Annotated in this window: 50 protein-coding genes (2 of these 50 only partly in view); 21 read left to right on the top strand and 29 right to left on the bottom strand. The window is 64.8% G+C overall.

The genetic code is table 11. The annotated features are described in order from the left end of the window. On the bottom strand, positions 1-1,102 hold the 5' portion of the coding sequence (gene hgcA / locus ML540_RS08435; RefSeq protein ID WP_264175406.1) for a mercury methylation corrinoid protein HgcA. Its footprint begins 104 nt before the window's first position; 1,102 of the gene's 1,206 nt are visible here — the first part of the coding sequence; its start codon is at positions 1,100-1,102; the stop codon falls past the left edge of the window. A 45-nt stretch (positions 1,103-1,147) separates the two neighbouring features. Between hgcA and ML540_RS08430 the strand changes: the two genes are divergently transcribed. Beyond that, positions 1,148-1,912 (top strand): hypothetical protein, encoded by a 765-nt coding sequence (locus ML540_RS08430; RefSeq protein WP_243359978.1) that lies wholly within the window; start codon positions 1,148-1,150, stop codon positions 1,910-1,912. 150 nt (positions 1,913-2,062) lie between these two features. After that, positions 2,063-3,955 carry a sensor domain-containing diguanylate cyclase gene (locus ML540_RS08425; RefSeq protein ID WP_243359977.1) on the top strand — a complete coding sequence of 631 codons (1,893 nt, stop codon included), beginning with the start codon at positions 2,063-2,065 and terminating at the stop codon, positions 3,953-3,955. 230 nt (positions 3,956-4,185) lie between these two features. Here ML540_RS08425 and serS read toward each other — a convergent pair whose 3' ends face one another. Then, entirely contained in the window at positions 4,186-5,457 is a 1,272-nt protein-coding gene (serS, locus tag ML540_RS08420; RefSeq protein ID WP_243359976.1) for a serine--tRNA ligase, read from the bottom strand. A gap of 81 nt (positions 5,458-5,538) precedes the next feature. Between serS and ML540_RS08415 the strand changes: the two genes are divergently transcribed. After that, the gene (locus ML540_RS08415; RefSeq protein WP_243359975.1) at positions 5,539-6,024 is read left to right on the top strand and encodes a CinA family protein; all 486 of its coding nucleotides are present in this window, start codon (positions 5,539-5,541) and stop codon (positions 6,022-6,024) included. A gap of 152 nt (positions 6,025-6,176) precedes the next feature. Further along, positions 6,177-6,443: an amphi-Trp domain-containing protein gene (locus tag ML540_RS17945; protein ID WP_243359974.1), complete on the top strand. Its 267-nt coding sequence runs from the start codon at positions 6,177-6,179 to the stop codon at positions 6,441-6,443. A 96-nt stretch (positions 6,444-6,539) separates the two neighbouring features. Here the strand turns inward: ML540_RS17945 and ML540_RS08405 are convergent, their stop codons facing one another. Further along, entirely contained in the window at positions 6,540-7,043 is a 504-nt protein-coding gene (locus ML540_RS08405; RefSeq protein WP_243359972.1) for a hypothetical protein, read from the bottom strand. Positions 7,044-7,290: 247 nt separating this feature from the next. Here ML540_RS08405 and ML540_RS08400 point away from each other — a divergent pair, with 247 nt between their 5' ends. From ML540_RS08400 to ML540_RS08370, 7 genes are all read left to right on the top strand, one after another. Further along, positions 7,291-7,833 (top strand): RsbRD N-terminal domain-containing protein, encoded by a 543-nt coding sequence (locus ML540_RS08400; protein ID WP_243359971.1) that lies wholly within the window; start codon positions 7,291-7,293, stop codon positions 7,831-7,833. Between the two features lie 39 nt (positions 7,834-7,872). Continuing rightward, on the top strand, positions 7,873-8,874 hold the full coding sequence (gene dsrM / locus ML540_RS08395; RefSeq protein WP_243359970.1) for a sulfate reduction electron transfer complex DsrMKJOP subunit DsrM: 1,002 nt from the start codon (positions 7,873-7,875) through the stop codon (positions 8,872-8,874). Between the two features lie 39 nt (positions 8,875-8,913). Beyond that, the gene (gene dsrK, locus ML540_RS08390) at positions 8,914-10,533 is read left to right on the top strand and encodes a sulfate reduction electron transfer complex DsrMKJOP subunit DsrK (RefSeq protein ID WP_243359969.1); all 1,620 of its coding nucleotides are present in this window, start codon (positions 8,914-8,916) and stop codon (positions 10,531-10,533) included. Next, positions 10,533-10,922 carry a sulfate reduction electron transfer complex DsrMKJOP subunit DsrJ gene (gene dsrJ, locus ML540_RS08385; RefSeq protein ID WP_243359968.1) on the top strand — a complete coding sequence of 130 codons (390 nt, stop codon included), beginning with the start codon at positions 10,533-10,535 and terminating at the stop codon, positions 10,920-10,922. The genes dsrK and dsrJ overlap by 1 nt, the downstream gene beginning before the upstream one ends. A gap of 1 nt (position 10,923) precedes the next feature. Then, positions 10,924-11,700, top strand: coding sequence for a sulfate reduction electron transfer complex DsrMKJOP subunit DsrO (gene dsrO, locus ML540_RS08380; RefSeq protein WP_243359967.1), 777 nt, complete (start codon positions 10,924-10,926; stop codon positions 11,698-11,700). 10 nt (positions 11,701-11,710) lie between these two features. After that, positions 11,711-12,874: a sulfate reduction electron transfer complex DsrMKJOP subunit DsrP gene (dsrP, locus tag ML540_RS08375; RefSeq protein WP_243359966.1), complete on the top strand. Its 1,164-nt coding sequence runs from the start codon at positions 11,711-11,713 to the stop codon at positions 12,872-12,874. Between the two features lie 75 nt (positions 12,875-12,949). After that, positions 12,950-13,867, top strand: coding sequence for a sensor domain-containing diguanylate cyclase (locus ML540_RS08370; protein WP_243359965.1), 918 nt, complete (start codon positions 12,950-12,952; stop codon positions 13,865-13,867). A gap of 152 nt (positions 13,868-14,019) precedes the next feature. Here ML540_RS08370 and ML540_RS08365 read toward each other — a convergent pair whose 3' ends face one another. Together ML540_RS08365 and dapF are read right to left on the bottom strand one after the other, a co-directional pair. Next, positions 14,020-14,595, bottom strand: a complete 576-nt coding sequence (locus ML540_RS08365; RefSeq protein ID WP_243359964.1) for a VOC family protein — start codon at positions 14,593-14,595, stop codon at positions 14,020-14,022. 21 nt (positions 14,596-14,616) lie between these two features. Beyond that, positions 14,617-15,471, bottom strand: a complete 855-nt coding sequence (gene dapF / locus ML540_RS08360; RefSeq protein WP_243359962.1) for a diaminopimelate epimerase — start codon at positions 15,469-15,471, stop codon at positions 14,617-14,619. Between the two features lie 157 nt (positions 15,472-15,628). Between dapF and ML540_RS08355 the strand changes: the two genes are divergently transcribed. Together ML540_RS08355 and ML540_RS08350 are read left to right on the top strand one after the other, a co-directional pair. Beyond that, a complete protein-coding gene (locus ML540_RS08355; RefSeq protein ID WP_243359961.1) occupies positions 15,629-16,387 on the top strand; it encodes a hypothetical protein in 759 nt (252 codons plus the stop codon). A gap of 203 nt (positions 16,388-16,590) precedes the next feature. Beyond that, a complete protein-coding gene (locus ML540_RS08350; RefSeq protein WP_243359959.1) occupies positions 16,591-17,208 on the top strand; it encodes a hypothetical protein in 618 nt (205 codons plus the stop codon). Positions 17,209-17,265: 57 nt separating this feature from the next. Here ML540_RS08350 and ML540_RS08345 read toward each other — a convergent pair whose 3' ends face one another. The 8 genes from ML540_RS08345 to ML540_RS08310 form a co-directional block, all read right to left on the bottom strand. Continuing rightward, on the bottom strand, positions 17,266-18,564 hold the full coding sequence (locus tag ML540_RS08345) for a phenylacetate--CoA ligase family protein (RefSeq protein ID WP_243359957.1): 1,299 nt from the start codon (positions 18,562-18,564) through the stop codon (positions 17,266-17,268). A 175-nt stretch (positions 18,565-18,739) separates the two neighbouring features. Then, the gene (locus tag ML540_RS08340; RefSeq protein WP_243359956.1) at positions 18,740-19,216 is read right to left on the bottom strand and encodes a hypothetical protein; all 477 of its coding nucleotides are present in this window, start codon (positions 19,214-19,216) and stop codon (positions 18,740-18,742) included. Further along, a complete protein-coding gene (locus ML540_RS08335; RefSeq protein WP_243359955.1) occupies positions 19,213-19,956 on the bottom strand; it encodes an ABC transporter ATP-binding protein in 744 nt (247 codons plus the stop codon). Before ML540_RS08335 ends, ML540_RS08340 begins: the two co-directional genes overlap by 4 nt. After that, positions 19,956-20,720 carry an ABC transporter ATP-binding protein gene (locus tag ML540_RS08330; RefSeq protein WP_243359954.1) on the bottom strand — a complete coding sequence of 255 codons (765 nt, stop codon included), beginning with the start codon at positions 20,718-20,720 and terminating at the stop codon, positions 19,956-19,958. Before ML540_RS08330 ends, ML540_RS08335 begins: the two co-directional genes overlap by 1 nt. Next, complete coding sequence (locus ML540_RS08325) at positions 20,713-21,666, bottom strand: branched-chain amino acid ABC transporter permease (RefSeq protein ID WP_243359953.1); 954 nt, start codon at positions 21,664-21,666, stop codon at positions 20,713-20,715. Before ML540_RS08325 ends, ML540_RS08330 begins: the two co-directional genes overlap by 8 nt. A gap of 1 nt (position 21,667) precedes the next feature. Then, a complete protein-coding gene (locus ML540_RS08320; RefSeq protein WP_243359952.1) occupies positions 21,668-22,543 on the bottom strand; it encodes a branched-chain amino acid ABC transporter permease in 876 nt (291 codons plus the stop codon). Positions 22,544-22,577: 34 nt separating this feature from the next. Continuing rightward, on the bottom strand, positions 22,578-23,714 hold the full coding sequence (locus ML540_RS08315; protein WP_243359951.1) for an ABC transporter substrate-binding protein: 1,137 nt from the start codon (positions 23,712-23,714) through the stop codon (positions 22,578-22,580). Positions 23,715-23,727: 13 nt separating this feature from the next. Then, complete coding sequence (locus ML540_RS08310; RefSeq protein WP_243359950.1) at positions 23,728-24,861, bottom strand: ABC transporter substrate-binding protein; 1,134 nt, start codon at positions 24,859-24,861, stop codon at positions 23,728-23,730. A gap of 349 nt (positions 24,862-25,210) precedes the next feature. Between ML540_RS08310 and ML540_RS08305 the strand changes: the two genes are divergently transcribed. After that, positions 25,211-26,272, top strand: a complete 1,062-nt coding sequence (locus tag ML540_RS08305) for an FUSC family protein (RefSeq protein WP_243359949.1) — start codon at positions 25,211-25,213, stop codon at positions 26,270-26,272. A gap of 205 nt (positions 26,273-26,477) precedes the next feature. Here ML540_RS08305 and ML540_RS08300 read toward each other — a convergent pair whose 3' ends face one another. The 4 genes from ML540_RS08300 to ML540_RS08285 all read right to left on the bottom strand — a co-directional run bounded on the left by ML540_RS08300 (position 26,478) and on the right by ML540_RS08285 (position 32,069). Then, the gene (locus ML540_RS08300; RefSeq protein WP_243359948.1) at positions 26,478-27,107 is read right to left on the bottom strand and encodes a cyclase family protein; all 630 of its coding nucleotides are present in this window, start codon (positions 27,105-27,107) and stop codon (positions 26,478-26,480) included. Between the two features lie 78 nt (positions 27,108-27,185). Next, positions 27,186-30,308: an efflux RND transporter permease subunit gene (locus ML540_RS08295; protein WP_243359947.1), complete on the bottom strand. Its 3,123-nt coding sequence runs from the start codon at positions 30,306-30,308 to the stop codon at positions 27,186-27,188. Beyond that, positions 30,305-31,435 (bottom strand): efflux RND transporter periplasmic adaptor subunit, encoded by a 1,131-nt coding sequence (locus tag ML540_RS08290; protein ID WP_243359946.1) that lies wholly within the window; start codon positions 31,433-31,435, stop codon positions 30,305-30,307. Before ML540_RS08290 ends, ML540_RS08295 begins: the two co-directional genes overlap by 4 nt. Next, entirely contained in the window at positions 31,422-32,069 is a 648-nt protein-coding gene (locus tag ML540_RS08285; RefSeq protein WP_243359945.1) for a CerR family C-terminal domain-containing protein, read from the bottom strand. The genes ML540_RS08290 and ML540_RS08285 overlap by 14 nt, the downstream gene beginning before the upstream one ends. A gap of 100 nt (positions 32,070-32,169) precedes the next feature. On the opposite strand from ML540_RS08285, the gene ML540_RS08280 reads away from it, so the two are divergent. Next, positions 32,170-33,588: a DHA2 family efflux MFS transporter permease subunit gene (locus ML540_RS08280; RefSeq protein ID WP_243359944.1), complete on the top strand. Its 1,419-nt coding sequence runs from the start codon at positions 32,170-32,172 to the stop codon at positions 33,586-33,588. Between the two features lie 65 nt (positions 33,589-33,653). Then, positions 33,654-35,195, top strand: a complete 1,542-nt coding sequence (locus tag ML540_RS08275) for a hypothetical protein (protein ID WP_243359943.1) — start codon at positions 33,654-33,656, stop codon at positions 35,193-35,195. Positions 35,196-35,287: 92 nt separating this feature from the next. Here the strand turns inward: ML540_RS08275 and ML540_RS08270 are convergent, their stop codons facing one another. Together ML540_RS08270 and ML540_RS08265 are read right to left on the bottom strand one after the other, a co-directional pair. After that, positions 35,288-35,935 (bottom strand): hypothetical protein, encoded by a 648-nt coding sequence (locus tag ML540_RS08270; RefSeq protein ID WP_243359942.1) that lies wholly within the window; start codon positions 35,933-35,935, stop codon positions 35,288-35,290. A 311-nt stretch (positions 35,936-36,246) separates the two neighbouring features. Next, complete coding sequence (locus ML540_RS08265) at positions 36,247-37,368, bottom strand: VgrG-related protein (protein WP_243359941.1); 1,122 nt, start codon at positions 37,366-37,368, stop codon at positions 36,247-36,249. A gap of 32 nt (positions 37,369-37,400) precedes the next feature. Here ML540_RS08265 and ML540_RS08260 point away from each other — a divergent pair, with 32 nt between their 5' ends. Next, the gene (locus ML540_RS08260; RefSeq protein ID WP_243359940.1) at positions 37,401-37,703 is read left to right on the top strand and encodes a cysteine-rich small domain-containing protein; all 303 of its coding nucleotides are present in this window, start codon (positions 37,401-37,403) and stop codon (positions 37,701-37,703) included. A 91-nt stretch (positions 37,704-37,794) separates the two neighbouring features. Here the strand turns inward: ML540_RS08260 and ML540_RS08255 are convergent, their stop codons facing one another. From ML540_RS08255 to aprB, 7 genes are all read right to left on the bottom strand, one after another. Beyond that, entirely contained in the window at positions 37,795-39,243 is a 1,449-nt protein-coding gene (locus ML540_RS08255) for a dihydrolipoyl dehydrogenase family protein (protein WP_243359939.1), read from the bottom strand. A 99-nt stretch (positions 39,244-39,342) separates the two neighbouring features. After that, positions 39,343-40,011, bottom strand: coding sequence for a hypothetical protein (locus ML540_RS08250; RefSeq protein WP_243359938.1), 669 nt, complete (start codon positions 40,009-40,011; stop codon positions 39,343-39,345). 15 nt (positions 40,012-40,026) lie between these two features. Continuing rightward, positions 40,027-41,232: a quinone-interacting membrane-bound oxidoreductase complex subunit QmoC gene (gene qmoC / locus ML540_RS08245; protein ID WP_243359936.1), complete on the bottom strand. Its 1,206-nt coding sequence runs from the start codon at positions 41,230-41,232 to the stop codon at positions 40,027-40,029. Between the two features lie 12 nt (positions 41,233-41,244). After that, complete coding sequence (locus ML540_RS08240; protein WP_243359935.1) at positions 41,245-43,536, bottom strand: hydrogenase iron-sulfur subunit; 2,292 nt, start codon at positions 43,534-43,536, stop codon at positions 41,245-41,247. Positions 43,537-43,542: 6 nt separating this feature from the next. Further along, positions 43,543-44,790, bottom strand: a complete 1,248-nt coding sequence (locus ML540_RS08235; RefSeq protein ID WP_243359934.1) for a CoB--CoM heterodisulfide reductase iron-sulfur subunit A family protein — start codon at positions 44,788-44,790, stop codon at positions 43,543-43,545. Between the two features lie 159 nt (positions 44,791-44,949). Then, positions 44,950-46,947, bottom strand: a complete 1,998-nt coding sequence (gene aprA, locus ML540_RS08230) for an adenylyl-sulfate reductase subunit alpha (RefSeq protein ID WP_243359933.1) — start codon at positions 46,945-46,947, stop codon at positions 44,950-44,952. A gap of 42 nt (positions 46,948-46,989) precedes the next feature. Then, positions 46,990-47,484: an adenylyl-sulfate reductase subunit beta gene (aprB, locus tag ML540_RS08225; RefSeq protein WP_243359932.1), complete on the bottom strand. Its 495-nt coding sequence runs from the start codon at positions 47,482-47,484 to the stop codon at positions 46,990-46,992. A 493-nt stretch (positions 47,485-47,977) separates the two neighbouring features. Between aprB and ML540_RS08220 the strand changes: the two genes are divergently transcribed. From ML540_RS08220 to ML540_RS08205, 4 genes are all read left to right on the top strand, one after another. Next, entirely contained in the window at positions 47,978-49,498 is a 1,521-nt protein-coding gene (locus ML540_RS08220) for a PAS domain S-box protein (RefSeq protein WP_243359931.1), read from the top strand. 226 nt (positions 49,499-49,724) lie between these two features. Beyond that, positions 49,725-51,998 carry a glycosyltransferase family 2 protein gene (locus ML540_RS08215; protein WP_243359930.1) on the top strand — a complete coding sequence of 758 codons (2,274 nt, stop codon included), beginning with the start codon at positions 49,725-49,727 and terminating at the stop codon, positions 51,996-51,998. Continuing rightward, positions 51,995-54,274: a cellulose biosynthesis cyclic di-GMP-binding regulatory protein BcsB gene (locus tag ML540_RS08210; protein WP_243359929.1), complete on the top strand. Its 2,280-nt coding sequence runs from the start codon at positions 51,995-51,997 to the stop codon at positions 54,272-54,274. The genes ML540_RS08215 and ML540_RS08210 overlap by 4 nt, the downstream gene beginning before the upstream one ends. Positions 54,275-54,281: 7 nt before the next feature. After that, complete coding sequence (locus tag ML540_RS08205; protein ID WP_243359927.1) at positions 54,282-54,944, top strand: tetratricopeptide repeat protein; 663 nt, start codon at positions 54,282-54,284, stop codon at positions 54,942-54,944. 35 nt (positions 54,945-54,979) lie between these two features. Here the strand turns inward: ML540_RS08205 and ML540_RS08200 are convergent, their stop codons facing one another. The 3 genes from ML540_RS08200 to ML540_RS08190 form a co-directional block, all read right to left on the bottom strand. Then, on the bottom strand, positions 54,980-55,666 hold the full coding sequence (locus ML540_RS08200; protein ID WP_243359925.1) for a class I SAM-dependent methyltransferase: 687 nt from the start codon (positions 55,664-55,666) through the stop codon (positions 54,980-54,982). Positions 55,667-55,747: 81 nt separating this feature from the next. Beyond that, on the bottom strand, positions 55,748-56,212 hold the full coding sequence (locus ML540_RS08195) for an Rrf2 family transcriptional regulator (protein ID WP_243359923.1): 465 nt from the start codon (positions 56,210-56,212) through the stop codon (positions 55,748-55,750). Positions 56,213-56,344: 132 nt separating this feature from the next. Next, positions 56,345-56,485: the 3' portion of a peptidylprolyl isomerase gene (locus ML540_RS08190; protein ID WP_243359922.1), read on the bottom strand. Its footprint extends 1,806 nt past the window's final position; 141 of the gene's 1,947 nt are visible here — the last part of the coding sequence; the start codon falls outside the window, past its right edge; it ends in the stop codon at positions 56,345-56,347.

The following is a 56,485-nucleotide window of genomic DNA, read 5'->3' as shown; positions in this document are numbered from 1 at the left end:
AGGTGTAGGTGGAGGAGCCGGTGAAGTTCATGCCGTACCAGGACCCGGCCACCACCGCCCCCAGCCACATCCCGGCCGAGGCCCAGGCAGACGGCCCGAAGAACGGGGCGCACAGACCGGCCAGGGCGCCGGCCACTGCCCCCTTGAAGGCGAAGGACCGCCCAGGCAGCCAGGGCAGCGCCAGCGGCGTGAGCACGTTTCCGGCCAGGAAGCCCACGGCGTAGGCGGCAAGCCCCGTCCACAGGCCGAGCCAGGCGCGCGAGAGCGAAAAGATTCCCGATCCCAGTCCGGCCAGAGCAAACAGCGCCCCGGCCACCTGGGCCATGGTGCGCCGCTCGTTGGCGAATTCCACCAGACCCACCACCACGCGCTCCCCCGCGGAGAAGCGCACCCGGCGCATGGCGGGGCCAGCCTTCATCCCGGCGGCCAGGAAGGCGCGCACGTCCGAAGCCCGCACCGGACCGTAGACCACCCTGAAGCCGGTCGCGGCCTTGACCTCATGCGCGGCCACGCCCGGAGCACCCAGCTGGGGCACGACGATCTTGCGGTGGGACACGACCTTTTCCAGCCCTGTGGCGCGGATGCGCGCCGCCAGCTCGGCCGTGCCGAAGGTCTTTTTCCCGGCAGCGCACCACACGTTCACGCCCAGGGTGTCCAGCACCAGGATCCAGGCGTCGATCCCGGAGAGCTCCTTGCGCAGGCTGTCGAAACTCAGTTTGTAATTGGCCGTGACCAGCACCGGGCTCTGCGGCCCGGGCGAACCCACGGCGTAGAGCCCCGGAGCGACGCGATAGCTGCCGCGCCCGATCCCCAGGCGCACCAGAACCGCGCCCAGGCGGTCGGGCCGCTCCAGGCGGGTCTTGACCGTTGGCACGCGCCCGGCCGGGGTGTCTTGAAATCCCTCCACGAAATGCCAGCGCCGGTATCCGGGGATCGCTGGCAGAGCCCGCGCCTGCGTCCCACAACAGGATGACGCGGCCTCGAGCGGAGGAGTGAGGCAGGAAGCCTGCTCCGGGGCGGAGCAGCACGAGTCGTCCGGCGGAACCGCCGGCCCCTTGGGCGGTCAGCAGGACTCTTTGGGCTTGGAGAACAACTCTTTCATGGGCGGCAGCTTGCCTCTCCCGCCCGGATTTTGCAAGGTGCAGGCATGGCGGAAACAACTTCCACGCAGACCCCACTGGACCTCGTGACCATCCCCCCCTCCGGCTACGCGGCGTACTGGCTCTCGGTTAAGCGCATGCTGGACCAGAAGCGCGGCTCCGAGGCCCTGGCCGAGGAACTCCAGCACGTGACCGAGCCCTACACCCGCTTGCTCCTGCAAGCCGCCACCTCCTCCACGGAGGACGATACGGTCAGGCGCATGGCCCGCAACAAATCCCTGACCCTCACCCGGGATTTCCGGCGCAAGCTGCGGCTCATCCGGCAGGCGGCCTGCGCCATGGCCACGGGCGAAAATCCGGCCAAGGCCCTCATCACCTTGTCCGGCGGCTTCGGCATGCCGGTGCTGGATGAATCCAAGGCCATGGAGCAGGCCCAGGGCCTCATCGAAACCATGCGCGCGGGCGACCTGGACGCGGCGGTGTTTCCCGACGTGTCCCACGCCACGCGCCCCGAGGAGCTGATCCTGAAGCTCCTATTCTTCATCCTGTGGGCGCGCCGCCAGGGCAGGACCGGCTTGCAGACCTTTCTGCCGGGCATGTCCTTTCCCTACCTGGCGGACGCCGCGCGCCTGTGTATCGACGGTCTCGACGAACCCTTCATCCGCCGCCGCCTGGACGCCCAGGCCCGGGAGCTCATGATCGAGGCGTCACACAAGATGAACCTGGGTCTGGAGATGGCCCTGGCTCTAAAGAACAAACGCCCCTTCGAGGAAGTGCTCAGCATGGCGCGATCGTTTTTGCTGGACATGTGAGCGCCCGGTAGCCTTTTCACCGAAAAAACGATACTCTTCCTCTGCAAAACGGCGGGGACAACGATTCTCCGGCCGTGACCACTGCATACCGGACGGCTCGCACCTACAGTCGGGCATAGAGAACCGTGCAGTCTTCGGAACACATCGACAATGGACACTCATCTCTCCCGGCAGGCGCGGCACGCACGCATCCACTGGCTGTTCCTCGGCCTGGGCCTGCTGACGCTGGGCGGGGTGATCGGGGGGAACCTGTTCCAGGAACGGAGCAGAATCGAGGCCCGCGAACAGGAACGTCTGCTGTTCACCACCCGGATCGTCCAGCAGATCACCGACCAGAACCTGAGCGCCCTCGCCCCCGTGCTGGCGGACCTGAGCAGGGATTGGACCCGGGGCGACTCCGGCCGGGACTTCAACAGCCGCCTCCTCACCCTCACCGACGCGTTGACCGGCGCGCGCACCCTGTCCGTCCTCGACGGCCAAGGAATCATCCAGGCTTCCAGCCGGCCGGAGCTGCTGGGCTTCGATGCCAGCCAACGGGCCTACTTCCAGTCCATCAGGCAGGCTCCCGATCCTGACAGGCTCTACGTCTCCCCCCCGCACCGCACCACGCTGGGCGTGTTCGCCATCAACGTGTCGCGGATGATCCCGGGCCCCTCTGGAGAGTTGGCCGGGGTCGTCACGGCCACCCTTGACCCCGAGTTCTTCTTCCCCCTGCTGACCTCCGTGCTCGACACGCCGGACATGCGGGCGGACCTGGTCCACGGCAGCGGCGACCTTTTCATGACCGCGCCGGCCGACGAAACAGCCATGGGGAAGAATCTCGCCCAGCCCGGCAGCTTCTTCACGCAGCACCGCGAAAGCGGCCGGGGAGCCAACGTCTTCTCCGGAAGGCTGCACTCCACCGGCGAGTACCGCATGCTGGCGGTGCGCACCATCCAGCCACCCGCCCTGAAGTTGGATACTCCGTTGGTAGTGGGCATCTCCCGCGGCATGAGCGGAGTCTTCGCCAGCTGGCGCAGGGAGGCGTTCTGGCAGGGCGGCCTGTTCTGTGCGGCCGTCCTTCTTTCCGTATTGGGCATGGCCGGCTACCAAAAGCGCCAGCGCACGCACGCGCGCGAGATGGCCGATGCCACCCGAAACCTGGCCGAGAACGAACGGTTCATCAGGACCATCACCGACAACATCCCGGGCATGGTGGCCTATTGGGGCCGGGACTTGCGTTGCGTGTACGCCAACCCAGCCTACTTCGAATGGTTCGGCAAGTCGCGGGAGGAGATGCAGGGCATCCACGCCCGGGACCTTCTCGGGGAGGAGCTCTACCGCAAGAACGAAGCCTACCTCATGAGCGTCCTGGAGGGAGAGCCCCAGACCTTCGAGCGCACCTTGGTCAAGCCCGACGGCAGCCGAAGGTACACCCTGAACCGCTACATCCCAGACTTCGAAGAAGGGCAGGTCCGCGGATTCTTCGTGCTCGCCTCGGACGTCACGGAACTCAAGAACACGCAAACGGAACTGGAGAGAAGAATCCGGGAACTCGACATCCTGGCCTACACGGACCACCTGACCGGCCTGGCAAACCGGCGCCATTTCCTCGCCCGGGCCCAGGAGGAGGTCGGCCGCAGCACCCGTTACGGGCAACCTCTGGTGTTCCTCATGCTCGACATCGACAGCTTCAAGGACGTCAACGACGCCCACGGCCACGACGCGGGGGACGCGGTGCTGACCTCCTTGGCCGAGACCATGCGCGCCGAACTGCGCGCCACGGACCTGACCGGCCGCCTGGGGGGCGAGGAATTCGGAGTCCTGCTGATCCAGACCGGCTTCAACGAGGGGCTGGCCATCGCCGAACGCCTGCGCCAGGCCTTCGAGCATATCTGCCTGGAGAGCAGGCTCGGCGCGCTGTGCTTCACCGTGAGCATCGGCCTAGCCGTCTTCCACGGAAGCGAGGACTCCCTGGAGAAGCTCATGAAACGCGCCGACCTCGCACTCTACAAGGCCAAGGCGGCCGGGCGCAACCAGGTATGCTGCACGACCGGCGGGTGAGAGGGAATATCCAGCTCGTTGCGGTGTGGCCGGTGTGAAACCCGCCCAGGTCAGGCTCCAGCTGGACCTGAACAGCGTCGCGCATGGCGGCGATCCTGCCTAATTGCGCGCTTTCTCCAGCACCCAGGCCATGGCCCCGGACAGGGCGGCCAGCAAAGCCGCCTGCCGAAGCTCCATGGAAAAAAGCGCGGCCATGGCGAAAACGCCTACCGCCACGGCCGCCGCGCGCATCACGGCCTGAGCACGCTCTGGCCGTTCATGTACGGAACCAGCGCCTCGGGCAGAACCACCGTCCCGTCGGCCTGCTGGCAGTTTTCCAGCAAGGCCACCATGGTGCGCCCAACGGCCAGGCCCGAGCCGTTCAGGGTGTGGACGAGCTGCGACTTGCCGCCCTTGGGCTTGAAACGGATGCCCGCCCGCCGGGCCTGGAAGTCCTCGAAGTTGGAGCAGGAGGATATTTCGCGGTAGGCGTTCTGGCCCGGCAGCCAGACCTCGATGTCGTAGGTCTTGGCCGAGGAGAATCCCAGGTCGCCGGTGCACAGGGCGATCACCCGGTAGGGAAGCCCCAGGCGCTTGAGGATTTCCTCGGCGTGGCCGGTCAGCAGTTCCAGCTGGTCGTAGGACTCCTCGGGGCGGCAGAAGCGCACCAGCTCCACCTTGTCGAATTGGTGCTGGCGGATGAGGCCCTTGGTGTCCTTGCCGTAGGACCCGGCCTCGGAACGGAAGCACGGGGTGTAGGCGCAATAGGCGCGCGGCAGGTCGGGCTCTTCCAGGGTCTCGTCGCGGTGCAGGTTGGTCAGCGGCACCTCGGCGGTGGGGATGAGGTAGTAGTCCTTGAAGTTGAGCTTGAAGAGGTCGTCCTCGAACTTGGGCAGCTGCCCGGTGCCGCGCAGGCTGTCGGAATTGACGATGTAGGGCGGGGCCACTTCGGTGTAGCCGTGCTCCTTGGTCTGGATGTCCAGCATGAAGCTGACCAGCGCCCGCTCAAGCTTGGCCAGTCCGCCCCAAAGCACGGAGAAGCGCGAGCCGGTGATCTTGGCGGCGCGGTCGAAGTCCAGGCAGTTAAGGCCCTGGCCGATCTCCCAGTGCTCCTTCGGGGTGAAGTCGAAGGACGGCACCTCGCCCACGGTGCGGATGACCGGGTTGTCCTTCTCGTCCTTGCCCACGGGGGTGGACTCGTGAGGGATGTTCGGTATGGAGTACAGAAAGGCCTCGGACTCCTCGTCGGCCTTGCGGACCTCCTCGTCCAGGGACTTGATGCGCTCGGAGACCTGCGACAGCCGCTCCATCAGGTGCGCGGCGTCCTGGCCCGCGCGCTTGAGCTTGGCCACCTCCGCCGACGAGGCGTTGCGCTCGCTCTTGAGGGCTTCCACCTCCGTAAGCAGGGCGCGGCGGGTTTCATCCAGGCGGGCGAACTGGTCCATGTCCAGGTTCATCTGGCGGTTGGCCAGGGCCTGGCGGACGACGTCCAGGTTCTTGCGCACCGAGCGCATATCGAGCATTGGCGGCCTCCGGAAAGCTTGTGTATGGTGGCCGCGTCTTACGTGGCCGTACATTCGGGGTCAAGCAGGGAGGCGCGCAATATGGAATGGGAGCTCATGGGAAACATGGTGGAGGCCCTGGCCGAAAACCTCAGGGCCAAGGGCTGGTGGTTGGCCACGGCGGAATCGTGCACGGGCGGGCTCATCGCCAGCGAGCTGACCAACGTGCCCGGCAGCTCGACCTGGTATACGGGCGGCCTGGTGGCCTATTCCAACAGGATCAAGCAGGAGATGCTGGACGTGCCCGGCGAGGTGCTCACGGCCAACGGCGCGGTCAGCCGCGAGACCGTGCTGGCCATGGCCCGGGGCGCGGCCCGGCGCTTCGGGTCCCAGTGCGCCCTGGCGGTGTCCGGCATCGCGGGCCCCGACGGCGGCACGCCCGAAAAGCCCGTGGGCACGGTGTGGATCGGCTGGTGCGTGAACGGACAGGCCACGGCGGAGCTCTTCCTGTTCGGCGGCGGCAGGCTGGACGTGAAACGCCAGAGCGCCCTTGAAGCGGTCATGGGCCTGGCCGCGCGCACGGGCTGAAACACGACCGTCACCTTGGGGCGTTAAAAGATCCGGCATGGCTTCCCAACTCTTTTCCGGAGCCGGGCTGCGCGCCCCCTCCCCGCTCGCCAGGACCGCGCGCACGGAAGCCTCCACGCGGGCACGGCCCTGCTTGTGAAAAGGAGAACAAAGTGGGCAAGGACACGGTGAAGGTCGAGGGCGTCATGGACATGAAGGAAGTGGTGGCCTACCTGGAGGACGTTCTGGCCGGGTTCAAGGCGGGCTCAGTGTGCATGACCATTGGCGAGGACTGCCTGACGCTCAGGCCCCGCGGGGTCATGGACGTGTCACTCAAGATGTCGCAAAAGAAGGACAAGGAGAAGTTCGTCCTGGAAGTGGCCTGGCGGCGCGCAGACGATGCGGCCATCCGCATCGGCACCCCGGACGAAGCGGCCTGACGGGCCCGTGATCGGCCGGTTCGCCTGCGCGGTTCTCCGGTGGCCGCGCCGCGCTCTCTCGAAAGCAGGAAGGGCTCCCTCGGGAGCCTTCTGCGTTCAGGCCATCCTGGCACCGGCGAGCTCCCGCTCGCCCTTGGCCGAGATGACGTAGCCCTTGAGGGTGTGCTCGCCCTGGATCTTGAGCTTGATTTTCAGGATGTAGCCCCGGTTGATAAGGTCCTCGAAATCGCAGGCCACGTAACGCTTGGCCTTCTTCTCGGGCATCATCCGCCGGTAGCGGGGCATGCGGCTGAAATGGAAGACGTCCTTAAGGATGAGCAGGTGCTCGTAGGCCAGTTCCGAGCCCTCGCCCGAGGGGGAATCCCCGCGCCCGGCGGCCGCGCGTTCGCCGGCCGGCGTGATGCGAAGGCCCTTGAGCTCCTTGCCGCAGCCGTAGGTGAAATGGGCCCATTCCAGAAGCCCCTGGTCAACCAGCCCGGCCACGTCCTCGTCCCGGTAGGCGACGGCATGCTTGCTGGGCATGACCCCGTGGTAGCGGGCCAGGACCGAAAACTGGGCCACGGCGTTCAGAATGGCCAGTTGGCTCTCCGACGGGGGCATGGGATTCCTGCGCGTGGTGCGCAAAGTTGCGGTTCTGCCGGGGACGGCAACCATTTTCGATAGTCAGAAAATACTTTCCTGTAAACCACATCCCAAACCGGACCGAACAAATCTTCCCGCGATTTTCGGGCCATGAGCGCATTCCGGGCCGTTTTCAACCTTTACAGAAAGGATTTCCTCGGGCTATGGGGAAAGGCGTTTGTGACGGGGCGAACAAGGTACACCTTTTGCCGCTTGCAGGGCATCCATGAACACTGTCGAAGAACTTCTGGCCGCCAATCGGGAGGCCATCGTACAGGATTGGTACCACCATATCCTGGACACGTATCCTCCTGAAACGGCCAAACTCTGGAAGAACAAGGGGCGTGACCCCTTCCACAATCCCGTGGCCGTGCGCACCCTCGAAGCCGTCGAGTCCGTGGTGGACTACCTTGTGAAAAGCAAGGATGACGCGGCCCTGGAGGCCGTGCTCGACTACCTTGACGAAATCGTCCGGGTCAGGGCCGTGCAGAACTTCGCCCCCTCCCAGGCGGCGGGTTTTCTCTTCCTGCTCAAGAAGGCCGTGCGCGAACGGCTCTGGAACGACCTGAAAAAACTGGGCGCCTGGGAGCAGTTCGTGGCCCTGGAATCCCGCATCGACGGGCTGGCCCTGGCCAGCCTCGACCTCTACGCGAAATGCCGTGAAAAGCTCTTCGAGATCAAGCTCCAGGAGCTCAAGCGGGAGCATATGCAACTCCTTAAACGCGCCCAGTTGATCGTGGGCATCGGCGAGGGCGAGCCGGCTGACTAGCCGGTGAGGCGAAATGGTTCAACGCGAGGTGGAGGGTACATGGCTGGACTCGTGACCGCATTACTGGCCGTAGTGGCTTTGGCCGCCGTGGCGGCCCTTGGGGCCGGTGCGGGGATGGCTCAGGTGTTCGGGATCTACATCCCGTACGTGGCCGTCGCGATTTTCGTGACGGGATTCATCAAAAAGGTCTTGGGGTGGGCGTCCACTCCGGTGCCCTTCGCCATTCCGACCACGGGCGGGCAGCAGTATTCCCTGCCCTGGGTCAAGCAGGCGAAGTTCGACAACCCGAGCACGCCGGGCCAGACCTTCATCCGCATGGCCCTGGAAGTGCTCTGCTTCAGAAGCCTCTTCCGCAACACCAAGGTGGACAACCGCCCCGGGGAAGGCACCGTGGGCTACGGTTCGGACAAGTCCCTGTGGCTGTTCGCCCTGATCTTCCACTACTGCTTCCTGATCGTGTTCATCAGGCACTTCCGCTTCTTCCTGGAGCCCGTGCCCTTCCTGGTCACCGGGGTCGAGTTCGTGGACTCCATCCTGCAGATCAGCGTGCCCACGCTCTACCTCACCGACGTGTTCTTCGTGGTGGGCGTGACCTTCCTGCTGGCCAGGCGCCTGTTCGACTCCAAGGTGGCCTACATTTCGCTGGCCTCGGACTTCTTCCCCCTGTTCCTCATCCTGGCGATCGCGCTGTCGGGCATCTACATGCGCTACTTCGCCAAGGTGGACGTCATCGCCATCAAGCAGCTGGCCATCGGCCTGGTGAGCTTCAAGCCGGTGATCCCGCCCAACGTCGACTGGTCCTTCTACATGCACTTTTTCCTGGTGTGCGTGCTGTGGGCCTATTTCCCCTTCTCCAAGCTCATGCACCTGGGCGGCGTCTTCCTGAGCCCCACTCGGAACCTGCCCAACAACACCCGCATGGTCCGCCACATCAACCCCTGGAACGACCCCTCCATCAAGCCGCACTCCTACGCGGACTACGAGGACGACTTCCGCGAGAAGATGATCGAAGCCGGCCTGCCGGTGGACAAGGAAGCTTAAACCGCCCTGGGCTGGGCGTATTTCCACAAGGGAGATCGTATGTCGAAGATGGCGCCGCCTGAAGAACTCATGAACGTCAACTATTCCACGCCCTCAGAGCCGTGGATGGACGTAAGACCGGAGTTTAAACCCGGAACTTTTTCCTATCCCGGCAAGCCCGATGTGCTCAAGTACCTGGGCCTGCCTAACCCGAGAGATTGGAGCCCCACCGAAGAGGATTGGAAGCTCCCCCCCGACTGGCGCGAGACGATCCGCGACGGCTTCCGCGAGCTTCTGGGCAAGTACCGCTCGCTCAAGGTCTTCATGGACTGCTGCGTGCGCTGCGGGGCCTGCGCCGACAAATGCCACTTCTATATCGGCTCCGGCGACCCCAAGAACATGCCGGTGCTGCGCGCCGAACTGCTGCGCTCCATCTACCGGGGCGAGTTCACCGTCGCCGCCAAGATTCTGGGCAAGCTGGCCGGGGCGCGCAAGCTGGAAGAAGACGTGGTCAAAGAATGGTTCATGTACTTCTACCAGTGCACCCAGTGCCGCCGCTGCTCGCTCTACTGCCCCTACGGCATCGACACGGCCGAGATCACCTTCCTGGCGCGCGACCTGATGAACCGCATCGGGCTCAACATCAATTGGATCCTGGAGCCGGCGGCCAACTGCAACCGCACCGGCAACCACCTGGGCATCCAGCCCCACGCCTTCAAGGACATGATGGACTTCCTGGTCGATGACATCGAGACGGTCACCGGCCGCCGCGTGGAGCCCAGCTTCCACCGCAAGGGCGCGGAGATCCTGTTCATCACGCCCTCCGGCGACATCTTCGCCGAGCCGGGCATCTACACCTTCATGGGCTACCTGCTGCTGTTCGACTACCTGGACCTGGACGTCACCTGGTCCACCTACGCCTCGGAGGGCGGCAACTTCGGCTCCTTCATGAACGACAAGTGGATGAAGAAGCTGAACGCCAAGATGTACGCCGAGGCCAAGCGCCTGGGCGTCAAGTACATCATCGGCGGCGAGTGCGGCCACATGTGGCGCGTGCTCAACCAGTTCATGGACACCATGAACGGCCCGGCGGACTTCCTGGAAGTGCCCAAGAGCCCCATCACCGGCACGGTGTTCGAAAACGCCAAGTCCACCAAGATGATCCACCTGGTGGAGTTCACCGCCGACCTCATCAAGAACGGCAAGCTCAAGCTGGACAAGAGCCGTAACGCCGGCATCACCGCCACCTGGCACGACTCCTGTAACACCTCGCGCGGCATGGGCTTCTTCGATGAGCCCCGCTACGTCCTCGAGAACGTGGTTGAGAAGTTCGTGGACATGCCCTCCCAGACCATCCGCGAGCAGACCTTCTGCTGCGGCGGCGGCGCGGGCCTGAACAACGGCGAGTTCACCGAAATGCGCCTGCGCGGCGGCCTGCCCCGGGGCAACGCCCTCAAGTACGTGCAGGAGAAGTTCGGTGTGAACACCATGAGCTGCATCTGCGCCATCGACCGCGCCACCCTTCCCGGCCTGGCCGACTACTGGGCGCCCGGCGTCAAGGTCACCGGCCTGCACGAGCTGGTGGGCAACGCCCTGGTCTTCGAAGGCGAGGAAGAGCGCACCATGAACTTGCGCCAGGAAGACCTTCCCGGCCTCGAAGGGTCTGAGGAGGAGGAATAATGTACAACGCGAAATTCATCATTCCGGGCCTCATCATCTTCATCGGCCTGGCCCTGTTCCCCTTCATCAAGGGAGCGGGACAGCCCGAGTTGAAAGTCGAGACCGAGAAGCCCAAGGAAGCCAAGGAATGCGTCCTGCCTAAAGAGAAGATCCGCGACGTGCACATGGTTCTTCTCAACGAGTGGCGCGACGACGTCATCAGGAACGGCAAGCGCGTATACACCAGCGAGAACGGCAAGCAGTACAACATGAGCCTGACCAACACCTGCATGGGCTGCCACGAGAACAAGGACAAGTTCTGCGACAAGTGCCACAACGAGGTGGGCGTGAATCCCTACTGCTGGAACTGCCACAATACCTCGCCCGTGAAGAAAGAGGGGGAGAAATAACATGCAAAGCTCCAGACGCGACTTTCTGAAGCTGGCCGGCGTCTCGGCCCTGGGGCTCTCGGCCGGGACCTTGGGCTTCCTCGGAGAAGGAGCCCGGGCCGCCGACGCCCTCCCCACGGCGACTGACTTCGCCAAGCCCTCCACCGCCAAGCGCTGGGCCATGGTCATCGATACCGCCAAGTTCGACGATGCCCTGTTCAAGAAGTGCATCGACGCCTGCCATTCGAACCACAACGTGCCCGAGATCGAAGGCAAGCAGCAGATCAAGTGGATCTGGACCGAGGACTTCGAGGGGGCCTTCCCCACCGAACGCCCGGCCTACCTGGCCGAGGAGCAGGAGCACCGCAAGTACCTGCTTCTGTGCAACCACTGCGAGAACCCCGCGTGCGTGCGCGTGTGTCCCACCAAGGCCACCTTCAAGAACAACGAAGGCCTGGTCATCATGGACTACCACCGCTGCATCGGCTGCCGCTACTGCATGGCCGGCTGCCCCTACGGCGCGCGCAGCTTCAACTTCCAGGATCCCGCGCCCCACATCAAGAACATCAATCTCCAGTACCCCCACCGCACCCGCGGCGTGGTGGAGAAGTGCACGTTCTGCGTGGAGAAGCTGGCCCAGGGCAAGTTGCCCCTGTGCGTGGAGGCTTCCGGCGGGGCCATGGTGTTCGGCGATCTGACCGATCCCAACTCCGAAGTGCGCAAGGTGCTCAAGCACAAGTACGCCATCAGGCGCAAACCGGACGTCGGCACCGAACCCGGCGTCTTCTACATCATCTAGGAGCGCGGCCATGATCGAAAAAGCCCTCAAGGGAAGCCCCCGCTACTTCGGTGCGCTGATGGCCTTTCTGGCCGTCATGGGCATCGGCGCAGGGTTCTACCTCGTGCAGCTCAACAAGGGTTTGACCATCACGGGCCTGTCCCGTGACGTGTCCTGGGGCTTCTATATCGCCCAGTTCACGTACATGGTCGGCGTCGCCGCCTCCGCCGTGATGCTGGTGCTCCCCTACTACTTCCACCACTACAAAGCCTACTCCAAGATGATCATCATGGGCGAGTTCCTGGCCATCGCCGCGGTCATCATGTGCCTGGGCTTCATCGTCATCGACATTGGACAGCCCCAGCGCATGCTGAACGTGCTGATCTTCTCCACGCCGAACTCGGTCCTGTTCTGGGACATGGTGGTCCTGAACGGCTACCTGATCCTGAACGTGGTCATCGGCTGGACCAGCCTCATGGCCTACTGGAAGCGCCAGACCCCGCCTGCGTGGGTCAAGCCCCTGGTGTACACCTCGATCATCTGGGCCTTCTCCATCCACACGGTGACGGCCTTCCTGTACGCAGGTCTGCCGGGCCGCCACTACTGGCTCACCGCCATCCTGGCCGCCCGCTTCCTGTCCTCGGCCTTCTGCTCCGGCCCCGCGATCCTGCTCCTGATGACGCTTCTCATCTCAAAGGTCACCAAGTTCGATCCGGGCAAGGAAGCGGTGAAGACCCTCTCCACCACCATCACCTACGCCATGTGCGTGAACGTGTTCTTCTTCTTCCTGGAAGTGTTCACCGCGTTCTACTCCGGCATGCCCGGCCACAAGGACCCGATCCTGTTCCTGTTCACCGGCTACGAAGGCCACACCTACATGACCCCGTTCATGTGGACCGCCGCGGCCTTCGCCCTCACCTCGCTGTTCCTGCTTGTCCCGCCCAAGTGGCGAGAGAACCGCGACGTGCTGGTGCCCGCCCTGATCCTCCTGGTCATCGGCACCTGGATCGACAAGGGCATGGGCCTCATCGCCGCCGGCTTCACCCCCAACCCCTTCGAGAAGGTCACCGAGTACCTGCCCACCGGGCCGGAACTCATGATCGCTCTCATGATCTACGCTGTGGGCGGCTTCGTGCTGACCGTGCTGTGGAAGATCGCCCTGGAAGTCAGGGCCGAGGTGGAAGGGGGACTTTAGAAGCCCCTTTTACCGGAAACGAGCAAAGGGCCGCCCTTCCGGGCGGCCCTTTTTTTATGCTATATGGGTTTCATGATGAACTCTCCCGGCCTTGTGGATTCCTTCGCCATACTGAGCAAGCTGCCCCTTCCAGTGATGGTGCTCAAGTCGTCTTCGGGCGATGTCCTGTTCATGAACGACAAGTTCCGGGACGTATTCGGCTACTCCGAGAAGGACATCAAAACCGAACAGGACTGGTGGCCCAGGGCCTTCCCGGATGAGCAGTACCGCCTGCGCCTGGAACACGAATGGGAGCGCAGGGTGCGCATGGCCACGGCCGCGGCCGGTGAAATGGAGCCCCTGGAGGCGGTGGCCAAGTGCAAGGACGGCAGGGACTGCGCCATCCGCAAGCACCTGTCCGTGCATGGCGGGCTGTTCATCATCACCATGGTGGACATCAGCGACCAGAAATACCTGCAGCGGGAATACGAACAGCTCGCCTCAACGGACGCGCTCACCGGGTTGTCCAACCGCCGGGCCTTCTTCACCATGCTGGACCAGGCCCTGGCCCTGGCCAACCGGCATTCCCGGCCCCTGTCCATCCTCATCGCGGATATCGACCACTTCAAGGCCGTGAACGACACCTACGGGCATCAGGCCGGGGACGCCGTCCTGGAACATTTTTCCAGGATCATTTTGCGCACCTTGCGGACAAGCGACACCGCCGCGCGCATCGGGGGGGAGGAATTCGCCATCCTGTTGCCCGAAACGGACAAGGATGGCGCCTATCGCCTGGCAGACCGCATGCGCATCATCATCAGCGAAAACGTCTGCTACCACGAGCGGCAACCGATCCAGATCACCGTCAGCGTGGGCCTGGCCTGCTACTCGGGCCCGAATATCGGCCAAAAGTTCAGTTGCGACGCGTTCCTGCGCCTGGCGGACGACGCCCTGTACCGGTCCAAACGAGAAGGGCGCAACCGGGTGAGCACGGCGGAACTACGCATCCCCTGAGAAGGCTCTTCCCGGCCCCACGGGTCACGACGAAAAGCGTCCCGGCGGACATGTCCGCCGGGACGCCTTGTCATTCGGACAGACCGGCCGGTTCACACGGGCGCGGAGCCGTTAGCGGGGGCCCCACGGTCTAGCAATCAAGCTGGGCACCGTCAGTCCTTGCCCAAAAGCTCCCTGCCCTCGCCGGGATAGGCTTTCATGTCCTCTCGCCTGACCGGCTCGGGAGCGGGCCACTTGCCGGGCTGGGGTTCGGAGCCCTCCAGGCGCGCGGTCCCGGGGAGCTTGTCCACCAGACGGGGCTTTTCGCGCAGGTCGATACCGGGCTGGGGCCAGCTGAACTCTATGGCGATGTTGTTGGGGTCGAAGCTGTAGAGCGACAGGATGAAGCCGTGGTCGATGATCTCCGAGGCCCAGAACCCGGCCGCCTCGAGCTTGGCCTTGAGCTCCCACAACTCGGCGCGCTCGGACACGCCGAAGGAGATATGGTCGAACACGCAAGGCCCCTTCACCGGAACGCCGTGGTCCTTGGGCGCAACGGGCTCGACCTCCGGCCACTCGAAGAAGGCGATCATATCCGTTTCGGATATCTCCAGGAAGTAATGCCGGTATCCCGGATGCCCCAGCCCGGCCACCAGGCGCATGCCCAGCAGATCACGCCAGAAGCGGATCGTGGCGTCCATGTCGCCGGTGGCCATGGCCAGGTGGTTGATGCCGGTATAGCGGGGCATGGGTCCCTCCTCGAATCCGGGCTAGAACCCGGGCAACCCCACGGCCTTGGGGTACAAAACGCCGCTGAAGGCTATCTCGGCCGCGCCGCGCAGGTACACCTGCCCTCCTTCAAGTCCCACGCCGAGCACCTCCCCGCCGGTGGTGGTCACGTCCACGTCCTGACCGGCCAGCCCCAGGGCGTGGGCGATCACCGCCGAGGCGCAGGCCCCGGTGCCGCAGGCGTAGGTCTCGTCCTCCACGCCGCGCTCGTAGGTGCGCAGCACGAGGTGTCCCGAGTCCTTCACGGTGACGAAGTTGGCGTTGGTGCCCTTGGGGGCGAAAGCCTCGTGGAACCGGATGGCCCGGCCCAGGCGCTTCACGTCCACCAGGGACACATCGTCGAAGAAAACCACCGCGTGCGGCACGCCGGTGTTCACGAAGTGTACGGTGAGTTTCTGGCCGTCCACGTCGAGTTCCATGCCGGTCTTGAGATCCACGGCAGGGGTGAGGCGCACGCGCACCTGCCCGTCGTCCAGGACCTGGGCCTCCACGCCGCCGGCGTCCGTGCCGAGCACGTGCTTTTTGGACGCGAACCCCAGCAGGCTGCCGAGCTTGGAGGCGCAGCGGGCCCCGTTGCCGCACATCTCGGCCCGGGAGCCGTCGGCATTGTAGAAATGCCACACGTAGTCCGCCGAAACGCCGGCCGGGGAGGCCTCCAGGAAGATGAGTCCGTCCGCGCCCACGCCGAAGCACTTGCGGCAGACCTTGCGGGCCCATTCGGCCATGTCCGCCACGGGCACCTTGTATTCACGGTTGTCTATGATCACGAAGTCGTTGCCGCAGCCCTGCATCTTGTGAAAGGCCACGCCCCCGCCGAGATTGAAATCACAAGCCATTGGAAATGCTCCTGTTCTCTTCGTCGATGGATCCAATCTACCAGAGAGCCCGCCCGCAGGGAAGATGCCGTCCTGGCACGAGCCTCGCAGTATACGCGACGTTACGTCCCGATGGGAAAAATTTTCCGGTGCTATCCGCCCGGCCAGGAGAAGGCTCATGGACGCAGTCTCGTCATCAACCGATTCCAGCGCATCCTCATATTTCCAGGAAATGGTCCAGCGAAGGCAGATGCAGCAAGCCCAGCGCATCGCCCAGGGCGTCCAGTCCGGGCAGCTTTCCGAGAGCGAGGCCAACCGCCTGGCCAAGCAGCAGTCGCGCATCGACCAGATGGACCAGAAGGCCATGGCCGACGGCTCCATGGACAGCCAGGAATTCGCCAAGATCATGCACGCCCAGAACAAATCCGGGCATCATATCTACGGGCTCAAGCACAACGCCGCCACCGCGAGCGACCCCACCGGCACCGGCGGAGTCGGCGCGGCGGCTTCCAACGCCCTGCTCTCGCCCTCGGCCTCGTCCAACGCCTCGACCCTCGGCAGCACCGTGGCGGCGGACATGAACAAGCTCTTCCAGGACATCATCCAGTTCCGCCAGGACCGCCAGGCCCTGCGCATCCAGGAAGGCGTGGACTCGGGCCAGCTCACCACCGACGAGCAACAGAAGCTCACCACTCTGGAGGCCACCTCCGCCGACCAGGTCAACAAGGCCAAGGCTGACGGAAACATCTCGCCCCTGGAGTTCGCCAACATCGTGCACGCCCAGAACGTGGCCAGCCGGTACATCCACCATTACCGCCACAACAACCAGTTCGTGGACCAGAGCCAGGCCGCGTCGGCCTTGTCAGGGACGACATCTCAGGCCGCCAGCACCGCCACAACGCCACAGAACTACAAGCCGCTCAGCGTCTCCGTCTGACCGGAACCGACCAGCCTACCCAAGGCCGAAGGCGCAAGCCTTCGGCTTTTTTATTTTTCCGGCACATTTCGAAAATAAATAGGCTAAATGATTTCTTGACAACCTTCCCATAGCCCCTCGCTGGCACGATACTGGCTTGAAGTAGCCCCATTACGGGCTCCGGAAAGGCTTTCCGCCCCGAATACGACCACAAAGGACGGGATATGGCCGCCGTAAACGCCTCCGACTCCGCCACATCGACCTATCTCAAGGCTGTCCTGGATCGTCGCGCCAAAGATATAGAAGAGCGGATTTCACAGGGAACGGACGCAGGCAAGCTCTCCAAAAAGGACCAGAACACCCTGGACGCGCTGGAGAAGCAAAACGAAAAGGCCCTGGCCAAGGCCACGTCCGACGGCATGCTGGACCGGGCCGAATACCAGCGCCTGGCCAAGGCCTTGGAATCCGAGAGCAAGTCGCTGGACCGCATGCTCAAGGTCAAGACGCCGGCCTCGAACACGGGGGCGACGGGCAGCAACCGGGCCATGCAGGACCAGGACGGGACGCTCAAGCTCATCCAGGACATGCAGAAGCGCATGCACCAGACCATCCAGAAAGCCCTTTCGTCCGGGACCATCAGCAAGGCCCAGGGCAAGTCCATGGACACGCTGGAGAACTCGGAACAGGACGTCATCGACAAGGCCCTGGCCGACGGAGTGGTCAGCAAGGGCGAGTACGCCCAGATCGCCAAGGTCCAGGGGAATCTGAGCACCAAGCTCAAGCAGTACCAGCGCGAGTACAGCAAGGCGAGCCGTTCAGGCAGGTACAGCGGGAAGGCGTAAAAAAGGCCGGGAATCGCCCCGGCCTTATGAAAATCGACACGCGACCACCCGCGCCCCCTATTCCTCCCGCTTGTCCAGCACGCGGCTGGCCTTGCCTTCCTCGGCGGCCAGCAGGCCCGGCTCGGTCATGCGCACCTCGAACCCCACGCCCAGATCCGAAGTCAGCCGTCTGCGCACGCCCTCCAGGAACTTCTGCTGGTCGGCCATGCGGTCGAATACGAACTTCTCCTCGATCTCAAGCTCGACCGTCGCCTTGTCCAGGCCGCGCTCGCGCTCAAGCACCACCCGCCACTGGGGCGTGGTGCCCTCGATGTCCAGGAGCACCGCCTCGATCTGGCTGGGGAACACGTTCACCCCGCGCACGATGAGCATGTCGTCCACCCGCCCGCGCACGCGCTCCATGCGCTTGAGCGTCCGACCGCAGGGGCAGGGACCGGGCAGGAAGCGCGTCAGGTCCCCGGTGCGGAAGCGGACCAGGGGGAAGGCCTCCTTGGTCAGGGTGGTGAGCACGAGCTCCCCAACCTCGCCGTCGGGCACGGGCTCGCCCGTGGCCGGGTCCACGATTTCGGCCAGGAAGTGGTCCTCGTTTATGTGCAGGCCGTTCTTCTGCTGGCACTCACCGGCCACGCCCGGCCCCATCACCTCGCTGATGCCGTAGTTGTCCGTGGCCGAGAGCTTGAGCCGGTCCTCGATGCGCGCCCGGGCGGCCTCGGACCAGCACTCGGCCCCGAAAAGGCCGTGGCGAAGGTTCAGGGCGTTCACGTTCACGCCCATGTCCTCCATGGTCTGGGCCAGGTACAGGGCGTAGCTGGGCGTGCAGACCAGCACCGAGGTCTTGAAGTCCTGCATGATGGCCACCTGGCGGCGGGTGTTGCCGCTGGAGGCCGGAACCAGGGCCGCGCCCAGGGCCTCGGCCCCCTGGAGGAATCCGAATCCGCCCGTGAACAGGCCGAAGTTGAAGGCGATCTGCACCACGTCCTCGCGGGTGACGCCGCCCGCCGTGAGCACGCGCGCGGTGAGCGCCCCCCACTTCTTGAGGTCCCCCGCCGTGTAGCCCACCACCGTGGACTTGCCCGTGGTGCCCGACGAGGAATGCAGGCGCACCACTTCGCGCAGCGGCACGGCGAAGAAGCCGTAGGGATAGGCGTCGCGCAGCACGGCCTTGGTGGTGAAGGGCAGGCGCGACAGGTCGGAGACCGAGCGGATGTCGTCGGGCTCGATGCCCTGGGCGGCGAAGGTCTTGTGGTAGTAGGGGACGTTCCTGGCCACGCGGGTCAGGGTGGACTGGAGGCGCTCAAGCTGCAGCTGGGCCAGCTGGGCGGGGTCCATGGACTCGTATTTCGGTTCCCACATCATGGGGTCGCCTCCTGCGCGAGAGCTGGTCCGACCGAGCGCCGGAAATTATGACGGGGAGGAGCCTCCGGCGGCCAAAGGGCCGAGGCCCTTTGGAATCCCTTTCCGGGGGAGGTCCCGGCCCGGCGGCGCGTCGTTTCGGGCGCTGCCGGGCCAGAATCCCGGAAAAACGCCGATGCTAGTTGTTCCCGCCGGCGGGCATGAACTGCCGCATAATGGGGTTGTATGCGTAGCTGACATCCACCACCTTGCGGGCGTCGTCGAAGCCCAACTGGATGGCTACGTCGCCGGCCATGTAGGTGAACTGCTTGATGTTCACCTTGGGCTGGCTGGCCGGGCCGTAGTGGGCGTCGAAATAGGCCTTGAGGGTGTTGTAGGCGCTGGGTCCCTGGGCGGTGAACATGGCCAGGCAGAACTTGCCTTTGTAGAAACCGTACATCTGGTCCTTCACGGGCACGCCCTGGAAGGTCGGCTCTTCCTGGTACTTTGCGTAGAAAACCATGTCGCCGCTCTTGCGCACTTCCTTGAGCAGCTTGAACTCGCTGAAATCCTTGCCGAAGGCCATGCCCTTGTAGTCGAGAATGATCTTGCCCTGGGCAAACGCCGTGGCGGCTACGGCCAGCAGCAGTGCGACTGCGATAAACGCGCGCTTCATGTGAATAACTCCTCTTGGGTTTTGTCACGGCCCAGATAGGCCCTCTGCACGTCCCGGTTGGCCAGAAGCTCCGAGGACTGGCCCTGCAGGATGACCCGTCCCGTCTCCAGCACGTAGCCTCTGTCGGCCACGGCCAGGGCGCTTTTGGCGTTCTGCTCCACCAGCAGCACGGTCAGGCCACGCTGGTCGCGCAGCTCGGTGACGCGACTGAATATGTCGCGGCACACCGTGGGAGCCAGGCCCATGCCCGGCTCGTCCAGCAGGAGCATCTTCGGCCCGGCCATGAGCGCCCGTCCGATGGCCAGCATCTGCTGCTCGCCGCCGGACAGCGTGCCCGCCGCCTGGTCCGCCCGCTGCCTGAGCACCGGAAACATTGCGTAGACCGACTCAAGGTCCCTGTCCAGTTCGGCGCGAGGCGTCCTGCCCCTGCGCGTGTAGGACCCCAGAAGCAGGTTGTCGGTTACGCTCAGGGGCTTGAAAACCAGGCGGCGCTCCGGAACGTGGGAGAGCCCCAGGCGCACGATCTTCTCGGGAGCCATCTTCGTGATGTCCTGCCCGTCGAAGAGGACAGAGCCGTTTCCGGGGCGGATGAGCCCGGATATGGCCGAGAGGAGCGTGGTCTTGCCCGCGCCGTTGGCCCCGATCAGGGCCACGATCTCGCCCGCGTCCACATGCAGGGAGGCGCGGCGCACGGCGTTTATCTTGCCGTAGGAAATGTCGACGTTGGTGAGGGTGAGCATTAGTCCTCGCCCAGATAGGCCGCCACGACCTCGGGGTTTTCCTGAATCTCAAGGGGCGTGCCCTCGGCCAGCACCCGCCCGAAATGGAGCACCGTGATGCGGTCGGAGATGTCCATGACCAGCTCCATGTCGTGCTCCACCAGGGCCACACCCACGCCAAGATCGCTGCGGATGCGCCGGATGATGGCCCCGAGCTTGGCGGTCTCCTTGTTGTTCATGCCCGCAGCGGGCTCGTCCAGCAGAAGAAGCACCGGGGCCGAGGCCAGGGCCCGGGCCATCTCAAGCAGGCGCTGCTCGCCGTAGGGCAGGTCCGCCGCGTTGGCCTGGGCCTTGTCCGCCAGGCCCACGAAATCGAGCTTTTCCATGCACGCATCGCGCAGGCGCTTCTCCTCGCGGGAGAATTTCGGCGTGCGTAGCAGGCTGTCCAGGAGCGAATACCCGGCCTTGAGGTGCGCGCCGGTGAGCACGTTCTCGAGCACGGTCATGTTGGAGAATATCTCCAGGTTCTGGAAGGTCCGCACCACTCCAGCCCCGGCGCGCTCGTGCACGGGCCTTCCCGCGAGCTCCTCGCCGCGCAGGCGCACCGAGCCGGACTGCGGGGCCACCGCGCCGCTCACCACGCCCAGAAGCGTGGTCTTGCCCGCGCCGTTGGGACCGATGAGGGAGGCCACCTCCCCCTCGCGCACCGTGAGCGCCGCTCCATCCAGGGCCTGCACGCCGCCGAAGCGAACTGACACCCCGCGTACGTCCAGCAGATCAGCCACGGCGCACCGCCTTCATGCGGCGCACGAGAGCCCGCGCGCCGCCCGCCAGCCCGTCCGGCATGAACATCATGCAGGCCACCAGCAGGCCGCCGTAGATGAGGATGTCCACTTCCTCGAACATGCGCAAAAACTCCGGCAGCGAGGTGAGGAAGAAGGCCCCGGCAACCGCGCCCCAGATGCTGGCCATGCCGCCCAGCACCACCATGGTGATGAGCTGCACCGAGAAGTTGAACCCGAAGGAGGACGGGGCCACGAAGGTCAGGTGGTGGGCGTAGAGCACGCCGGCCACGCCGGCGTACACCGCCGAGAGCACGAACACGAAGCGCTTGTGCCCGGCCAGGTCGATGCCCATGGCCTGGGCCGCGGATTCGCTCACGTGGATGGCCCTCAGCGCCCGGCCCGTGCGCGATCCGATCACTCGCCGGGACACCAGGGTGGCCAGCCAGAGCACCCCCGCCACCAGGAAGTAATAGGACTTGTCCGAGGCGAAGGTGAAGCCCGCGAGCGCAAGCCTCGGGATGCCCACGAATCCGGAGGGGCCGCCGGTCACGTCCACGGCCTCGTTGAACACGATGGACACGATGATGCCGAAGCCCAGGGTGGCCATGGCCAGGTAATGGCCGTGGAGCTTGAGCGTCGGCACGGCGATGAGCCAGCCCACCAGGGCGGACATGCCGATGCCCGCCGCCATCCCCACGGGGATGGGCAGGCCGAGCGTGGTCGTGGCCACGGCCGTGGTGTAGGCGGCCAGCCCGAAGAAGGCCGCGTGCCCGAGCGACACTTGCCCGGCATAGCCCATGAGGAGATTGAGCCCCATGACGATGAGGGCGTTGATGCAACAGAGGATGAGGACGTTGACGTAATAGTCGTTGGCCAGGGCCAGGGGGGCGGCGGCCAGGGCGGCCGCGAAAACGAGCAGGCCCGCGTTGTTGCGAAGCGCGCCCACGCTACACCCGGTCCGATTTGGGGCCGCCGAAAAGCCCGGTGGGTTTGACGAAGAGAAGCGCCAGTAGCACGATGAAGGCGAAGGCGTCCTTGTAGGCCGAAGAGATGAATCCCGCGCCCAGCGATTCCAGCACCCCGAGGATGAGCCCGCCCGCGGCCGCGCCGAAGGGGTTGCCCAGCCCGCCCAGGATGCAGGCCGCGAAGCCCTTGAGCCCGAGCATCACGCCCACGTCGTAGGAGGTCAGGGTGATGGGGGTGAGGATGGCCCCGCCCACGGCACCGAGAAAGCCCGAGAGCGCAAACGAGAACATGGCCATGCGTTCCACGGAGATGCCCATGAGGGAGGCGGCCTTGCGCTCGCAGGCGCAGGCCAGCATGGCTTTGCCGTGGATGGTTCGGCTGAAGAAGAGCTTGAGCGCGGCCAGAAGCGCCAAGGTGATGGCCAGCACCCAGATGCTCTGGGGCTGCACGGCCGCGCCGAGAATGCTCAGGGGTTTGGTGCCGGAAAAGGCCGGGAGGGAGAAGGTGTCCTTGCCGAACGCGAGCATCACCGCCCCGCGCACCAGGATGGACACGCCGATGGTGATGATGACCAGGTTCACCGGGGCCGAGCGGCCCACGGGCCGGATCACGGCGCGCTCGATGAGCGCGCCGGCCAGGGCGGCCACGGCCACGGCCAGGGCGATGGCCAGGGGCAGCGGAGCTCCGGCCTTCATGAGCACCACGGAGAGCATGCCGCCAAGCATCACGAACTCGCCCTGGGCGAAGTTGATGATGCCGGTGGTGTTGAAGATCATGGTGAAGCCCAGGGCCGTGAGCCCGTAGGTGGCCCCCACCGTGAGACCGGATACCAGATATTGCGGCGCGCCTGAGAGCATATGCGAATCGGGCCGGGGAAACCCGGCCCGGACCCTATTTCACTATCTTCCAGTCCCCGCCCTGGATGACCACCATCTCGAAGGCGTCCTCGCCCAGGCCGTTGTGATCCGTGGCGCTGAAGGTGAACACCCCGCCGATGCCGGGGAACGCGGCAATCTTTTCCAAGGCGTCGCGCACTGCCGCGGGCTTGTCCGTACCGGCGGCCTCGATGGCCTTGGCCACCAGCTTGAGGCCGTCCCAGCCGTGGCCGCCGAAGGTGGACACGTCAGACTTGAACTTGTCCTGGTACTGCCTGGTGTACTCCACCAACTGCGCCTTCTGGGGATGGGAATCGGGCAGCTGCGCGGCCACGATGAGGTCTCCGGCCGGGAGCATGAGCCCTTCGGCGGACTCCTTGGCCAGCTCGATGAACTTTTTCGAAGCCACGCCGTGGCTCATGTACAGGGGCGTGGTGATGCCCAGCTGCGCACGGTTGCGGGCCACCACGGCGGGGCCGGGGTTGGTGCCCCAGCAGATGATGGCGTCGGGGGCGGCGTCCTTCAGCTTGGTGAGCTGGGCGGTCATGTCGGTGTCCTTGGGGCCGTAGACCTCGTCGGCCACCAGGGTGAAACCGCGCGCCGGGATGAGCTCCTTGAGCACCTCGCGACCGGCCTGGCCGAAGCCGTCGGACACGGTGACGATGGCGATCTTCTTGTATCCCTGGGCCTTGGCGTGCTGCAGGATGCGCCCCACGGCGTGGCGGTCCGACGGGGCCACCTTGAACACCCACGGATTGACCGGGTTCACGATCTTCTCCGCCGCAGACATGGACACCAGCGGCACCTGGGCCGCCGGGAACTTGTTCATGATGGCCAGGGTGGAGCCGGACGTGGTGGCCCCGATCACGGCCATGACGCCGTCCTTCTTCAGGAGTTTCTCGGTGGCCAGCACGGCCTTGTTCACATCGGATTCGTCGTCATAGACGATGAGCTCCACGGGCCGTCCCAGCACCCCGCCCTTGGCGTTGAGCTCGTCCTTGACCATCTCCAGGGTGTTCTTTTCCGGTTCGCCCAGAAACGAGGCAGGCCCCGTCACCGACACCACCGCCCCGATCTTGATGGGCTCGGCCGCGAAAGCCGGAGCCGCCCACAGCGAAAGAACCGCGAGAACACCCAGAATCCGATGCAGCATGCGTGATCCCCTTTTACTTGAGCAGGACGAACTTCCCGCCCTCGATCTTCACCATGGCGAAGCTGGTCTCGTCCAGGCCGTTGTGGTCCTTGTCCGAGAACGTGAACACTCCGGTGGCGCTCTGGTAATCTTTGACCTTCTCCAGGCCGTCGCGCAAGCCCCCAGATGCGGTGGAGCCCGAGATTTTCGCCGCTTCAGCCAAAAGCATGAGCCCGTCCCAGGCATATCCGCCGAAAGCCGAGGGCGCTGAGCCGAATTTCTTGGTGTAGGAATCAATATAGCCCGCGAGCAGGGCCTTGAAGGGGCCGCCAGGCATCTGGTCGGCCACGATGAGCCAGCTGGCCGGGAGCACCAGGCCCTCGGCCGCCTCGCCCGCAAGTTCGATGAACTTGCCCGAGGCAACTCCGTGGCTCATGTACAGGGGCGTCTTCATGCCCAGTTGGGCGCGGTTGCGGGCCACCACGGCCGGGCCGGGGTTGGTGCCCCAGCAGATCACCGCATGGGGTGCGCTGGCCGCGATCTTGGTGAGCTGGGCGGTCATGTCGGTGTCCTTGGGGCCGTAGACCTCGTCGGCCACGAGCTCCATGCCGGAGGCGGGGACGAGCTCCTTGAGCACCTCGCGCCCGGCCTGGCCGAAGCCGTCGGACACTGTGACGATGGCGATCTTCCTGTACCCCTGGGCCTTGGCGTGGTTCAGGATCTTGCCCACGGCCAGGCGGTCGGACTGCGGGGTCTTGAACACCCACGGGTTGACCGGGTTCACGATCTTCTCCGCCGCCGACATGGACACCAGCGGCACCTTGGCCTCGGCCGCCTTGCCCATGATGGCCAGCGTATTGCCGGACGTGGTCGGCCCCACGATGGCCGCCACCTGGTCCTTCTTCAGGAGCTTCTCGGTGGCCAGCACCGCCTTGTTCACGTCGGATTCGTCGTCGTAGACCACCAGCTCCACCTTCTTGCCTCCGAGGCCGCCCGAAGCGTTGAGTTGGTCCTGGAGCATGAGGAGCGTGTTCTTCTCGGGTTCGCCCAAAAACGAAGCTGGGCCGGTCACGGAGACAACCGCCCCAATCTTGACCGTTTCGGACGCGATTGAGGGCAGCGCGGAAGACACCACGAGCGCCAAGGCCGCAAGGATACGCCAAGCCATATGACCAGCTCCTTCAAAGCGTTGCGGGTGGAATCGGAGGGAAAAACGACCAAAACGTCGTTTTTGTGTTCAGAGGGGATACTGTTTGGGTCCGTAATGGTCAAGCGCCCCGAGCCCCCTGCCGGAGAAATTGAGGCAAACAATGTTCAATTCCGTACCATTGTATACTTCAACAGTATGATATTAACGCCAGTTGCGGATTTCCCTGGCGCGCCACCGCGATATCGGCTAGGAAGCCCGGCGTTCGCGCTCAAGCACACACGCTCAGTCACATACCCGCGCGCGAAAACCGTTTCCGCGCTCCGCGATCCGTGATATCCGTCAGCCAGAATCCCCCAAGGCATCCGTCATGAAACTGCCCAAGCCAAGCCCCGTCCATCTCAAGCACGCCCTCAAGACCGCCCTCGCGGCCGTCTGCACCTACGCCCTCACCGTTCTTTTCCACCTGCCCCAGGGTTACTGGGCGGTCATCAGCGTCATCATCGTCATGCAGAACAACCTGGGCAGCTCCTACCAGGTCGGCGTCAACCGCATCATCGGTACCGCCGTGGGGGCCGTCATGGGCGCGGCATGCATGTCGCTTCTGGGGCCCGGGGCCATGGCCCTGGGCGTGGGCGTGGGCCTGACCATCCTGATCTGCGCTTACTTCATCCACCTGCACGAATCCTTCCGCATGGCCGGGCTCACCGCCACCATCATCATCCTGCTCTCCAACCAGAACGAAACTTTCATGGAATACGCCGTGTTCCGCTTCCTGGAGATCAGCCTCGGCGTGACCGTGTCCCTGGCCTTCTCGGCCTTCATCTGGCCCTCGCGAGCAGGGCGCCAGTTCAAGCTGGGCGTGGTCAAGGCCCTACACGACGAGGCCGCCTACTACTCCATCCTGCTGGCCTGCCGCATCTCGCCCGACTGCGACATGCACGAGGAGGCAGCCACCAGGAAGCAGCTGGAGGCCACCCGCGAAGCCAACCACGCCCTCCTGGAGGAAGCCAAGAAGGAACCCGCCGGGCTCTCCAAGCAGGACCACATCAGCGTCTCGCTTTTCAACTTCACCGAGCGCATCGCCGAACACATGCTCTCCATGGAATCGGCCGTGCACCACGACGATCTCGAATCGCTGCACGGGATGGTGGCCAAGGAAATGGACATGCTGGCCCAGACCACCATCACCGCCATGACCCGTCTGGCCCTGGCCGTCTCCCAGGACCGCGACCCCGGCCCCATGGACGACCTCAAACGCGCAGTGGCCGCCGCCGAGGATGGGCTGTCGCGCATCCGCAAGCAACACGTCCTGCCCACCTACGACCTGGAGCCGGTCATGAGATTTTTCAGCTATTACTACAATATGCGCGAGGTCGCCGTGGAGCTGACCGGCATGGCCGAACGCGCGACCCTGCTCGCGGGAGAGTGAAGAGCGGGAAGAGAAGAGTAAGAGCAGGGCGCTGCCCTGCACCCGCCAAAGGGACTGCGTCCCTTTGGAATCCCCAATAGCTTCGCGGGCCTGACCGGCATGCCGGTCAGGCCCGCGAAGCTTATTGAGGGTCCAGGGGGATGATCCCCCTGGCGGGAGAGTCCAGAGAGGGCAGCGCCCTCTCTGGCCGCCGGAGGCATCATCCCTAATCTTCGTCGAGTATCGCCACCGCCCGCACCGGTGCGCCGTCGCCCGGGACGGCCAGCGGCAGGCCGCAGAAGAGGAACTCCCGGCCGCGCGGCAGTTCGGCGGTGTTGGCGAGATTCTCAAAGCTCACGATCCCGGCCCGGCACAGTTCGCGCTCAACGTCCACGTCCAGGGGAAATTTCACGGCCTGGGCCACGAACGGAGGCCTTGCGGCCAGCACCAGGGGCAGTTCGCGCGCATCCAGGGGGGCTCTCGCGTAGATGAGGCCGACGCCGGCGGGAAGCGGAAGGCCGGAGGGCCAGCCGCTGCCCACCCTTCGCCCACCAGGGTCCGACGCCCCGGCGCACGGGGTGCCGTCCGGACCCGGGGCCAAGCTTGCGCCCGAAACGTCTCGAACCACGGCCCGGGCCACGAAGCTCGCAAGCGGCACATCCTCCAGGCGCGCGCCCTCCCCGGCCATGTGCCAGGGCGCGTTGACGTGGGTGCCCGCGTGGCTGCCAAGCGATATCTCGTGCAGCCGCCAGCCATGCGACGCCAGGTCGTGCACCTGGCGCACCCGCACCGGCGGGTCGCCGGGGTAGACGGTCATGCCGTCCGCGAGCGGAAGCGTCAGGTCGATGATACGCATGCCGCACCCCTCAGCCGCTGAAGTTCCGTTGAAGACGCGAACCGCTCCGCCGTCCATCCCGCGCGGGCCGCGGGAGCCTCAGTGCGGCGCACTGGGCGCGGCCTCGGGCTCCGGGGCCGCGCTTCTCTTGAAGCGCCTGCCCAGCCAGGTCTGGAAGCGGTCCAGGTACATGTAATAGACCGGCGTGAAGTACAGCGTGAGCAGCTGCGACACCATGAGCCCGCCCACCACGGCCAGTCCCAGGGGCCTGCGGGCCTCCGCGCCCGCGCCGAAGCCCAGGGCGATGGGCAGCGTGCCCATGAGCGCGGCCATGGTGGTCATCATGATGGGCCTGAAACGCACCAGGCAGCCCTTGTAGATGGCCTCGGCCGGGGTCAGGCCCTCCTCGCGCTGGGCCTCGATGGCGAAGTCGATCATCATGATGGCGTTCTTCTTCACGATGCCGATGAGCATGATGATGCCCACGAACCCGTAGATGTCCAGGTCCAGCCGGAAGAGCGTGAGCGTGGCCAGAGCGCCCACGCCAGCCGCCGGAAGGCCCGAGAGGATGGTCAGCGGGTGGATGAAGGACTCGTACAGGATGCCCAGCACGATGTAGATGACCACGATCGACAGGATCACCAGCACCGACATGCCCGCCATGGAGGACTGGAACGCCTGGGCCGTGCCCTCGAACTTGGTGGAGAACGTCGCGGGCAGGACCTGGCGCGAGACGTCCGCCACGGCTGCGACCGCCTGGCTGAGCGAAGTGCCCGGGCGCAAGTTGAAGGAGAGCGTCACCGAGGGCAGCTGGCCGGAGTGGTTCACCGAGAGCGGCCCCACGTTGAGGGAGCGTTTCACCAGCACGTCCAGGGGCACGAGTTTGCCCGTGGTGGTGGAGCGCACGTACAGGCGCGACATGAGCGTGGGATCGCCCTGGTACTTGGGCAGAAGCTCCATGATCACCTGGTAGGAGTTGTTGGGGGCGTAGATGGTGGACACCTGGCGGGTGCCGTAGGACGTGTACAGGGCGTCCTCGATCTGCTGCACGCTTATGCCCAGGGCCGAGGTCTTGTCGCGGTCGATCTCCAGGAACACCTGGGGGTTCTTCAGTTGCAGGTCGGAGTTCACGTCCTGGAGGAGGGGCAGCTCCTTGAGCTTCTCCTCGAGTTCGATGGAGTACTTGAACAGGTCGTTCGTGTCCGGGGCCTGCAGGGTGTACTGGTAGAGGCCCTTGGTGAAGTTGCCGCCCAGGCGGATGGAAGGCGGGTTCTGCAAAAAGGCCATGATGCCCGGCACCTGGGCCAGCTTGGGCCGAAGCTTCTGGATGAGCTGGTCGGCGGAGAGCGGCCGGTCGCGGCGGGGCTTCAGCTTCATGAACATGCGCCCGGAGTTGAGCGTGGCCACGGGGCCGCCCGCGCCCACCACGGACATGAAGCCTTCGATGTTCTCGTCGCCGCTGACGATGTCCATGAGCTTCTTCTGCTTCTCCACCATGGCCGCGAAGCTGATGCCCTGCTCGGCCTCGGTGATCATGAGCACCTGGCCGATGTCCTCGCTGGGCAGGAAGCCCTTGGGGATGGAGGTGAACAGCCAGCCGGTCACCACCAGCAGCGACAGCGAGAAGAGCATGGTCAGGCGGCGGTGGGAGATGACCCACTTGAGGCTTGCGTCGTAGGCGGCCAGCACCGCGTCGAAGCCGCGCTCCACCAGCATGTAGAAGCGCCCGTGCCGCTCGCCGTGGTGGGGCTTCAGCCACAGGGAGCAGAGCATGGGGGTCAGCGACAGCGACACGAACCCAGAGAACAGGATGGCCACGCAGATGGTGACCGCGAATTCCTTGAAGAGCCTGCCCACCACGCCGCCCATGAAGAGCACCGGGAGGAACACCGCCGTGAGCGAAAGGGTCATGGAGAGGATGGTGAAGCTGACCTCCGAGGCCCCCTCGTAGGCGGCCTTGAGCGGCGGCTTGCCCATCTCCATGTGGCGCACGATGTTCTCGAGCATGACGATGGCGTCGTCCACCACGAAGCCCACCGAGAGCGTGAGCGCCATGAGCGAGATGTTGTTCAGGCTGAATTTGAACTGGTACATGAGCGCGAACGTGCCCATGAGCGACAGCGGCAGGGCCAGCGACGGGATCAGCGTGGCCGAGAAGTTGCGTAGGAACACGAAGATCACCGCGATGACCAAAAACACCGTGAGCACCAGGGTGAACTTCACGTCCTCCACGGATTCCCGGATGGAGACCGACCGGTCGATCATGATCTCCATGTTCACGGCCTCGGGCAGCTGGGCCTTGAAGCCGGGCAGAAGCTTCTTCACCGCATCCACCACGGCCACGGTGTTGGTGCCGGGCTGACGCATGATGGCCAGCACGAAGCCGGGCTCGTTGTTGTAGAAGTTGCGGCGGCGGTCGTTCTCCACGGAGTCCACGGCCCGCCCGATTTCATTGAGGCGCACGGGGGCGCCGTTGCGGTAGGCCACGATCACCGGGTTGAAATTCTCAGCGCGCATGAGCTGCCCGGATGCCTGCACCGTGTATTCGCGCTGCGGGCCGGGCATGGTGCCGGTGGGCAGGTTGGCGTTGGCCTGGCGAACCGCGCTTGCGATCTCGTCCACGCCGATGTCGCGCCCGGCCAGGGCGTCGGGGTCCAACTGCACGCGTACGGCGTACTTCTGCGACCCGTACACCACCACCTGGGACACGCCCGAGACCATGGAGATGCGCTGGGCCAGCAGGGTCTCGGCGTACTCGTTCAGGTCCGAGAGGCGCATGGTGGGCGAGGTGACGGCCAGGTAGAGGATGGGCTGGTCCGCCGGGTTCACCTTGCGGTAGGTGGGCGGGGTGGTCATCTCCGGGGGTACGTCCTTGACCGCCAGGGCGATGGCCGAGTTCACGTCCTGAGCGGCGGCGTCGATGTCGCGCGACAGGTCGAACTGCAGGGTGATCTTGGTCAGGCCCAGGGTGGAGCTGGAGCTCATGGAGTCCAGGCCCGCGATGGTGGAGAACTGCTTCTCCAGGGGCGTGGCCACGGAGGCGGCCATGGTCTCCGGGCTCGCGCCAGGGAAGGTGGCCGTGACCTGGATGGTGGGGAAGTCCACGTTGGGCAGGTCGGACACGGGCAGCGAGATGTAGCCCATGACGCCGAAAATGAGCAGCGCCGCCATGACCAGGGTGGTCATGACCGGGCGCTTGATGAACCCCGAGGAGAGGCTCATGAGGTCTTCCCCTGGGCGTCCTGCCCGCCCTTGATTTCAACCGGGGAGTTGGGGGCCAGGCGCACATGCCCGTCGGTGACCACGGTGTCTCCGGCTTCCAGGCCCTTGGCGACGATGGTGCGCCCGGACACCACCCCGCCGGTCTCCACCAGGCGGAATTCGGCCGTGTTCCGCGGGGTGACCACGTAGACGAAGTTGCCCTGCAGGCCGATCTGCACTGCGGCGTTGGGCACAGTGAGCACGTTTTCACGGGCGGCCAGATTGAGGGTCACGTTGGCGAACTGGCCCGGCCAGAGGGTCTTGCCGGAATTCTCGAAGAGGCCCTTGAGCTTGATGGTGCCGGTGGTTCGGTCCACGGAGTTGTCCACGGAGACCAGCTTGCCCGTCTCCTGGCTTCCGCCCCCGCCCACTGTGGCCAGCACCTCGAGCGGGGCTCCCTTGCCCATGCGCCCGGCGATCTCGGGCAGGTGCTGCTCCGGCACCGCAAAGCTCACGTAGATGGGCTGGAACTGGTTGAGCACCAGCAGGTTGCGGTCGTCGTTGGCCTTGATCACGTTGCCCACGTTCACCAGCACCGCCCCTACCCGTCCGGCGAAGGGGGCCCTGATGACCGAGTATTCCAACTGGAGCCGGGCCTGCTCGATGGCCGCCTCGGAGAGCTTAATGGAGGCGCGCAGGCTGCGGGCGTCCGTGAACGCCTGGTCGTACTGCTGCCGGCTGATGACGTCCTTTTGTTGCAGGCCCGTGTAGCGCACCAGATCGTCCTCGGCCTTTTTCAGGAGGGCCTGGTCTCGCTCGAGCTTGCCCTGGGCATCCTTGATGGCCGCCTGGAAGGGACGGGGGTCCAGCACGAAGAGCACCTCCCCGGCGGCCACCTCCTGGCCGTCGCGCACGCGCTGCTCCACGATGAGCCCGCCCACCTGGGTCTTTATGGCCGCGCTCTGGTAGGCTTCCACGTTTCCCACGGCCGCGAGGCGCACCGGGATGCTGCCGGACTCCACCTTGGCCACGGACACGGGCACGGGCCGCTTGGCCGGGCCCTTGGCCTCCTTGTCGCCGGAGCAGCCCGTCAGGAATGCCGAAAAAAACAGGGTCGCAAGGGCCGCGACGAAATTAACACGCTTCATTGCTGTGCTTTCCTTCCTGACGGTATCCGCGGATGGCGGCAAGGCTGAACCGCAGAATATGATTGGTGAGGAATTCGATTCCGGCGGCGTCCCAGGTCATGTCCGGGAACATGCACCCGATGGCCCCCTTGGCCCGGTAGTAGTGCTGGCATTGTCCCACCACGGACAGGGCGCAGTTGCGGATGTCCGTATCGCTGGCTCCCCCGCCCATCAGGGCGGCCACGATAGCCGAGAGGCGGTCGAAATTGGGCCTGACGGACGAGGCCACCATGCGGGCCACGCCCGGAGACGGGTCGGCCATCTCGCGGGCCATGAGGCGCGTGCTCCAGGCAGGGCCATCGTGGCCCAGAGTGCGGTTGAGGAATGAGCGGATGAACGCCCCGAGCGCCTGTTCGGCCTGGGCGCCGTCCTTGAGTCCGGCGTCGGGGGGATGGCGGCGCAGGCCTTCGCGGTGGCAGTGCTCGAGAAGGGCCTCGTAAAGCTCCTTCTTGCCGCCGAAATGGTAGTTCACCGAGGCCACGTTGGTGTGGGCCAGGGCGCAAATCTCCCGGATGGTGCCGCAGAGGAAGCCCTTTTCGGAAAAAACCTCCCCCGCAGCGTTCAGGAGCCGAAGTTTGGTTTCATCCTGTTCCAAGGCGTTCTCCGCGTATTCAAACAAACGTTTCAATCAACCGTTTACCGACATTGCCAGCCCGTGTCAAAAGGCGTATTGGCAAGGCCCCCGGGGAGGGGCCATGCACGAGAATCAACCGCAAAATCCTTTCGCCGCAAGGCCCTGGGCCTGCCTGGGCGTGTCCGCCACGGGCACATTCATGGCCACCCTGGACGGCGGCATCGTCAACGTCGCCCTTCCCTCCATCGCCACCCGGTTCGGAGTGGACCTGCCCTTCGCCCAGTGGGTGATCACCATCTACCTGCTGACCATCGCCTGCCTGCTGCCCGCGTTCGGGCGCCTGGGCGACATGAGCGGGCGCAAGTCCAAGTATACCCTCGGCTTTCTCATCTTCACCCTGTCGTCGGTGCTGTGCGGGGCTGCGCCCGGATTGTGGTGGCTCATCGCCGGCCGGGCCGTGCAGGCCGTGGGGGCGGCTCTTCTCATGGCCAACGGGCCGGCCATCGTGATCATGAGCTTCCCAGGGTCCAAGCGGGGCCGCGCCCTGGGCATGATCGGCATGGTGGTGTCCCTGGGCTCCCTGGCCGGACCTGCCCTGGGAGGACTCCTGGTGGGGTGGCTCGGCTGGCAATCCATCTTTTACGTCAACGTGCCCATCGGCATCCTGGGCATGATCCTGGCGCACGTCGTGCTGCCCGACGACCGCAAGGCCCCCTCGGGCAGCTTCGACCTGTCCGGGGCCGCCACATACGCGGTGGGCATCATCTTCCTGCTGACGGCCATCACCCACGGCGGCCGCTGGGGCTGGACCTCGCCCGGAATCATCGCCTGCTCCCTCACGGCCTTCGCCGCGCTGTGGCTCTTCCTGCGCCGCCAGGCCAGCATCGCCCATCCCGTGGTGGACCTGACGCTCTTCCGCATCCGCGACTTGGCCCTGGGCAACCTGGCCTCCCTGCTGTCCTTCATGGCCCTCCTGACCAACGCGGTGATGTTGCCGTTCTTCCTCATCCGCGTGGCAGGGCTCAGCTCGCACACGGCCGGGCTCATCATGGCGGTGATGCCCCTGACCATGGCCTTCGCGGCCCCGCTGTCCGGGCTGGCCTCGGAAAAGGTGCGCCCGGCCATCCTGACGGGGATCGGCATGGGTCTGGCCGCGGCCGGGCTCTACTCCCAGACGCTGCTCACCGCCGATTCCGGCATCGTCCGCTTCTGCCTGAACCAAGCCGTGCTGGGCCTGGGGTTCGGAATATTCCTCTCTCCCAACAACAATGCCGTGCTGGGCAGCGCCCCGCGCGCCAAGAGCGGCGTGGCGGGCGCGCTCATGGCCCTGGTGCGAAACCTGGGCATGACCAGCGGCATCGCGGTGTCCACGGCCGTGTACGAGGCTTTCAGGAACAAGGCCCTGGCCGCGGGCGCGGGGGAGATCGCCAGCTTCAACGCAGGGTTCGACGCAGCCCTCACCTGCGCGGCGGCCCTGGCCCTGGCCGGAGTCGCCCTGGCCCTGGCGCGCATCCTCCCCGAACGCAAACTCAAGCCCTGACGCCCTTTTTTTCCTGATAAATATGGGATATGTTCGTTCCGACAGAATTCATCGGGGAACGTGACATGAGCCAAGACGACGCCACCGCGCGCATCGACACCTACCTGCCCGTTTTGCGCCGCCTCAAGGAGACTTCGGCCCGGCGTGAGGTGATGGAGCGCGAGATTCTGTTGTCCGTACTCCTGGCCAACCGCGACAGGATCGCCGAAGCCCCCGTGCCCGAGGGAGACCAGCAGGCATTGGTGAACGTGGTGTCCTCGCTCAGCCAGCCCTATCCTGCCCACGCGCACTACCAGGACTGGATGAGCCAGTTCCTGGCGGCCCTCAACCAGTACGAGGTGGCCCAGCGCACCGGGGCCAAGGACCAGACCGCCACCCTGCTCGACCAGCTTTCCAACATGGAGGCCCTGCTGGCCAAATGCCTCCAGGGCTACATCATCCTCTCGGGAGTGGTGCGGGACGAATTCAACGACGTGATCCTCGCGCGCTTCGGCGAGGCCGCCCTCTCCGACATCGACGAACTGAGCCACGCCGGGGTCTCCAACGACCACTACTGGAAGGAGCTTCTCGAGCGCTTCGCCTTCGGGTTCGTCAACAAGGCGTATGCGGAGATGCTTGAGAAGCAGCACTTCAAGATGAGCCGCGAAGGGGCTTTCATCGCAGTGCGCTTCCCCCTGGACGCCATCCTGGAACAGATGCCCGGCACGGACAAGACCATCGACAAGACCAGGCTCCAGGCTTCCTTCGAGGCCGGCCGCCAGGACCCGCTGGCCTCGCGCGCGGCCGCCGCCGTGGCCCAGATCCTCGCGGGCATGCAAAAGCCTATGCTCTCGCCCAAGTCGTCCAGGCACGATTTCGAACTGCTGGGGGCGGTCGCGGCCATGGACCCGGCCATGTCCGCTTTCGTGGACGTTTTCGTGGACGGCAAGCCCATGGAGGACGACGCCTCCGAAGCCGACGCGGACACTTCCGAGCGTGGGCCGGAGCGCAGGGCAGCGCGCCTTTCGGCCCGCAAGGAGTTCCTCAAGGCGCAGCTCGTGGCCATGGCCGCCGGGGCCGCGCTGGCCATGGGCGTGCTCCGGGAGGACCTGGGCCGGGCGCTGCAGAATTTCACGGCCAAGGAACAGGAGAAGCTCCTGCAGGTGGCCGGCGCCTTCGATCCCGACGCCCTGGCCCTGGCGCACACGCTCATGCTGGAATACGCCCTGTGCCGCCTGATGACGGGCAAAATCGAGGACGAAGGCGGCAAGGTGCAGGTGAAGTGCTTCAAACAGCACCGTGCCTCACGACGCGACGTGGAGGCTCTGGCCGGCAAGGGATTCAACCGCATTCGCCAGAAAGTCTTCTTCGACGAGGACCCTGCTTCCCCTGACCGGCTCCTCTTCAAGGCCAAATCCGGCCAGGATCTGGCCGAAACGCTGAGGATGTCCAACATCGAGCCCGCCCTGGCCCACGCCGTCTCCGGCCTGTGGACGAAAATGGACTTCAAGGCCGAGGCCGTGGCGCTCATCAACCTGACCATGGTGGCCAAGGCCACCCAGAACGTCCAGGCCAAGGTGGGAGAAATCCTGGCCAAGCTCGGCGTGGTCAAAACCGCGCAGCCCTGACCCTTCTTTCCGGATTCCGGACGCAAAAAGCGGACGCGCCCCATGCGGGAGCGTCCGCTTCGTCATTCACGATCGCGCAGTTCCGTGCCGCCCTACTTGCGGATGTCCACCTTCAGGAGCTTGCTGCCCTGCCGCAGGTACTTGAGTACGTCGATGCCCACGTACTCGGCCTGTTTCCCGGGCATGGCCCCGGCCGGGTCCGTCATCTGGGCTTCGCCCGAAGGCAGGAGCCTGGCCAGTTCGTCGGCCGTCAGGTCCTGGGCGAGCTGGGAGGCGCTCAATGTGGCGGCCACGGGCTGGTAATAGAAGGAGAGCTTCATGCCGCCCGGGGCCTCCTTCTTGAGCTTCACCCGGACCGGGCCGACCTTCCAGCTCTCCTGGGAGCCGCCCTCGTCCTTCTTGCCCTTGCCGTAGAGTCTGCGCAGCTCGGCCGCCAGGGAGTCGAAGCCCGCCGCGTCGCCCAAGCGCAGGTGCACGGCGTAGAGCCGGCCTCCGGCCTCGCCGTAGAACACGGTGGGCTTGCCGTATCCCTTCATGTCGTAGCGTTCGCGCAGGTTCACGAAGTAGTCGATGCCATCGGTGGTCCTGAGTTTCATGAACCCCTGGCGCTTGCCCACGTCCTCGCCCCAGGCCACCGTCGCGAACCCCTTGGTTATCGCCTTGGGAGACGCGCCGAAGCACGGGATGGCAAGAAGAACCACCAGGGCAACCATCACCATCGATCGGGTCAGTACGGCCACTCGTTCCTCCTCTCAGCGGTATGAGGGATAAATAGCCGCAGGTCGCGGCGCTGGCAAGCGTGCGCTTTTCCTTATTCACGAAACAAAAGGGCAGGGTGCGCGGCGTTGCGCGCATCCTGCTATGAAACATTTCCGCATCGATCGACGCGAAGCTCTCAAGGATTCCAAAGGAACGACACTTCCGCATGAAGCAGAATTGGACGCTGCGAAGCAGCGCCCGAAGGGCGAGGGTCGGATGGCCCGAGTCAATCCCCTTTGGCCGCCGGGGGCTTCTTCCCGCCTCCAACCTTTCCTTTACCTCTCTCGCTTCGCTACCCCACGGTCTTCCCACCCAGCATGGCAAGGGCCGTCTGCTTCTCGTCGGCGAGCCGCGTGGACACGGCCACGCGCAGCTTGCCGCGCCCGGCGAACTGGGTCATGCGCTCGGCGTAGACCTCTTCGATCAAGGCCTTGTCGGACTTGTCCTGCCCCTTGGCCTGGAGCTTCTCCACTGCCTGGCTGAAAATTTCCGCCGCGCCGTTGGGTCCGTGCTGCACCGCCGTGCTCCAGAGCACCTCGCGCACGGCCTGGGAACGCTTGGACATGTCGTCGCCCGTGGACATGGTGATGGACTTGAGCGCGGGCTGGTAATGGGTGTCGCGGATGAATTCGTGCTGCAGCGCCTCGAAACGCCTCGGAAACTCTTGGGCTATGCGCTTCCATTCCCCGGCCATGGCACCGGATCGGCCGCCCGTGTTGGCCGGGCCGGATGAGGACAGGCGCACGGCGATATCCGGGGCTTTGGTTTCCAGGTAGTCCATGAACCGCCCCATGGTGCCCACGCCCGAGGCGATCTGGTACAGCCCGTAGGACGTGCCTCCCCGGCCGTCGTAGCCGATGGCGTCGATGGCTCCGCGCGATTCGTAGGCCGCCGACAAGACGCCCATCTTGTCCGTGGAGGCGTACTGCGCATCGTTGCCGGCCTGTCCGGAACGGCGCTTGGCCGCCAAGAATTTCGATTCCGCCGCGGCCGCGGCCTGGAGAAGGTTTTCCTCGTCCTTGGTGAAGGCCTCGCTCATGACCGCTTTCGCGCCTGATCCGGGCAGGTGGCCCAGGTCCTCGGGATGGCGCGCGTTGGGGTTGACCACCCCGCGCACCTCGTTGGAGACCGCCTTCCCCTTGGTTTCAGTGAACACCGGTCCTTTTGTTTCCGAAAACACCTGCGCCGGGATGTTGACGTTGAGCGAGCCGTCCGGCCCCCGGGAGGGCATTCCCGTCACCACCGAAAGCGGGTCCTTGCTCTTGCTGCCGAGTACCTGATGGCTTACACCAAGCTGGCTCGTCAGCATCGTCTTGAACGATCCCTGGTCCTGGGCCAGCCTGGTGGTCCCGAACCGGTTCAGTTCCGGACGCGCCGTGAGGGCTGCGGCTATATTTTGCGGCGTCAACACCATGACGGAAACCTCTTTGTCGAGAGTCTGCAACGATGGAAAAGCAATCGCCGTGCCAGCCCTCCCACGCCTTCAACCAGAACCGGGCCTGCCGCTACTTCCCCTGCCACGCCGGTATCGACCCGGACAACTTCAACTGCCTGTTCTGCTACTGCCCGCTCTACTTTCTTGAGAACTGCGGCGGGGACTTCGCGATGCTCAATGGCATCAAGGACTGCACCAGGTGCCTGAAGCCGCACAGGCCCGGCGGCTACGAGGCCACCGTGGCGCGCCTGAAGCAGGAACTGGGGGAGAGGCGCAGGAATTACCTGGAAGAGTTGGAGAAAGCAGCAGAGTAGGATGCCTCCGGCGGCCAAAGGGACGGTGTCCCTTTGGAATCCCCCGTAGCTTCGCTTCGATCGATGCCGAGGATGGAGCGCAGGGCCTGCGCTACCCGCAGGCCCGTCCCTTGAGCCCGAACACCACCTTGAGAATCTTGGGGGCCACCCCGTCGAAAACCTTGGGCGCGAGAAACTCCCCGGCCACCCGCTTGTTGATTTCGCCAAGCGTCGGATACGGATGCACCGCCTGGGCCAGCGAGGAGAGTTTCACTCCCCCTGACAAGGCAGCGATCCACTCGCACAAAAGGTCTCCGGCTCGCGCCCCCAGTATCTGCACCCCCGCCACCTTCTCGCTGCGGTCCAGGATGAGCTTGATGAGCCCCTCGGGCGTGCCGTCCGCCTGGGCGCGGTCGTTGTCCTCGAAGCGCTCCCTCTGCACGGTGACGGCGATGCCCGCCTTGGCGGCGGCGGATTCCGAGAGCCCCATGCAGGCCAGCTCCGGGTCGCAATAGGTGGCCTTGGGCATGAAGGTGTACTCGGCCTTGCGCGGCAGCCGCGCCACGGCGTTGGTCAGGGCCACCCCTCCCTCGTACCCGGCCGCGTGGGTGAACTGCCATTTGCCCAGCACGTCCCCGGCCGCGAAGATGTCCGGCGAGGTGGTGCGCAGGCGCGCGTCCGTGGGGACGCCCTTGTCCGTGTAAGCCACTCCGGCATTTTCCAGCTTCAGCCCGTAGACGTTGGGCAAGCGGCCCATGGCCACGAGCAGCGCCTTGGCCGAAGCCACGCCCTCCTCCCCCGAGGCCAGCGTATAGCCCACGTGGCGCAGGCCGTAGGCCACGCTGGCGAAGCGGGGCTTGGCCCCGGTGATGACCGTGACGCCCTCGGATTCGAGGCGCTTTTGGACCAGATCGGCCATGTCCGGATCTTCGTTCGAGAGCAGGCGTGAGGACCGTTGCAGGATGGTCACGGCGCTGCCCAGGCGCTGGAACGCCTGGGCCATCTCCACGGCGATGGCCCCGCCGCCCAGGATGAGCAGCGATTCGGGGAGGGATTCGAGAGCGAAAAGATTCTTGTTCGTCAGGTGCGGCGTGTGGCGAAGGCCTGTGATGGACGGGATCGCCGGAGAGGAGCCGGTGGCGATTATCCAGCGGTTGGCCGAGACGGTTGCGCCATTCAGCCGGATTGAGTGCTCGTCGATGAACTCCGGAGAGCCGAATTCCACCTTGGCCCCCAGCGAGCAGAAACGCTCAGGCGAGTCGTGGCGCTGGATGTGGGCGATGACGGAGCGGATGCGCCCGGCGACTTTCGAAAAGTCCACGGGCGGCAGTTCCATGGGCGGCAGCCCCCAGTCAGAGGCGCGGAGCATGCGGTGGCGCAGCTTGGCCGAGGCGATGAGTGTCTTGGAGGGCACGCAGCCGCAGTGCAGGCAGTCCCCGCCGAGCGCCGGCTCCTTCTCGACGAGGAGCACCTTGGCTCCCAGGCGCGCCCCGCCAGCCGCGGCGGTGAGCCCGGCCGCGCCGCCGCCGATGACGCCAAGGTCGTAGTCGTATGAGGCCATAACTCCCCCTCTCCCGCCGTTCATCTCGAGAGTGCCTATCAAAAAAAAGGCCGCCCGTCGCCGGGCGGCCTTTCGTAAAACAGGCGTTGGCCTGATATTCTACCAGTCGGACTTGGTGAAGGTGTCTTCGACACCGAAGTCCACGACCGGCTCGGGCGCGGCGGCGGCAGCGCCGGGAGCTCCACCGGCGGCGACACCACCGGCAGCCACGGTCACAACGCCGTGCTTCTTCACGTCCTCGATCATCTTGAGAAGCTCATCGACCTTGCCGATGTATTCGTTGACCTTGGCCAGAGGGGCCACGATCAGCTTCTCGCTCTCCTTCTGGGAGGAATCCTCGAAGCGCTTCACAGCGGCCTCGGCGGCCTTGAGCTTGGCTTCGACGTCGATCAGCGTGGCGGACTTGGCGGCCAGCTCGGCCTTCACCTTGGCCAGTTCTTCGGCCTGGGTCTCGGCGGCGGTCTTGTAGTTGCCCAGCTGCACGAACAACGAGTTGATCTCGGCCACGGTCTCGGCGGGCAGCTTGGGCACGGAGACGTTCTTGGCGGCAGTGGCCAGCTGGTTGGCGCTCATGGCGATCACTTCGGGATGCTGCTCATAGATCCAGGCCTTGGCGATGGCGCCGGCGAAAGGAGCCAACTCCTCGTCGACGACGGTGTCGGCCATGTAGCTCACCAGCTCAACAACGCCCTTCTTCTGGCCTTCCTTGTCCACGCCCTTCAGGTACGACATGAAGGTGTTCATCGGGAAAACTTTGGTCTCAGACATGGGGAGTTCCTCCTCTTAGATCTCGAAAACTTTTTCTTCAACGCGCGAGATGGGAAGCCTTCCGTTCATGCGCGCATACACCAGGGCCGTCGTGCGATACACAAGGTGCCCCAGCTTGGACCAGGGCAGATAAGCGAACAGCATGAAAACGCTGATCAGGTGCAGGTAATACATGGGGTAGGCCAGTCCGGCCACGCCCGCCAGGCGCAGGACGAACGCGCCCGAGCCGGTGACGAACACCGCCCAGATCACGCCCAACAGATACCAGTCGTAGTAGCTGGAGCCCTGCTTCTGCGCGTCCAGGTTCAAGCGGCGGCGGGTGAGCATGGTCATGCCGTAGAGGCCGAGCACCATGCCGGCCACGGCCAGGAGCTTCACCGGGCTGTAGAGCGCCATGGGCGTGCTGCCGAGCACGTGCAGCCAGTGGAAGCCGGGCAGCTTGGAGCCCCAGTGGGACACGGCCACGACGCCGGTGACGATGGCCAGTGCCACGAAGGCGAACAACAGCGACCAGTGGCCCTTGAAGCGCTCGGTGTTGTCGTTGCCGCATTCGTTGAACTTGCGGTGGGTGATGATCTCATCGCGCACAACGGCGACGATGGCCTGGATGAGAGTGGGCTTCTCGCGAACCTCGCCGATCTCGAAGGTCTCGGGCAGGCTCTTGAAGGAGTTCCACATGTTCATGACGCCCTTGTAGAAGCTGAAAACCATGAAGCCGAAGGTCAGCATGAACAGGGGGTCGATGGTGTAGTCGCCGGGGTACAGCTTGCCGAAGACGATGTCGCCCTGGGGCAGGCTGAAGCCGCCCTGGGTGATCATCCAGATCACGGCGAAGAGCACGGCCGGGATGGCGATCAGCTTGGGCAGGCCCTTGGAGGAGCTCATCCACTCGCCGATGCAGGCAGGGCCCACCAGCTTGCGGTAGGTCATGTTGCGGATGGCGGCCAGCGTGTCGGCAGGACGGGCGCCTCTGGGGCAGAGGTCCGAGCAGGTGCCGCAGTTGTGGCACAGCCACACGTCGATGTCGTTCATGAGCTTGTCTTTGAGGCCCCACTGCGCCCAGACCATCTCCTTGCGGGGATAGGGATTCTCGGACGGAGACAGAGGACAGGCCACGGAGCAGGTGGCGCACTGGTAGCATTTCTTGACCGACTCGCCACCGGCTGCCTGAAGCTCCCTGACAAAGCTCGGATCGGGTTGGATCCGGACCGGAGAAGACATAAGCAGGGCCTCCTAGTATCCTTTGAACGGGTTGGGACCCATTTTCACGATCATGTCCATGAACTCGTCGATCATGGCGGGCACGCGGTCGTATTCGTCGATGGCCACCTGCAGCTGGTCGACGCGTTCGGGCTCGACGCCCAGGCGCTTGAGCGACTCGGAGATGTTCTCCTTGCGGCGGTTGCACAGCTCGGAACCCTTGACGAAGTGGCACTGGTAGTCGTCGCCGAACTTGCAGCCCAAGAGCATCACGCCGTCGATGCCCTTGGACATGGCGTCGGCCACCCAGATGGCGTTGACCGAACCCAGGCAGCGCACCGGGATGACGCGCACGTAGGAGCTCCAGGACTTGCTGCGCAGGGCGGCCATGTCCAGGGCCGGGTAGGCGTCGTTCTCGCAGGCCAGGATGAGCACGCGGGGGCCGCCCACGTCCATCTTGGGGGGCACCTGCATCTCGCGGATCATGCTGCCGATCATGTCGATGTTGTAGTTGTCGAAGCTGATGACGCGTTCAGGACAGGCGCCCATGCAGGTGCCGCAGCGGCGGCAGCGGGACGGGTTGGGCATCGGGGTGCCCTTGGGATCGTCATCGAGCGCGCCGAACGGGCATTCCTCGGTGCAGCGCTTGCACTGGGTGCAGCGCACGAAGTTGAACACCGGGAAGCTGCGGTCGCCGGAGCGCGGGTGCACCGCGACGCCCTTGTTGGCGCTGGACACGCACTGGATGGCCTTGAGGGCCGCGCCCATGGCGTCGTCGCTGGCCAGCGCCAGGCCCATGGGCTGGCGCACGCCGCCGGCGGCGTAGATGCCGGTGCGGCGGGTTTCGTAGGGGAAGCAGATGTAGTTGGAGTCCGCGTACCCTTCGAAAAGGCCCAGGTCCGGGAAGGCCAGGCCCTGGCGGTATTCCAGGTTGATCACCGGGCTGTGCGCCGTGGTGGGCACCATGGAGGTAGGCAGCACCACCAGGTCGGCCTCGATCTCCACGGATTCGCCCAGCAGCGTGTTGGCCATGCCGATGACGACGGTGTCGCCGGAGCCGGCCTTGACGCTCTGGATCTGCGCCCGGGAGAGCATGATGCCCGGGTTGTCCTGGGCGGCCTTGTAGTAGCGCTCGTTGATGCCGGGCACCATCATGTGGCTGTAGAAGATGTAGGCCGCGGCCTCGGGGTTCTTCTCCACCACGTAGTTGGCCTGCTTGAGCGCCACCAAGGTGGACAGCTCGGAGGACAGGGCCAGGTGCCGCTGGGACTCGAGATCACAGAAGGGCGCCTCGGCCGGAGCCTCTTCGCCTTCGGCGGGCGGATTCACCGGGGCCTCGGCCTCCTTGTCGCACTCCAGCGTAACGTCCGAGGGGCAGGAGTCGATGGAGCACAGGGCGGTGTCCAGCAGGAAGGCCACGCTGCGCGGGGCCTTGCCGTCGGAGGGCCGGGCGATGCAGCCGGTCTTGGCCATCTTCTCCAGCTCGGCGGTGGTGATCACGTTTTTCAACGTGCCATAGCCCAGGGGAGCCAGGTATTTGGTGTCGCCCGCGTCCCAGCCGGTAGCCAGGACCATGGCGCCGATGTCCAGGGTCTGCCCGTTGGAGAGCAGGGCCTTGTATTGGCCGGGCGCGCCGGAGAGCTTCTCCAGGGAGGTGGAGGTCAGGACCGTGACCTTCTTGGAGGCGTTCACCTGGGAAATGAGCTTGTCCAGGCCGGGGTCTTGGGCCTCGGTGTAGGGGTAGCTCAGGGGGAAGCTCTTGTGGAAGTTCAGCACCTTGCCGCCCAGGGCGTCGGCCTTCTCCACCAAGACCACGTCGTAGCCCAGGGAGGCGGCCGCGTTGGCGGCGCTCAAGCCGGTCCAGCCACCGCCCAGGACCATGATGGTCTTGAAGGTGTCCTGGGCCTCGGGGTTGGGCACGTTGGACTTGGTGAGCTTCACCACGCCCATGAGGGAGTATTCGTTGCAGATGATCTGCAGGTCATCGATGCCCTTGGCTTTTTCCAGCGCGCCGGAGACCTTGTCGAAGGACCAGACGGCCTGTTCGCGCAGGTTGACCCGTTCCACCTGGACGCCGCCGAAGGCGAACACGTCCCACTTGGAGCGGGGCGAGCAGGCGCACAGGCACACACCGTCAAGCCCGGCCTCGGCGATGTCGGCCTCGATGGCCGCCTTGCCTTCGGGCGAGCAGAGCACGGGGTGGGTTTTGATGACCGGGCACTGCGGCTGGTACTTGTTCTTCACCGCGGTGCACACTGCGTCCAGGTCGACGGCATCGGCCAAGCCGCAGCCGCCGCAGACGTACACGCCTATTTTCTCGGCCATGAATCCTTACCTCCCCGCAACCGTTTGTATGGCCTTGAGCGCCGTGCCGGTGGCCGACTGGGCCGAGCGCATGACGTCCAAGGGCAGCTTGGAGCAGCCGGCGGCGAAGATGCCGGAGCCCTCCGAGCCGATGTAGAAGCCTTCCTCGTCGCGGGGAGCGTTCACCGCGACGGCCTCGCCGGCGCAGGAGGGCTGCATGCCGGTGGCCAGGACCACCAGGTCGAACTCCTCGACGTTCTTGATGCCGGTATCCACGTTCTCCACGGTGGCGAGCACCTTGCCGGAGGGGGATTCGGTCAGCTCGGCGACCTTGCCCTTGACCAGCGAGAGCTTGTCGTCGGCGGAGACCTTCTCCAGGAACTTCTGGTAGCGGCCGGGGGTGCGCAGGTCGATGTAGTAGATAGTGACCAGCGCCTCGGGCACCCGCTCCCGGATGTAGGTGGCCTGCTTGAGGCTGGCCATGCAGCAGATGTAGGAGCAGTAGTTCAGGTGGTTCTCGTCACGCGAACCAGCGCACTGGACGAAGGCGATGCGCTTGGGCGCGGCCTTGTCCGAGGGGCGCAGCAACAGGCCCCCGGTGGGGCCGTTGGGGGCGCACAGGCGCTCCATCTGCATGTTGGAGATGACGTTTTGCAGCTTGCCCGCGCCCAGGTTCGTGAGCTTGGACATGTCGTAGGGCTTCCAGCCGGTGGCCTCCACGATGGCGCCGACCTTGAAGGTCTGGGTGCGCTCCTGGTCGGCCAAGTCGATAGCGCCGTACTTGCAGGACGCCTCGATCTTCTTGGCCTCGGCCTCGGAGCAACGGTCCTTCTCGAAGACGTAGCGCATGGGGAAGGCGAACAGGTTGGGCCTGAAGGCCACCTTGCGCATGCCCATGCCGAGATCGAACTCGCACGGGACCATGGTCTCGGCGGCTTCGGTGCAGGCGTTGCATGCCGTGCACTTCTCGTTGACGTGGCGGGGCTTCAGGGAGACGGTCACGTCAAAGTCGCCGGGCTTGCCCGAGACCTTGGTGACGGTGGCCATGGTGAGCACCTTCACGTTGGGATTGTTGCGGATGCGCTGAAACTGGATTTCCAGCCCGCACGAAGGGGGGCAAAGCTTGGGGAAATATTGGTTGAGCTGTGCTACCCGCCCCCCAAGATAGGGATTTTTCTCCACGAGGATGACCTCGTAGCCCAATTCGGCGGCCTCCAGGGCAGCGGTGATACCGCTGAATCCCCCGCCGACCACCAGTATCGCGTTGCCAGACATTGACACCTCCCTGCTCGGATTTGACCTTTCACGGTCAAACGGCCTGATCCGGGACGCCTCGCCCCGGCGCGCCCCGGATCAGACCGTTTGGGACAAACGGCCGGTTTCCGGCTTGAAAACGGCCGCGGGCATATGCCCGCGGCCGCTGTTTGGCCCGACTTACGCGTCGGGGATGATCTTGATGTAGGGACGCTTGAAGACCTTGGTCTCCTTGGTGGTGGGATCGTACTTCGAGTTGACGAAGCACTTCCACTTGGAGTCGTCCAGGCCCGGGAAGTCACCGCGGTAGTAGAAGCCGGGGTAACGGGACTCTTCACGGAAGGCGATGTGCTGCATGTGCATGCGAACGGTCCACAGGCGGTGGAACTGCTCCCAGCAGCGCATCAGTTCGTGCAGGTCGCGAGCGGCCAGCTTCTTGGAGTCCTCTTCCAGCATGGCCAGCAGCTTGAAGCCGGTGTCCAGCAGGGACTTCGAGGTGGTGTACAGGGTGCCGCAGCCGCCGCCGTACTCGTCGGTGCACTTCACCAGACGCATCATGAAGTTCTTCGGGGAGATGAACTTCGGGTTGACGATGGGGTCGGTGGAGATGCCCTTGTTCTCTTCGAAGGTATACCAGGGCTGGTAGATTTCCTTCTTCAGATCAGCGGCCTTCTCAGCCAGGGTGGGCTTGAAGTCCTTGTGATCGATGCACCAGCGCACCATCTGCTTGCCGACGATGCGGCCTTCAGCGTGGGAGCCGGAGGAGAACTTGTGGCCGGAGGCGCCGACGCCGTCAGCGCAGGTCCAGAGGCCGTTGACGGTGGTCATGCGGTTGTAGACCTTGCCGTTGTCGGCACGGACCTTGTACTCCTCGGGGACCCACTCTTCGTCCGGACCGGAGGCCCAGATGCCGCAGCAGCCGGAGTGGGAGCCGAGCAGGTAAGGCTCGGTGGGCATGATCTCGGAGCCGGACTTCTCGGGCTCGATGTTCATGGCCGCCCACAGGTTGGCCTGGCCGACGCACATGTCGAGGAAGTCTTCCCAAGCCTCGGACTCCAGGTGCTTCTGCTGCTCGGCGTTCAGGTTGGCGAAGGTGGCCTGCAGGGCGCCAGCGGTGTCCATGTAGATGGGGCCGCGGCCGGCGCGCATTTCGGCGAGCATCATGTGGTTACGCAGGCAGGTCGGGATGACGTGACCCTTGGCGTAGCCGCGATCCTCGTAGGGCTTCAGCATGGCGCGGTTGGTGGCGCAGTAGTCTTCACCCTTGGAGTTGGTCGCCTTGGCCTTGAAGAGCAGGAACCAGGCGCCGACCGGTCCGTAACCGTCCTTGAAGCGGGCGGGCACGAAGCGGTTTTCCATCATGGTCATCTCAGCACCGGCCTGAGCGCACATGGTGTAGGTGGAACCGGCGTTCCACACGGGGTACCAGGCGCGGCCCATGCCCTCACCAGTGGAGCGGGGCTTGTACACGTTCACCGCGCCGCCGCAGGCCACGACCATGGCGTTGCAGGTGAACACATACACCTTGTTTTCGCGGGTGGAGAAGCCCACGGCGCCGGCGATACGGTTGGGCTCTTTGGCGTCGTTCAGGAGCTTCACGATGAACACGCGCTCCATGTAACGGTCCTGGCCCAGGGCGTTCTTGGCCGCTTCGGCCACGATGCACTTGTAGGACTCACCGTTGATCATGATCTGCCAGCGGCCGGAGCGGACGGGCTCGGCGCCGGAGCGCAGGGACTTGCCGGCGGCCTTGGACTGGGCGCCGTCAAGGTTGTGGCCGTGTTCGTCCTTGGTCCAGCAGGGCAGGCCCCACTCTTCGAACAGGTGGACGGAGTCGTCAACGTGGCGGCCCAGGTCGAAGATCAGGTCTTCGCGGACGATGCCCATCAGGTCGGTGCGGACCATGCGGACGTAGTCGTCGGCGTTGTTCTTGCCCAGGTAGGTGTTGATGGCGGAGAGGCCCTGGGCCACGGCGCCGGAGCGCTCGAGGGAGGCCTTGTCCAGCAGCATCAGGGACAGGTTGCCGCCAACCTTGTCCATCCAACGGCAAGCCTCGTAAGCGGTGCCGCAGGTGCCCATGCCGCCGCCGACCAGCAGCAGGTCGACGTACTTTTCAATGATTTCCGGTTCGGCCAGAGCGACGCCTTTCGCGTCCTCTTTCATGGGAATACGGGGCATTGATGTGCTCCTTATATTCTGGTGGTTGCGCGTCAGTTCCGCTTACTTGCAGAAGCCGTCCAGCCAGCACTGAGCGGAGTCGGCGTCGGAGATAGCCGCCTTCTCGCAAAGGGCCACCTGGGGCTTGGCAAGATCCCAAGTCTCGGTGAACAGCTTCTCGTCGTCCAGGCTACCGGGCTCGGGCTTGCCGTCATAGGGCTTGATCGAGCCTTCGGGGGTGGTCCGGATGGGGAACTTGAAGCGCTTGGTGTTGCCGTTGCGGAACTTGACGGTCCACATGATGGAGTCGGCCGAACGCATGGGGATGCAGACGCCGCCCATGGGAGCGAAGTCGGCGTAGGGCCGCGCCTCGATGGCGCCCTGCGGGCAGATCTTCACGCAGGAGTAGCACTCCCAGCAAGCCTCGGGCTCCTGGTTGTAGGCCCGCATTTCGGCCGGATCGAGGATCATCAGGTCGTTGGGGCAAATGTACATGCAGGCGGTCTTCTCGCCGCCCTTGCACCCGTCACATTTGCTGGGATCGACAAAGGTAGGCATACCACGTCCTCCACGCTGGTTTGAATGTTGAAATGCTTAAATTTCCCACACCACAAAACGATAAACGCCACCCGGCCCCGAAGGGAAAAAAGACGCCCGGCCAGACGGAAATACGTCGATGGCCGGGCGTCAAGTCATACCGGATCAGGCGCGGACACGGCGAACGCTGAAAAGGCGCGCAAGCGAAGGCTTCTACAACCCCATACGCAACTTTTCCGCCCCACCGTAAACCTCCTGTTGGCAAACCGCCGGTCCAGCGGCTTGTGAGGAATGTAACGAGACCACCGGTCATCGTCAAGCTGAAAGTGAAATTTGTTACAATATGCCAAAACTAATGAAATAATTATGAAAATCGCGGCCGCAGTTCGCCACGGATTCGGCTGGAGAAAGCGCCCCAACCTCTTACCACCCTGCCCCATCGGTGGCAAGTGGTTCCTTGGAACAAGGTCATTCCTCCTTGCCTTCCCGGGGCTTTGAAGCCATAAGGAGCCTTGTGAACGTTCCAGACACACCCGGCCCCCACAGCGAAGCGCACGTCGAGGCGCTCCTCAAGGCCGCGGTGGACGCCATCGTCATCATGGGCCAGGACCAGCGCATCCAGGCTTTCTCCAAGGCTGCCGAAAAACTTTTCGGCTACTCCCAGGGCGAGGTGCTGGGCGCAAACGTCACCATCCTCATGCCCGAGCCCTTCCGGTCGGCCCACGACGGCTACGTGGTCCGCTACCTTCATACCGGCGAGAAGCGCATCATCGGCCAGGGACGTGAAATCCTGGCTCAGCGCAAGGACGGGAGCACCTTCCCGGCCTACCTCTCGGTGGGCGAAGGCTCCTCCGAGGGCGAGACCTTTTTCGTGGGCATCCTGCACGACCTCTCCCGTGAGAAGGACACCTTCCGGCGAGTGCGCGAACTGGCCGCCATCGTGGATTCCACCGGCGACGCCGTGATCGGCCAGACCTTGGACGGGATCGTCACCTATTGGAACAAGGGCGCGCAGGAGCTCTACGGCTACTCCGCCGGCGAGACCATCGGCCGCGACATCGCCGAGCTGACCGTGCCCGAGGAAAAGCTGGACGAGTTCCGCGAGATCAACGCCCGCATCGGCGGCGGCGAAGGGGTGGTCCGGGTGGAAACCGTGCGCCGGGACAAGTCCGGCAAGCGCCTCGTCGTCTCCCTGACCGTCTCCCCCATCCTGGATGCCGGGGCCAAAGTGACGGGGGCTTCGGTCATCGCCCGCGACATCACGTCCCGCCGCCAGGCCGAGAAGGCCCAGGCCGAGGCCCGCCGCGCCGCCGAGGAGTCCAACCGGGTCAAATCCGACTTTCTGAGCATCGTCTCCCACGAACTGCGCACGCCGCTCACCATCATCCTGGGCAACATCTCCCTTTTGACCGACCACCAGAACATGCCCGCCCCCTCCGAGGCCGCAGAGATCGCCCAGGACATCGAGGACAGCGCCAACCAACTGCTGGCGCTCATCAACGACCTCCTGGACATCTCGGACATGGAAGCCGGACAGGCCCGGCTGCGCCTGACTCCGGTGCAGGCTGAGGAACTCATGCTGGAGGTGGCCCAGGCCGCCGAGATCATGGCCGCGCACAAGGGGCTCGAGGTGGTCTGCCGATTCGAGCCCGTGGAGGTCATGGCCGACCCCCTGCGGCTCAAGCAGGCCCTGGTCAACCTGGTGGAGAACGCGGTCAAGTTCACCGCCTCGGGAACCATCACCCTCTCCGTGGAGAGCACCGGGGCCAAGGTCCTGTTCCAGGTGAGCGACACGGGGCCGGGCATCCCGGACGAAAACGTCGGGCGCATCTTCGACGCCTTCCACCAGGGCGACAGCTCCAGCACCCGCGCGGCCCCAGGCACGGGACTGGGCCTGACCATCGTCAAGCGTGTTGTGGAACTCCATGGAGGCGCGGTCAACGTCGAGAGCGAACCGGGCGTGGGCAGCACCTTCACCATCGCCCTGCCCCTCGGGCAGACAGCGGCGGCGGAAGGCTCCTCCAGTCCGGCCTGACGGTTTCCCGCCTTGCCGAAAACACGCAACGCGCCGCAACCGCATTGGCGCGCGCCCTTCTTCGAATTGAATCTGCACGTTACCCGCTTGTAATACTCCGCCGCTTCACTTTGTATGCGGCTTGTGCGACTGTAGCGCGCAGCATCGCAATCCGTTTACGCGCAAGGTTGTACTTCCAATGCCCGACGCCCCGTCTTCACCGCCAGCGCAGGCAGGCCGCGCTGTCTTGACCGCCCTCGCGCTGGCAGGGGGGCTGGCCGTTGTCGCAGCGGGGCTGCACCTCACCCTGGAGCACCAGAAGGGGCTGGGCTGGCTGCTGACGGTGCTGCTGTACGGACTGAGCCTCATGGAACCCCGCCGGGGAATCGTCTTCCGGGTCTTCTTCATGGCCTTGGGCGCGTTCATCTCATTGCGTTACGTTATCTTTCGCACCACCGAGACGGTGTTCTTCACCGGCCCCGTGGATTTCATCTTCATGATGCTGCTCTATCTCTCGGAGATGTACGGCGTCACGATCCATTTCCTGGGGATGTTCGTCAACGTCTGGCGGATCAAGCGCGACCCAGCCCCGCTGCCCAAGGACTCCTCCCTCTGGCCCACGGTGGACATCTTCATCCCCACCTACAACGAGCCCGACGACGTGGTGTTCCTCACGGCTTCGGCCTGCGCGCTGCTGGACTATCCCAAGGAAAAACTGCGCGTCTACATCCTGGACGACGGCGGCACCCTGGCCAAGCAGAACAACCCCGATCCGGAAAAAGCCTGGGAGGCGCGCGACCGCTCGCTGCGCATCAAGCAGATGTGCCAGGACCTGGGCATCGGTTATCTGACCCGCAACTACAACCAGAAGGCCAAGGCCGGAAACATAAACTCCGCCATCATGGGCCGCTCCTTCGACCAGGTCGAGACGGACGAGGACGGCCACGCCCGGCCCGGCCGTGACGGGGCGCTTGCGACCACTGGCGAGCTGATCCTCATCTTGGACTGCGACCATGTCCCCACCCGGGACATCCTGAAAAACACCGTGGGCTTCTTCATCAAGGACCCCAAGCTCTTCCTGGTGCAGACCCCGCACTATTTCCTGAACCCAACGCCCATCGAGAAGAACCTCCAGACCACCCAGGACTCCCCCGGTGAGAACGAAATGTTCTACGGCGCCGTGCAGTTGGGCCTGGACTTCTGGAACTCCTCGTTCTTCTGCGGCTCCGCCGCCGTGCTGCGCCGCGAAATCCTGGAGGCCCAGGGCGGCATCGAGGGCGAGACCATCACCGAGGACGCCGAGACCGCGCTCGGCCTGCACGCCAAGGGCTACAACTCCGTCTACCTCAACAAGCCCATGATCTCCGGCCTTTCGCCCGAGACCTTCGCCGACTTCATCCTGCAGCGCTCCCGCTGGGCCCAGGGCATGACCCAGATATTTTTGCTCAAGAACCCGCTTCTGCAGAAGGGACTCGCCCTAAAGCAAAAGCTCTGCTACTTCAACTCCTGCTTCTTCTGGTTTTTCGGGATAGCCCGGTTCTTCTTCTTCATCTCCCCGTTCCTTTACCTGTGCATGGGCATCCGCCTCTACAACGCGTCCTGGAGCCAGATATTGGCCTACGCCATGCCCCACCTGCTGGCCAGCTACATCATCTCCAACAACCTCTTCGGACAGGTGCGCCATCCGTTCTTCTCGGAACTCTTCGAGACCATACAGAGTTTCTACCTCCTCCCGGCCATCTTCGCCGTGGTCGCGAACCCCAGAAAACCCAGCTTCAAGGTCACCCCCAAGGGAGTGGCCCTGGAGCGCGACTTCTTGAGCCACCTGTCCGCGCCGTTCTACTTCATGCTGTTGATCTGCCTGTTCTCGTTTTTTTTCGGCGTCTACCGCTGGACGGCCTACCCCATGGAACGAGACGCCATCATCGTCACCGGGACCTGGAACACCTTCAACCTGATGATGCTCATGCTCTGTCTGGGCGTGGTCTGGGAAAAACGCCAGATCAGGCGCTTCCACCGCTTCAAGGCCAAGGGGCTGATCATGCTGGGCGAGCCCGACTCGGCCGAATGGCAGCCCACGGCGCTCTTCGACCTGTCGCTGCTGGGCATGGGCATGCTCGTCCCCTCGCCAGCGCCCTACAAGCCCGGGGAGAAGATCACCGCCCGGGCCACGGACTCCTACGGCAACGCCTACACCTTCCGCCTGCGCGTGGAACGCGTCTTCCCCCATGGGAACATGCACTACATCGGCACCCAGTTCATCATCCCCGACGACAAGGCCATGGCCGACGTGGTGGGCTTCGTGCACGGCGACTCCGCCCGGTTCGAGCACTTCGCCCGCAGCATCTACAACAAGCGCATCGGCCTTCTGACCGGCTTCTACTACCTTATTTCCAAGAGCCTTTCCGGCACCGTGCAGAACGTCCAGGGCATCTGGTCGGTGATGAAGCGCATGGCGGTCGACCTCGCCGTGCGACTCTTCCGAGCGTCCAGGCCCGTACCTTCAAGGAGATTCCGATGATCCGCGCAGCGCTTCTCGTCCTGGCAATCCTTATGGCAACCGGCACGGCCCAGGCTGCTCCGCAGGGGAAGGCCGCCGGGCAATCACCCGATCCGGCCGAGGCGGCGAACCAGCTGCTCAAGCCCCAGCGCAATCCGGACGGCACCTACACGGTCAAGATGCTCCTCTCGAGCCTGACCCCGGCCAAGAACCACACCCTGCGCGGAACCTCGGCCGCATTCTCCTTCAGCCTTCCCGTTCCCGAGCGCTGGGACGTGAAGAGCGCGTCCATCAGTTTCGGCTACGTCAACTCCTCCTCGCTCGTCGCCAGGCTCTCGCGCCTGAGCTTCCTGGTGGGGGGGCGCGTCCTGGGACAGATCGAGCTGCGTCCTGAATCGCCAAAGGGCAAGGTGGAGATACCCATCCCGGGGAACCTGCTCGCTCCCGGCTACAACGAGTGCGTCTTCCGCGTGGCGCAGAGCTATACCGAAGAGTACTGCGAATCCCCCCAGCACCAGTCCCTGTGGACCAACCTGGAGCTGGAGACGGCCACGGTTGAGATCACCTACGCCATGAAGCCCGTGCCCGCCCGCCTTTCGGCCGTCTCGGACTTCCTGTTCGACTCGCGCGCCTTCCTGGGATCGGACGTGAACATCGTTCTGCCGGAATTTTCCGAAAAGTCGGTGAAACTTGCCGCCATGGCCGCCTCGGGCGTGGCCTTGCGCATGGACTACCAGGCCGCCAGGACCACCGTTTCCAACGAGCTCAAGCTAGGGCGCGACAACATCGTCATCGGGGACGCCGCCTTCGCCCAACGCCTTCTGGGCTCGCGTGCCCCGAAGATCGGCGAATCCACCATGGCCCTGCTGCCGGGAGCGGGTCCGTCCGGTCCCGATCCCCAGACGGCCGTGGTGGTGCTCTCCGGCTCGCCCGAGGGTGTGGAGAAGGCGGTGAGGGCCTTCAGCTATCTCTCCTTCCCCTTCCCGGACGCCCCCGAAGCCGACCTGTCGCAAGTGACCGACCCCGAGCCCGAAATGCTCGAAGCGGCCAAAAACATCAGCCGCGACAAGGAATACACCCTGCGCTCCATGGGCTACTTCACCAAGACCGTTCGAGGTCAGCCCATCGACCTCTCCTACACCTTCCCCTCGGGCCTGGACCTGAACCCCAACAGCTACGTCACCCTGTCGCTGCACGTGGCCTACGCGCCGGGCATGCGCGAGGACTCCGTGCTCATGGTGTACATCAACGGCGTCTTCGTTGGCGGCGTGCACTTCGAGGACGTCAAGGGCGGCACCTTCCTGGACTACCGCATCAACCTGCCCCTGTACGCCATGAAGAAGGGCACCAACACCATCACCCTCACCCCGGTGCTCAACCCCCTCAAGACCAGACTTTGCGAGTCCTATCAGTCCGACAACCTGGCCATGACCCTCTATGACGACTCCACCCTCACCTTCCCGGACATCCCCCTGTGGGTGAAGCTCCCCGACCTGACCCTCTTCTACCAGGACGTGTTCCCCTACGCCCAGTGGCCCGACATGCGCGGCGCAACCCTTCTCCTGGGCGACAAGGAGCAGGAGACAGTCAACGCCGCCGTGAACCTGGCCGCCCAGGCAGCCCAGCGCACCGGGCTGCCGCCGCTCAAGCTCGATGTCAGCTTCGGCCCCGCCGCGTCCGGCAACGTCATCGCCGTGGGTGGCGTGGACTCCCTGCCCAAGGAGCTGGTCTCGGCCGCGCCCTTCTCGCTCCTGCCCCAGGGCAAACGCCCCTACCCCCAGATGCAAAGGCCCAAGGCCCAGGACGAAGAAGCCGCGGCCCACAAGGCCCCGCTGTGGTCCAAGTTCCTGCCCTTCCTCTGGGAGCGCGGTCGCAAAAGCTCGGACGTGACCCAGTACATATGGGCCGACGTGCGCTCCGGAGCCGCGCTCTCGCCCGGCAAAGGCTTCGTGACCCAGTTCAAGGCACCGGCCACGGCGGCCGATACCGTCACCCTGTTCACCGCCGCCACCGCCAAGGATGTGGACCGGCTGGCCGCCCGCCTCTGGGAACCGGCCGTGCGCTCCATGATCGCCGGGGATGTGGCCGTGGTGGACCTGGACTCCGCGAGGCCCAAGGCCGCGTCCCTGGAAGTCGGCGAGAAGTACTACATGGGCAAGATCGGCGCCGTACCCAAGCTGACCATCCTGGTGAACACCTACCCCTGGACGTCGCTGTCCGTGGTCATGGTCCTCCTGCTGGTGTTCGCCTGGGCCGCCTGGCGCATGCTCAAGGTTGTCCGGGCCAAGAGACAGTAGGCCGGGCATGGACAAGGTCCGTCTTATGGCCGTTGCGCCGGGAGCGGCGACCGATTGCGCCGCTCCGGCGCTGGCCGGGACAAAGCCGCGGTCGCGCCCCATTTTCCGGTCGGTCGCCGTGGCAGCCATTCTGGCCCTGCCGGTAGCGGCCTCGGCCTTTGAGCCGGTCCGGGAACCCCTGCCCGGCAGCGTCGTCCGCGAAAGCCAGGACACCGGCGGCCAGTCCCGGGCCGGACAGCTCGACGCTACGGTCTCTCGCGAAAGCGGCGGAACCGACATCACGCAGCCTTCGCCCTCCGTCTCGCCCTACCGACTGCCCCAAAAAAAGCCGGGCAAGGCCCCCGGCGAACTGGACGCCCTCAATACAGGCTGGGAACAGCTCAGCGCCGGAGACCCCCAGGCGGCGCTCGAATCCTTCGAGACGGCCGCTACATCCAAGGATACCCTGCTCGCCCGGGAAGCCTCCCTGGGCGCGGGCTACGCCCTGTGGCGGCTCGGGCGCGAATCCCAGGCCGAAGGGATTTTCAAGGCGTTGGTGGACCAGGATTTCCGCCTGCCGGAAGTGCTACCGAATCTGCTCTTCCTGCTGCGCAAGCGTGGCGGCGCGAAGGCCGTCGAGCCCTACCTGAAGTACCTTCCTGAAGACGAGCGGGATATCTGGCGTAAATAGCGGGGGAAAGGAAGAGGCCGGACGAACGAAGGCCGTCAAGCATACGCCACCCAGCCGCGAAACGCGAACGCCGCGTAGAACAGGCTGGCGTCCGAGAATCCTGCGTCGCGCAGCAGCGATTCATCCTGCTCCGGCGTGAACAGTGGCAAATGCGCATCCATCGCCGCACGCGCCTGTTCGGCCTTGCCACGCTCAACTCCCGAATCGCAAAGGAATGCGGCGTACCGCGACAGCCAGAGCGCGCGCTCGGCTTCATCCTGTTGCGGAAAGCTGAGGTGGGCGACGACAAGAGGCGCGCCAGGCCTGAGGCGGCGGCGCATTTCAGCCAGCGTCCGCCGACGCTCGTCCGCCGGGATGAAGTGCAGCGTCAAAAGGCACGCCGCCGCATCGAACGGTCCCACGGGCGCATCGTCGACATACCCCTTGTGCAGCCTGGCGCGCGAGGCGCGCAGCCCCAGGGTCCGTTCAGCCAGGGCGAGCATCTCGGCGGACGGGTCCACGCCATCGAATGTCCATCCGGGATGAGCATCCGCGAACACCTTCATTTCCAACCCGCCGCCCGCTCCAAGCACCAGCACGCGCGCATCTTCCCCAACCCGCTCCGCGATCAAAAGCGAAGCCATGCGTTGCATGTCGCAAAACCCGGGCACGGCTCGCACAGGACCTTCAACGTAACGGGCCACGGCTTGTGGGTTTGAGAAATGCTCGCCCAATCTGTTCATGACGCCGCTCCAAACTGAGCGGGTTTCTCCGAGGGCGCGAGGATCGCCAGCTTCGCGGCGCCGCGGCTAAAGGTCATATCGTCAGGGCGCACGCCTTTCCCCCAAGTCATGATCCCTGCCACGCCGGTCGAGGCGGTCTTGAAGGTCCGCGCGGAGCGCCGCGAGCGTCACTTCGCCAAAACGAGACAACAGCAACGCTTCCGCGTCGCTGAATGCTTGATCGAGGGCGGCATTGACGCTCTGTTCGATGAGGCAGCCAGGCGTCTGCACCCGGTTGCCCATGGCCAGAAGCGAAGGGCTTCCGAGCGCGCGGTAAATATCGAGCAGCGACACTTCGGACAGATCGCGACCCAGCGTCCATCCGCCGCCATGTCCTTTTTCCGACAGGACATACCCCTGGTTACGAAGGCCGGCCAGGGTACGCCGAATCACCACGGGATTGGTGCCGAGCTCCTTGGCAAGCGCCTCTGAGGTCGCAGGGCCGTCAAGCCCTGCCATGTGCAGCAAAACATGGAGCATGCCCGACAACCGGCTATCGCGTTTCATGTAACATGAACTATTACATGACCTGTCTGGCGTCAAGGCGATGCGGCCCGGTTTCGATCATTGTCCATGCCCGCTTGAAACAAAAAAAGAGCGGCCCAAGGGCCGCTCTTCTGCTTGCATGCGTCTTCGGATCTAGGATTTGCCTTCGCTGGCGCCCTGTTCGGGGCCGCCCATAGCGGCCGGTCCGATGATGTCCTTGTTGACGATCTTGATGGGCATCTTCTCCAGCAGGTACTGCATGTAGGAGCGCAGCAGCTGCTCCTGCTGGAAGGG

The sequence above is a fragment of the Fundidesulfovibrio terrae genome, from assembly GCF_022808915.1.
In the GTDB taxonomy this organism is placed as follows: Bacteria; Desulfobacterota; Desulfovibrionia; order Desulfovibrionales; family Desulfovibrionaceae; genus Fundidesulfovibrio; species Fundidesulfovibrio terrae.
Note: the sequence above shows the minus strand (reverse complement) of the source record. Positions and strands in the feature narration are given on the sequence as shown.

Coding starts and splice junctions, on each gene's coding strand:
- ML540_RS08340 (WP_243359956.1), bottom strand. CDS start 19,216: ATGAAGCGCGCGTTTATCGCAGTCGCACTGCTGCTGGCCGTAGCCGCC.
- ML540_RS08255 (WP_243359939.1), bottom strand. CDS start 39,243: ATGGCCTCATACGACTACGACCTTGGCGTCATCGGCGGCGGCGCGGCC.
- ML540_RS08280 (WP_243359944.1), top strand. CDS start 32,170: ATGCACGAGAATCAACCGCAAAATCCTTTCGCCGCAAGGCCCTGGGCC.
- serS (WP_243359976.1), bottom strand. CDS start 5,457: ATGCTCGATATGCGCTCGGTGCGCAAGAACCTGGACGTCGTCCGCCAG.
- ML540_RS08415 (WP_243359975.1), top strand. CDS start 5,539: ATGGAATGGGAGCTCATGGGAAACATGGTGGAGGCCCTGGCCGAAAAC.
- ML540_RS08315 (WP_243359951.1), bottom strand. CDS start 23,714: ATGCTGCATCGGATTCTGGGTGTTCTCGCGGTTCTTTCGCTGTGGGCG.
- ML540_RS08430 (WP_243359978.1), top strand. CDS start 1,148: ATGGCGGAAACAACTTCCACGCAGACCCCACTGGACCTCGTGACCATC.
- ML540_RS08240 (WP_243359935.1), bottom strand. CDS start 43,536: ATGGCCGAGAAAATAGGCGTGTACGTCTGCGGCGGCTGCGGCTTGGCC.
- qmoC (WP_243359936.1), bottom strand. CDS start 41,232: ATGTCTTCTCCGGTCCGGATCCAACCCGATCCGAGCTTTGTCAGGGAG.
- ML540_RS08300 (WP_243359948.1), bottom strand. CDS start 27,107: ATGCGTATCATCGACCTGACGCTTCCGCTCGCGGACGGCATGACCGTC.
- ML540_RS08310 (WP_243359950.1), bottom strand. CDS start 24,861: ATGGCTTGGCGTATCCTTGCGGCCTTGGCGCTCGTGGTGTCTTCCGCG.
- ML540_RS08290 (WP_243359946.1), bottom strand. CDS start 31,435: ATGAAGCGTGTTAATTTCGTCGCGGCCCTTGCGACCCTGTTTTTTTCG.
- ML540_RS08355 (WP_243359961.1), top strand. CDS start 15,629: ATGGACGCAGTCTCGTCATCAACCGATTCCAGCGCATCCTCATATTTC.
- ML540_RS08200 (WP_243359925.1), bottom strand. CDS start 55,666: ATGAACAGATTGGGCGAGCATTTCTCAAACCCACAAGCCGTGGCCCGT.
- aprA (WP_243359933.1), bottom strand. CDS start 46,947: ATGCCCCGTATTCCCATGAAAGAGGACGCGAAAGGCGTCGCTCTGGCC.
- ML540_RS08400 (WP_243359971.1), top strand. CDS start 7,291: ATGAACACTGTCGAAGAACTTCTGGCCGCCAATCGGGAGGCCATCGTA.
- ML540_RS08370 (WP_243359965.1), top strand. CDS start 12,950: ATGAACTCTCCCGGCCTTGTGGATTCCTTCGCCATACTGAGCAAGCTG.
- ML540_RS08195 (WP_243359923.1), bottom strand. CDS start 56,212: ATGAAACGCGATAGCCGGTTGTCGGGCATGCTCCATGTTTTGCTGCAC.
- ML540_RS08365 (WP_243359964.1), bottom strand. CDS start 14,595: ATGCCCCGCTATACCGGCATCAACCACCTGGCCATGGCCACCGGCGAC.
- ML540_RS08335 (WP_243359955.1), bottom strand. CDS start 19,956: ATGCTCACCCTCACCAACGTCGACATTTCCTACGGCAAGATAAACGCC.
- ML540_RS08305 (WP_243359949.1), top strand. CDS start 25,211: ATGAAACTGCCCAAGCCAAGCCCCGTCCATCTCAAGCACGCCCTCAAG.
- dapF (WP_243359962.1), bottom strand. CDS start 15,471: ATGGCTTGTGATTTCAATCTCGGCGGGGGCGTGGCCTTTCACAAGATG.
- ML540_RS08320 (WP_243359952.1), bottom strand. CDS start 22,543: ATGCTCTCAGGCGCGCCGCAATATCTGGTATCCGGTCTCACGGTGGGG.
- aprB (WP_243359932.1), bottom strand. CDS start 47,484: ATGCCTACCTTTGTCGATCCCAGCAAATGTGACGGGTGCAAGGGCGGC.
- dsrK (WP_243359969.1), top strand. CDS start 8,914: ATGTCGAAGATGGCGCCGCCTGAAGAACTCATGAACGTCAACTATTCC.
- ML540_RS08405 (WP_243359972.1), bottom strand. CDS start 7,043: ATGCCCCCGTCGGAGAGCCAACTGGCCATTCTGAACGCCGTGGCCCAG.
- dsrM (WP_243359970.1), top strand. CDS start 7,873: ATGGCTGGACTCGTGACCGCATTACTGGCCGTAGTGGCTTTGGCCGCC.
- ML540_RS08350 (WP_243359959.1), top strand. CDS start 16,591: ATGGCCGCCGTAAACGCCTCCGACTCCGCCACATCGACCTATCTCAAG.
- dsrO (WP_243359967.1), top strand. CDS start 10,924: ATGCAAAGCTCCAGACGCGACTTTCTGAAGCTGGCCGGCGTCTCGGCC.
- ML540_RS08345 (WP_243359957.1), bottom strand. CDS start 18,564: ATGATGTGGGAACCGAAATACGAGTCCATGGACCCCGCCCAGCTGGCC.
- ML540_RS08275 (WP_243359943.1), top strand. CDS start 33,654: ATGAGCCAAGACGACGCCACCGCGCGCATCGACACCTACCTGCCCGTT.
- ML540_RS08205 (WP_243359927.1), top strand. CDS start 54,282: ATGGACAAGGTCCGTCTTATGGCCGTTGCGCCGGGAGCGGCGACCGAT.
- dsrP (WP_243359966.1), top strand. CDS start 11,711: ATGATCGAAAAAGCCCTCAAGGGAAGCCCCCGCTACTTCGGTGCGCTG.
- ML540_RS08210 (WP_243359929.1), top strand. CDS start 51,995: ATGATCCGCGCAGCGCTTCTCGTCCTGGCAATCCTTATGGCAACCGGC.
- ML540_RS08425 (WP_243359977.1), top strand. CDS start 2,063: ATGGACACTCATCTCTCCCGGCAGGCGCGGCACGCACGCATCCACTGG.
- ML540_RS08260 (WP_243359940.1), top strand. CDS start 37,401: ATGGAAAAGCAATCGCCGTGCCAGCCCTCCCACGCCTTCAACCAGAAC.
- ML540_RS08250 (WP_243359938.1), bottom strand. CDS start 40,011: ATGTCTGAGACCAAAGTTTTCCCGATGAACACCTTCATGTCGTACCTG.
- ML540_RS08265 (WP_243359941.1), bottom strand. CDS start 37,368: ATGGTGTTGACGCCGCAAAATATAGCCGCAGCCCTCACGGCGCGTCCG.
- dsrJ (WP_243359968.1), top strand. CDS start 10,533: ATGTACAACGCGAAATTCATCATTCCGGGCCTCATCATCTTCATCGGC.
- ML540_RS08235 (WP_243359934.1), bottom strand. CDS start 44,790: ATGTCTGGCAACGCGATACTGGTGGTCGGCGGGGGATTCAGCGGTATC.
- ML540_RS08295 (WP_243359947.1), bottom strand. CDS start 30,308: ATGAGCCTCTCCTCGGGGTTCATCAAGCGCCCGGTCATGACCACCCTG.